The sequence below is a fragment of the Chitinophaga silvisoli genome, from assembly GCF_003412465.1.
Classification (GTDB): domain Bacteria; phylum Bacteroidota; class Bacteroidia; order Chitinophagales; family Chitinophagaceae; genus Chitinophaga; species Chitinophaga silvisoli.
This window is the reverse complement of sequence record NZ_QTJV01000014.1, coordinates 115,343-169,316: the sequence shown is the minus strand read 5'-3', so window position 1 is coordinate 169,316 and position 53,974 is coordinate 115,343. Positions and strand designations below refer to the sequence as shown.

Annotated in this window: 47 protein-coding genes, 1 tRNA gene and 2 pseudogenes (1 of these 50 only partly in view); 29 read left to right on the top strand and 21 right to left on the bottom strand. The window is 44.2% G+C overall.

The window, feature by feature from the left end:
* Positions 1–84: 84 nt before the first annotated feature.
* Positions 85–258, top strand: a pseudogene (locus DXN04_RS29270) (helix-turn-helix domain-containing protein); the annotation flags it as partial.
* 196 nt (positions 259–454) lie between these two features.
* On the opposite strand, the gene DXN04_RS29265 reads toward DXN04_RS29270, so the two are convergent.
* Positions 455–1,414 carry a helix-turn-helix transcriptional regulator gene (locus tag DXN04_RS29265; RefSeq protein ID WP_116856968.1) on the bottom strand — a complete coding sequence of 320 codons (960 nt, stop codon included), beginning with the start codon at positions 1,412–1,414 and terminating at the stop codon, positions 455–457.
* Positions 1,415–1,487: 73 nt separating this feature from the next.
* Here DXN04_RS29265 and DXN04_RS35920 point away from each other — a divergent pair.
* From DXN04_RS35920 to DXN04_RS29250, 3 genes and pseudogenes are all read left to right on the top strand, one after another.
* Positions 1,488–1,670, top strand: a pseudogene (locus tag DXN04_RS35920) (FAD-dependent monooxygenase); the annotation flags it as partial.
* Between the two features lie 45 nt (positions 1,671–1,715).
* On the top strand, positions 1,716–2,390 hold the full coding sequence (locus DXN04_RS29255; protein ID WP_116856967.1) for a GDSL-type esterase/lipase family protein: 675 nt from the start codon (positions 1,716–1,718) through the stop codon (positions 2,388–2,390).
* 12 nt (positions 2,391–2,402) lie between these two features.
* Positions 2,403–3,197, top strand: a complete 795-nt coding sequence (locus DXN04_RS29250; RefSeq protein ID WP_116856966.1) for an SDR family NAD(P)-dependent oxidoreductase — start codon at positions 2,403–2,405, stop codon at positions 3,195–3,197.
* 379 nt (positions 3,198–3,576) lie between these two features.
* Here DXN04_RS29250 and DXN04_RS29240 read toward each other — a convergent pair whose 3' ends face one another.
* The 7 genes from DXN04_RS29240 to DXN04_RS29210 all read right to left on the bottom strand — a co-directional run bounded on the left by DXN04_RS29240 (position 3,577) and on the right by DXN04_RS29210 (position 9,100).
* Entirely contained in the window at positions 3,577–4,830 is a 1,254-nt protein-coding gene (locus tag DXN04_RS29240) for an alpha/beta fold hydrolase (protein ID WP_199415164.1), read from the bottom strand.
* A gap of 173 nt (positions 4,831–5,003) precedes the next feature.
* On the bottom strand, positions 5,004–5,936 hold the full coding sequence (locus DXN04_RS29235) for a helix-turn-helix domain-containing protein (RefSeq protein WP_116856964.1): 933 nt from the start codon (positions 5,934–5,936) through the stop codon (positions 5,004–5,006).
* A 184-nt stretch (positions 5,937–6,120) separates the two neighbouring features.
* Complete coding sequence (locus tag DXN04_RS29230; RefSeq protein WP_116856977.1) at positions 6,121–6,600, bottom strand: RidA family protein; 480 nt, start codon at positions 6,598–6,600, stop codon at positions 6,121–6,123.
* 112 nt (positions 6,601–6,712) lie between these two features.
* The gene (locus tag DXN04_RS29225) at positions 6,713–7,804 is read right to left on the bottom strand and encodes a serine hydrolase domain-containing protein (RefSeq protein ID WP_116856963.1); all 1,092 of its coding nucleotides are present in this window, start codon (positions 7,802–7,804) and stop codon (positions 6,713–6,715) included.
* A gap of 50 nt (positions 7,805–7,854) precedes the next feature.
* The gene (locus DXN04_RS29220; RefSeq protein ID WP_116856962.1) at positions 7,855–8,250 is read right to left on the bottom strand and encodes a hypothetical protein; all 396 of its coding nucleotides are present in this window, start codon (positions 8,248–8,250) and stop codon (positions 7,855–7,857) included.
* 98 nt (positions 8,251–8,348) lie between these two features.
* Positions 8,349–8,540 (bottom strand): hypothetical protein, encoded by a 192-nt coding sequence (locus tag DXN04_RS29215; RefSeq protein WP_116856961.1) that lies wholly within the window; start codon positions 8,538–8,540, stop codon positions 8,349–8,351.
* A gap of 23 nt (positions 8,541–8,563) precedes the next feature.
* Complete coding sequence (locus DXN04_RS29210) at positions 8,564–9,100, bottom strand: hypothetical protein (protein WP_147320095.1); 537 nt, start codon at positions 9,098–9,100, stop codon at positions 8,564–8,566.
* A gap of 622 nt (positions 9,101–9,722) precedes the next feature.
* On the opposite strand from DXN04_RS29210, the gene DXN04_RS29205 reads away from it, so the two are divergent.
* The 3 genes from DXN04_RS29205 to DXN04_RS29195 all read left to right on the top strand — a co-directional run bounded on the left by DXN04_RS29205 (position 9,723) and on the right by DXN04_RS29195 (position 14,865).
* Positions 9,723–11,321, top strand: coding sequence for an ATP-binding protein (locus DXN04_RS29205; RefSeq protein ID WP_158569226.1), 1,599 nt, complete (start codon positions 9,723–9,725; stop codon positions 11,319–11,321).
* Positions 11,314–11,949: a response regulator gene (locus tag DXN04_RS29200; protein WP_233525714.1), complete on the top strand. Its 636-nt coding sequence runs from the start codon at positions 11,314–11,316 to the stop codon at positions 11,947–11,949. The genes DXN04_RS29205 and DXN04_RS29200 overlap by 8 nt, the downstream gene beginning before the upstream one ends.
* A 525-nt stretch (positions 11,950–12,474) precedes the next feature.
* Complete coding sequence (locus DXN04_RS29195) at positions 12,475–14,865, top strand: ABC transporter permease (protein ID WP_116856957.1); 2,391 nt, start codon at positions 12,475–12,477, stop codon at positions 14,863–14,865.
* A 435-nt stretch (positions 14,866–15,300) separates the two neighbouring features.
* Here the strand turns inward: DXN04_RS29195 and DXN04_RS29190 are convergent.
* Positions 15,301–15,371: transfer RNA gene (locus DXN04_RS29190), tRNA-Cys, on the bottom strand.
* Between the two features lie 93 nt (positions 15,372–15,464).
* Here DXN04_RS29190 and DXN04_RS29185 point away from each other — a divergent pair.
* Together DXN04_RS29185 and DXN04_RS35490 are read left to right on the top strand one after the other, a co-directional pair.
* Complete coding sequence (locus tag DXN04_RS29185) at positions 15,465–16,346, top strand: nucleoside phosphorylase (RefSeq protein WP_116856956.1); 882 nt, start codon at positions 15,465–15,467, stop codon at positions 16,344–16,346.
* A gap of 249 nt (positions 16,347–16,595) precedes the next feature.
* Positions 16,596–17,570, top strand: coding sequence for a GNAT family N-acetyltransferase (locus DXN04_RS35490; RefSeq protein ID WP_233525713.1), 975 nt, complete (start codon positions 16,596–16,598; stop codon positions 17,568–17,570).
* A 165-nt stretch (positions 17,571–17,735) separates the two neighbouring features.
* On the opposite strand, the gene DXN04_RS29175 is transcribed toward DXN04_RS35490, so the two are convergent.
* Entirely contained in the window at positions 17,736–18,641 is a 906-nt protein-coding gene (locus tag DXN04_RS29175; protein WP_116856955.1) for an EamA family transporter, read from the bottom strand.
* 369 nt (positions 18,642–19,010) lie between these two features.
* On the opposite strand from DXN04_RS29175, the gene DXN04_RS34960 reads away from it, so the two are divergent.
* The 5 genes from DXN04_RS34960 to DXN04_RS29155 all read left to right on the top strand — a co-directional run bounded on the left by DXN04_RS34960 (position 19,011) and on the right by DXN04_RS29155 (position 22,916).
* Positions 19,011–19,157, top strand: coding sequence for a hypothetical protein (locus tag DXN04_RS34960; RefSeq protein ID WP_158569225.1), 147 nt, complete (start codon positions 19,011–19,013; stop codon positions 19,155–19,157).
* A 184-nt stretch (positions 19,158–19,341) separates the two neighbouring features.
* Positions 19,342–20,103 (top strand): 3'(2'),5'-bisphosphate nucleotidase CysQ, encoded by a 762-nt coding sequence (cysQ, locus tag DXN04_RS29170; RefSeq protein WP_116856954.1) that lies wholly within the window; start codon positions 19,342–19,344, stop codon positions 20,101–20,103.
* 116 nt (positions 20,104–20,219) lie between these two features.
* Complete coding sequence (locus tag DXN04_RS29165) at positions 20,220–21,218, top strand: response regulator (RefSeq protein WP_116856953.1); 999 nt, start codon at positions 20,220–20,222, stop codon at positions 21,216–21,218.
* A gap of 84 nt (positions 21,219–21,302) precedes the next feature.
* The gene (locus DXN04_RS29160; protein ID WP_116856952.1) at positions 21,303–22,112 is read left to right on the top strand and encodes an adenine nucleotide alpha hydrolase family protein; all 810 of its coding nucleotides are present in this window, start codon (positions 21,303–21,305) and stop codon (positions 22,110–22,112) included.
* Between the two features lie 24 nt (positions 22,113–22,136).
* A complete protein-coding gene (locus tag DXN04_RS29155; RefSeq protein WP_116856951.1) occupies positions 22,137–22,916 on the top strand; it encodes a universal stress protein in 780 nt (259 codons plus the stop codon).
* A gap of 93 nt (positions 22,917–23,009) precedes the next feature.
* Here DXN04_RS29155 and DXN04_RS29150 read toward each other — a convergent pair whose 3' ends face one another.
* Positions 23,010–24,536, bottom strand: a complete 1,527-nt coding sequence (locus tag DXN04_RS29150) for a SusD/RagB family nutrient-binding outer membrane lipoprotein (protein WP_116856950.1) — start codon at positions 24,534–24,536, stop codon at positions 23,010–23,012.
* 12 nt (positions 24,537–24,548) lie between these two features.
* Entirely contained in the window at positions 24,549–27,917 is a 3,369-nt protein-coding gene (locus DXN04_RS29145; RefSeq protein WP_116856949.1) for a SusC/RagA family TonB-linked outer membrane protein, read from the bottom strand.
* A gap of 313 nt (positions 27,918–28,230) precedes the next feature.
* Between DXN04_RS29145 and DXN04_RS29140 the strand changes: the two genes are divergently transcribed.
* From DXN04_RS29140 to DXN04_RS29120, 5 genes are all read left to right on the top strand, one after another.
* Positions 28,231–28,779 carry an RNA polymerase sigma factor gene (locus tag DXN04_RS29140; protein ID WP_116856948.1) on the top strand — a complete coding sequence of 183 codons (549 nt, stop codon included), beginning with the start codon at positions 28,231–28,233 and terminating at the stop codon, positions 28,777–28,779.
* A 56-nt stretch (positions 28,780–28,835) separates the two neighbouring features.
* Positions 28,836–29,843: a FecR family protein gene (locus DXN04_RS29135; protein WP_116856947.1), complete on the top strand. Its 1,008-nt coding sequence runs from the start codon at positions 28,836–28,838 to the stop codon at positions 29,841–29,843.
* 64 nt (positions 29,844–29,907) lie between these two features.
* On the top strand, positions 29,908–31,341 hold the full coding sequence (locus tag DXN04_RS29130) for an endonuclease/exonuclease/phosphatase family protein (RefSeq protein WP_116856946.1): 1,434 nt from the start codon (positions 29,908–29,910) through the stop codon (positions 31,339–31,341).
* Between the two features lie 303 nt (positions 31,342–31,644).
* Positions 31,645–32,619 carry a ribonucleotide-diphosphate reductase subunit beta gene (locus DXN04_RS29125; RefSeq protein WP_116856945.1) on the top strand — a complete coding sequence of 325 codons (975 nt, stop codon included), beginning with the start codon at positions 31,645–31,647 and terminating at the stop codon, positions 32,617–32,619.
* Positions 32,620–32,741: 122 nt separating this feature from the next.
* Complete coding sequence (locus DXN04_RS29120; RefSeq protein ID WP_233525712.1) at positions 32,742–34,445, top strand: ribonucleoside-diphosphate reductase subunit alpha; 1,704 nt, start codon at positions 32,742–32,744, stop codon at positions 34,443–34,445.
* A 60-nt stretch (positions 34,446–34,505) separates the two neighbouring features.
* On the opposite strand, the gene DXN04_RS29115 is transcribed toward DXN04_RS29120, so the two are convergent.
* Complete coding sequence (locus DXN04_RS29115) at positions 34,506–35,135, bottom strand: helix-turn-helix transcriptional regulator (protein WP_116856944.1); 630 nt, start codon at positions 35,133–35,135, stop codon at positions 34,506–34,508.
* 215 nt (positions 35,136–35,350) lie between these two features.
* Between DXN04_RS29115 and DXN04_RS29110 the strand changes: the two genes are divergently transcribed.
* The gene (locus tag DXN04_RS29110; RefSeq protein ID WP_116856943.1) at positions 35,351–35,968 is read left to right on the top strand and encodes a superoxide dismutase; all 618 of its coding nucleotides are present in this window, start codon (positions 35,351–35,353) and stop codon (positions 35,966–35,968) included.
* Positions 35,969–36,199: 231 nt separating this feature from the next.
* Here the strand turns inward: DXN04_RS29110 and DXN04_RS29105 are convergent, their stop codons facing one another.
* Complete coding sequence (locus tag DXN04_RS29105; protein ID WP_116856942.1) at positions 36,200–37,102, bottom strand: UbiA prenyltransferase family protein; 903 nt, start codon at positions 37,100–37,102, stop codon at positions 36,200–36,202.
* Positions 37,103–37,132: 30 nt separating this feature from the next.
* Entirely contained in the window at positions 37,133–37,315 is a 183-nt protein-coding gene (locus DXN04_RS29100) for a hypothetical protein (protein ID WP_199415162.1), read from the bottom strand.
* Between the two features lie 149 nt (positions 37,316–37,464).
* On the opposite strand from DXN04_RS29100, the gene DXN04_RS29095 reads away from it, so the two are divergent.
* The gene (locus tag DXN04_RS29095) at positions 37,465–38,346 is read left to right on the top strand and encodes a LysR family transcriptional regulator (protein ID WP_116856941.1); all 882 of its coding nucleotides are present in this window, start codon (positions 37,465–37,467) and stop codon (positions 38,344–38,346) included.
* Here DXN04_RS29095 and DXN04_RS29090 read toward each other — a convergent pair.
* Positions 38,327–38,845 (bottom strand): GNAT family N-acetyltransferase, encoded by a 519-nt coding sequence (locus tag DXN04_RS29090; protein WP_116856940.1) that lies wholly within the window; start codon positions 38,843–38,845, stop codon positions 38,327–38,329. The genes DXN04_RS29095 and DXN04_RS29090 overlap by 20 nt on opposite strands.
* Complete coding sequence (locus tag DXN04_RS29085; protein WP_116856939.1) at positions 38,820–39,995, bottom strand: MFS transporter; 1,176 nt, start codon at positions 39,993–39,995, stop codon at positions 38,820–38,822. The genes DXN04_RS29090 and DXN04_RS29085 overlap by 26 nt, the downstream gene beginning before the upstream one ends.
* A 108-nt stretch (positions 39,996–40,103) precedes the next feature.
* On the opposite strand from DXN04_RS29085, the gene DXN04_RS35915 reads away from it, so the two are divergent.
* Positions 40,104–40,349 (top strand): integrase core domain-containing protein, encoded by a 246-nt coding sequence (locus DXN04_RS35915; RefSeq protein WP_116856938.1) that lies wholly within the window; start codon positions 40,104–40,106, stop codon positions 40,347–40,349.
* A gap of 333 nt (positions 40,350–40,682) precedes the next feature.
* Positions 40,683–42,179, top strand: a complete 1,497-nt coding sequence (locus tag DXN04_RS29075; RefSeq protein ID WP_116856937.1) for a TlpA family protein disulfide reductase — start codon at positions 40,683–40,685, stop codon at positions 42,177–42,179.
* Positions 42,180–42,321: 142 nt separating this feature from the next.
* Here DXN04_RS29075 and DXN04_RS29070 read toward each other — a convergent pair whose 3' ends face one another.
* From DXN04_RS29070 to ilvC, 4 genes are all read right to left on the bottom strand, one after another.
* A complete protein-coding gene (locus DXN04_RS29070; protein ID WP_116856936.1) occupies positions 42,322–43,641 on the bottom strand; it encodes a serine hydrolase in 1,320 nt (439 codons plus the stop codon).
* Between the two features lie 31 nt (positions 43,642–43,672).
* A complete protein-coding gene (locus DXN04_RS29065; RefSeq protein WP_116856935.1) occupies positions 43,673–44,326 on the bottom strand; it encodes a FadR/GntR family transcriptional regulator in 654 nt (217 codons plus the stop codon).
* Positions 44,327–44,331: 5 nt separating this feature from the next.
* The gene (locus DXN04_RS29060) at positions 44,332–45,783 is read right to left on the bottom strand and encodes an ATP-binding cassette domain-containing protein (RefSeq protein ID WP_199415161.1); all 1,452 of its coding nucleotides are present in this window, start codon (positions 45,781–45,783) and stop codon (positions 44,332–44,334) included.
* Positions 45,784–45,889: 106 nt separating this feature from the next.
* Positions 45,890–47,371 carry a ketol-acid reductoisomerase gene (ilvC, locus tag DXN04_RS29055; protein ID WP_116856934.1) on the bottom strand — a complete coding sequence of 494 codons (1,482 nt, stop codon included), beginning with the start codon at positions 47,369–47,371 and terminating at the stop codon, positions 45,890–45,892.
* A gap of 393 nt (positions 47,372–47,764) precedes the next feature.
* On the opposite strand from ilvC, the gene DXN04_RS29050 reads away from it, so the two are divergent.
* The 6 genes from DXN04_RS29050 to DXN04_RS29025 form a co-directional block, all read left to right on the top strand.
* Complete coding sequence (locus DXN04_RS29050; protein ID WP_158569223.1) at positions 47,765–48,724, top strand: sensor histidine kinase; 960 nt, start codon at positions 47,765–47,767, stop codon at positions 48,722–48,724.
* Positions 48,721–49,407, top strand: a complete 687-nt coding sequence (locus DXN04_RS29045) for a LytR/AlgR family response regulator transcription factor (RefSeq protein WP_116856932.1) — start codon at positions 48,721–48,723, stop codon at positions 49,405–49,407. Before DXN04_RS29050 ends, DXN04_RS29045 begins: the two co-directional genes overlap by 4 nt.
* 73 nt (positions 49,408–49,480) lie before the next feature.
* Entirely contained in the window at positions 49,481–51,034 is a 1,554-nt protein-coding gene (locus DXN04_RS29040) for a hypothetical protein (protein WP_158569222.1), read from the top strand.
* Positions 51,035–51,088: 54 nt separating this feature from the next.
* Positions 51,089–51,463 carry a hypothetical protein gene (locus DXN04_RS29035; RefSeq protein WP_116856930.1) on the top strand — a complete coding sequence of 125 codons (375 nt, stop codon included), beginning with the start codon at positions 51,089–51,091 and terminating at the stop codon, positions 51,461–51,463.
* A gap of 335 nt (positions 51,464–51,798) precedes the next feature.
* Positions 51,799–53,709 (top strand): ATP-binding protein, encoded by a 1,911-nt coding sequence (locus tag DXN04_RS29030; RefSeq protein WP_116856929.1) that lies wholly within the window; start codon positions 51,799–51,801, stop codon positions 53,707–53,709.
* 112 nt (positions 53,710–53,821) lie between these two features.
* Positions 53,822–53,974, top strand: the start of a protein-coding gene (locus DXN04_RS29025) for a response regulator (RefSeq protein WP_116856928.1). The gene runs 222 nt beyond the window's last position; only the first 153 of its 375 coding nucleotides appear in the window; the start codon lies at positions 53,822–53,824; its stop codon lies off the right edge, out of view.

The window sequence follows — 53,974 nt, the reverse complement described above, 5'->3', positions numbered from 1 at the left end:
TCTTTTGCATAAAATTGTTTTTGCAAAAGTCTGTAGTTTTTAATTCAATTTGGGAATGGTCAGCTCCGAATCATTACATACCTGATTCATGACAAACTGATTGAAAAGGCAAAGGAATATCTTTCCCTTAGCAACATGTCGATATCAGAGATCGCATTTCAACTGGGATTTGAATATCCGCAGTCATTTAGTAAACTATTCAAAAAGAAAACGAATGTAACACCGCTGGAGTTTAAGCAGGGGTTTCATCATAATTAATGAGGTGAGAGGTTATAGCCAGGGGAGATCACTGTCCTGGGTTCAGGGTGCTCTTACTTGTCGTGGCGGAGCTTTAAGGCGGCAGAAGGTTTTCCTTCTAATGTAATTAGGTTGCCATTTCCTTTTTTGAACGGCTTAGCAAATGGATCGCTTATGCACTCATCATTTTTATAGAAATAATTCATTTATTTCCATTTTAACTAATGGAATACTTTTTGGGTTTCATACTAGTATGTTTTTGAAAGACCCGCGAAAAATGACTAAGATTTGTGAAGCCTAACTGGTAACCTACTTCAGATACGGTCAGCTTTTTGTCCTTCAATAACCTGGCAGCTGTTTCCATCCGTAAAAACTGGTAATACTCAAACACACCTCTTCCAAAAGTTCGTTTAAATAACTTGCGCAATTTCGGCTCACTCATTTTTGCTTGTTTGGCTAGCGCCGCAATATGCGGTGGTTCATTAAGGTGTGCTTGCAAATACGCTTTGATGGCATAGATAGCTTTAATATCATCTATGTGTACGCCGGTTGCGGGCATCTCTTCCCGTTTTAAAAGCAGTGCGAAGATGTAGCAAAGCAGTTCCTCGCACTTCAGTCTGTAATAATGGCTCTCTAAACTTTCGGGCAGGCGTTGCCCAAGCATTTCGCTGCCAGTTGCAATAATCTCTGGCGATACGTCCATTTCAATCACAAAATTTTCCTTCGCTTCTAAAACAATTGTCACAACCGGATGATCTATATGACCAAATAACTGATGCAGATACTTGCGCGAAATTATAGTTGTAACGCTTCCAAAACTGATATTCGATGGCATTTCCATAATTGCAGACACTGCATGCTTACATATTATTATACTGGCTCTTTCAGTTATCACCTGCTCCTGGTCATTCAGCAGTGGTGGAAATACGCCTCTTAATTGAATAACTATATCATCCCGTCCCTCAGCCAGCTCGTTTGTCCGCTCTAAAACAACTACCTCATCCAAATAATAATTCCGGATCATCATTCGCAGATCACTTCCCCAGGAAAAGCCAGTGACATAACCTCTGCCTTTACTTGTGGGAATATTTACAAATCTCCCGCTTCTCTTTGCCCCAATTGCTTCGGCAAATTGATCGATTATACCCCCTCCTTTATCAATGACCGATATTTTCATTTAAGACTATTTTAATATCATTTGTGACTATTTTGTTCTCAAATGTACCTTTAATTTTGTCAGAAAGAATAATATGATTGTACATAAAAATGTCGCCATCATTGGTGGCGGTCCTGGGGCTGAAATTAGCGCGATTACTTCTGCAAAAAGGAATCGACTTAAAAGTCTATGAAAGAGATTTGAATAGAAAAGTCAGGGCGCAACACTTGATCTGCACGAAAATTCAGGACTAAAAGCCATTAAAGCTGCAGGTTTACCCAATTTATTCAAAAAGGCCTACAGGGTCTAAACATCAGAACATATGTCAGACAAAAAAAATGAGCTTACGAATCTGCATCCGGATATCATAAAATTTCAAAATGCTATCCGGAAAAAATATGCGGCGGAAAATCAAACAGCTAAAAAAGGGCAAATCCTTTTTGTTGGTTCCTCATCGATGGAGATTTTCCCGGTTGATCAACTGCAGCTGAATCTTAACCTGGATAAAATCATTTATAACCGCGGTGTGCGGGCCACGACAACGGCCGACCTGCTTAACCATATGGACACGTTAATCTTTGACCTGTTACCGGGCAAAATTTTCATGAATATCGGTTCGAACGACATCGGCTTTAATGTTCCCGAAAGTGTCTTCCTGGCCAATTACGATGAAATCCTACGACAGATCAAAGAAAAGCTGCCCGACACAGTGGTCTATGTAATGAAGTATTATCCGATCAATACCACAGAGAATTTCGGGGAGGAAAAGGAAGAACATAACCAGTTTTATGCACACCGCTCGAACGAGTTATTGGAAGCAGCAAATTTCAAAGTTGAACAACTGGCAAAAAGATATGGTTACGAATTCATCGATGTCAATGCTGGCTTAACCAACGCAGAGGGGAATTTGCGGAGAGAGCTCACCTTTGATGGCGCTCATATGCTTCCTGCAGGGTATGAAATTGTGTTGGGTAATATGAAAAAATATTTAGTATAAAAATCCGGAATAATGAAAAAAGTTGCACTCGTCACAGGTGGTTCATCGGGTCTGGGCCTTGAACTGGCTCGCCGACTCGGTAACTTAGGTTATATAATTTATTTGCTTGCAAGAAACCAGGAACGACTCTCGCTGGCAGTTAATGAACTCAGGACAGAGGGCATCGAAGCAGACGGTTTTCCAATCGACGTGCTCGACGAAAGGGGGCTTTTATCAGTTCGCGAAGAGCTGTGCACACTTTACTCAAAAATAGATTATTTGGTTCTCAACGCCGGAATTGTAAAAAGCAAACTCTTTTCTTCCTACGAGGAATCTGCCGATTTGCGTCAACAACTTGATGTTAATCTGTGGGGTACTATTCTTCCGACATATGTTATGCTTCCGCTGTTGAAACCAGGAGCAAAGGTTCTTATGGTATCTTCAGGAGGTGGGTTAACGGGCATAGCAGGCTACGCGGCCTATTGTGCGTCAAAAGCAGGGATTGTGAATTTTGGAGAAGCGCTGCGACGTGAATTACTTTGCAAAAAAATTTCCGTTTACGTGGCTTGTCCCGGTGATTTCGACTCTCCAATGGCTCAAGAGGCGGAAAAAGAGGCACCGCGATGGATGAAAAAGCAAAGTTCAGCCAAACTTATGAAGGCCGTTGACGTTGCCGGGAAAATCCTGACTAAGGCTGTGGGGTCCAGGTTTCTGATCCTGCCGGCGGGAGAAGTGAAAATGTTAATGCTTTTAAAACGACTGCCAGGTACGTTGTCGGACAAGATTCTCGATGCCATACTTCCCAGGCCTGCTGCCAGCGATACATAGAATGGGTAAACTGGTTTTCCAGGACATTACAAGGCGAATAAAAAAGCCGCTACTCTAAGGGGCCAAAGCTTTACAACCAGCGTAATCATTTCTGCCTTTAGGGATGGCCTCCATTCCTTGCGTTCAAGATCTCTGATCATTTGTTTATCCTTTTTACTGAGCCAACTATGAAGATAACTAAAGCATAAAAACAAATAAATAGCCATTAGGTAACACGGATAATGTGATAGTTTGTTCGCATCAGGAGGCTTTATTTCAAAGATAAGCGACTTGCAAAGGAAATTATCCATCATGTTTGTCGATGATCTGAGACGACTGTCGAACATGTAGATTTAAAGACAAACATGATGGTCAATATTTATTTTAAGTCGCTAAGCTCTTATTTTACGTTTTGTAAAAAATCGACTATAACTTTAGTGAGGTATTCAGGCCGCTCTTGCTGCACCCAGTGACCCGCACCTTCGATGATATGAAAGCTACGCATTTGTGTACAGGCCCCTTGCTGCATATTTTCTAATGCGCCTGGTGGGCGAAATCTTGCCCAATCTGCAATCCCTGAAATAAAACAAGAAGGCACATCTATAGTATGACCTGAAAAAAGTTCGAGGTCAGACCTGTTTAATCCGTTGGTATTGCAACGGTACCAATTTAAAGCGCCCTGGAAGCCAGTACGATTAAGCTCCTGTGTATAGACATCGAGTTCCTTGTCCGGTAGCCATTTACAAGCGGATATTTCCTTCGGCGAGGGCATATTGGGAGCTACTACTTCCGGCATTGTTTTATCAAGGTCCAAAACATAATAAGCCGGTTGCTTAGCAAGTTCTTCTGCCAGGCCCGAGCTAAGTGGAAACGGCTTATTTTGGCTCCAGTCGGCACTCTTTACGTGAAAGTAAGCCCGCAGGAAATCGTGCAGGCCCTGCTTACAGTTCATCATCTCGCTATTGGCACCAGGTGACGAGAAATAGGTAGTACTATCCTTACGGGGCCTTGGTAAGGATGCCAGGGGATCTTGTACAGGTTGCTTCTGTTGTTGATTTGGTGCAGTTTGTTCTCCAATGCCAAAAGGTAAAGGTGGCACTCCCCCAAAAGGACAACTTAGCAGAACAACTGAGCGAAAAAAGTCCGGTCTGACGAGAGCACAATACGCTGCTACAATCGCACCAACATCGTGTCCGACGATCGTGTAAACAGAATCATGTCCCATCGCCATCACCAAACCGAGAGCATCGCGGGAAAGCTCATGTGTTCTGAAAGTGGCAAAATTTCCATCATACCTATTGTCCCATCCCGTTGTGCGGCCGTAGCCCCGAAGATCAGGAGCGATCACATGGTAACCCGCTGCGGCCAATGGCAGCATTACCTTTCGCCAACTGTAGGCAAGTTCCGGAAATCCATGTAGCAGAAGTATAACAGGACGTTTGGGTGTTTCAAAACCGGCTTCCAATACATGCACGGTCAACCCGTTGACTCCGGATATGTACCGCTCCCGTATGCCTACCGGAAGTTCCATGTCCTTTAATTGATCATTTGTTTTCATGTTTGTACTTTTTCCTGCTAATACCTCCAAAGGGCCGATCAAAGCGGACCCCAGGGCAGTTAGCGCAGTATTTATTACAAAGTTCCTGCGTTTCATAAAAGGATGATTAATGTGTTAACAAGGCTGGTTCCACTGTTTCCGTTTTTAAAGAAACGCACCTTGCACAGTCGGCAGCGATATTAAATGCCAGAATATTGCTGCCGGATTCGATAGCAAAATTGGTCATTAATCAAAGATGGAGCATTAGCGTAATTATGCCTTTTATTGGCTTAATTATGCCTGGATCGATAGGCGAGGGGAGTTTCGTTTGTAATAGTTTTAAAAAAACGATTGAAAGAGGCTGGATCGGGGAAATCCAAACGATAAGCAATTTCAGAAACGGAATTATTTGTATACAGTAAGAGTGATTTAGCCTCTTGTAATATCATTTCTTTTATAATTTCCGAGGCGGTCTTTCCAGTACTTTTTTTTACTGTTTTGTTTAGGTGATTGGAGCTGACCCCTAATATTTTCGCATAATCATCCACAAGTCTTTTATGAAGATAATGTTGAGTAACTAATTCCCTGAAACGGCTAATTAATTTGTAAGAGTCTTGACGAGAAGATTCAGCATTACCAATGCTTTGGCGCAGATAGCTTCTTTTGGCCTCAAGCAGCAATAAATACACATACATTTTAATTGCTTTATCACGGCCGATCTTTTGAACCTGCAATTCATCATTTATTCTCATGACCAGCGGAAGAAAGTTTTCCAGCTCTTCAATCGAAATTTGAAATACAGGTGTACCGGAATTATTGTAGAACGGAAACTCATCCGGGATTTTTATGGATGGAATCAAATCACTTAAAAATTCCGGGTTAAAAAACAAATAGTAGCCCGATGCATCATCAGAAAAATCACTCGTAGAAAATGTCTGGTTAGGGTAAGTAAATGCGAGGGTGCCCGGCCGATGAACAAATTGATCAAGCCCTATACGCATATTTAGCGACCCGGTAATAGTAATGGTAAGCCTGTAAAATTCAGATTTTAAGGGACCCTTCGATCGGACCATCCCATCACTGGAATAAATTTCAAATCCTTCAATTATTTTAGAAGCATCCGGCACGTTATGCCCAAATGATGATCCGGCACTAATTTGCCTATGAATATGCCTGAAGCTTTTTAAATTATATTTTGGAATATCCGTTAAACCATTCTTCATTGCTTATCAATAACAGATGATGCAAAACTTTTGTGCCTAAGACATAGGTAGGCTTACAGTAGAGGATGATGCAAATCTTATTTTAAGAAATCAGGCAGTTTAACCAGCCCGGCAACAACAAAGCTATTCGAATAGATCTCTATTTATTGGTCAATTATAGTATAGGCATAAGTAAGACAATATTTTACTTACCATCTGTGAGCTGCGCAATCAGTTCCACTTCCAACTTGCAATCGGGTTCATATAGCCTGCTGATTTGTACCCATGTAGCAGCGGGAAAGTCCCCTTTGTAAAACTTCTTCCTAACGTCATTGTATTTTTTCATTGTCTCGATATCAGTAGTATATAATGTTTCTTTCACCACATCTGCGAAGGATGCACCATTTGCCATCAGGCATTTTCCCAGTGCCCGGTAGACCTGATCTATACCTTTGGGACTAAGATCTTCTGTGGGTATACCCGAAATATACAGCATATTGCCAACTTTAACAACCTGGGCATACCCCGCATCTTCATTCTGCCTGTGCTCATTGTCCCAGTGCCACTTGTGTTTAGCCCCGGTACTTTTTTGATCTGAGTATTCTTTCCGGTCATTATTGTTATTACAGGCAGAAGTGGTAAACAGAAATAATACAAAACAAACCCACACTCCAATCCTGGTCATGTTATACTGAGATAAGTACATCAAATAAATCTTTTCAAATTATTACAAAAATAACATGATTATTTATGATAGTTGATCTATTCACTCCCAAACCCCATTCTGCCATTGCAAATTAATGATTATCCTTCTTTACCCCACTCAGGAATGAAAGGGCCAATGCCGCAATGTCCCCGGTTACCTTTGTGGGCGAATTGCAGTCGCAATTGCTGAGTCCTATTACATAAATGTCTTCACCAGGTATATATACTGCCATTGTCTTAAATCCAAATATGCTTCCACCATGCTCCCGGGTTGGCACCTTGTTGATATCCCTGATATGCCATCCATAACCATAAGAAAACTCTTCGCCATTATTGAGTTTATACCTGCTAAATGCTTTCTTCGTTTCTGCGCTATCAAGTAATAGATTTTTATTCAGCGCATTTTGCCATTTTAGCATATCCGATACAGTTGACATTAAAGAACCGGAAGAAAATGGGACACTGAAATTAATTACTGTTTTATTTACATAGCCTGACTCTTTTTTATGGTATCCGTAGGCCCTACCCTTAATAACTTTCCGATCACTCGCATAGCATGACCGGGTCATGCCAACCTTGTCGAAAATGTGTTTCCCAATATAATCTTCGTATTTTTCGCCGGAAACAAGTTCAATCAGGTAACCCAGCAAAACGTAACCTGAATTATTATAGTCAAATTTTTCTCCCGGTGCAAAATCAACTGGCTCGTCCTTAAAGAAATTGACCATCATTTTAGGTGTCATCTCTTTTTGTGCGATATCCCCTAAGGATTTCATTTTTGTGAAATCCTTTATTCCGGAAGTGTGCGTCAATAGATGGTGAATGGTTATTTTGCTCCCATTCGGATAATCCGGAATATATTTGGAAAGAGGATCCCCAACGCTAAGCTTACCTTGCTGCTCTAACATCAGTATTGCTACAGCAGTAAACTGCTTTGTCATGGAACCGAGCTGGAATACATTATCCACCGCCAGCTTATCGCCAAGTTCCAGGTTCGCTTTTCCAAAAGCCTTTTGATACACTGGTAATCCATGATGTGCAACCATAAATACACCACCTGGACCATTTTCATCATTAAAACTCTTTAGGATTAGTTCATCAACAGCAGTTTCCAGGTTTTGACCCTGAATGATATTTGGACTAATAAAAATCCATAAGATAAATAGGACTAAAATTTTCTTCATTGAATCAATTTATAAGATTGTGCCGCTATAAAACCCTACGAATATGGATGTCATCCGGCAGCAGGTGCATCCCAATAAAAGGGTGGCACACAAGGATCACACTTGAATTTAAGCAATTTTCCCAGAGCGTGTCCTTTCGACTTCCTTTTCACGAATACATAGGCCAGATCCAGGTATTCTTCAATCTCTTTTCCGTTCTCATCACGCCCTTTTAACACTACGGAATAGTACTTTCCATCCATTGAGGCCTTCATAAATACTTCCTTAACTGTAACCCTGCGCAACGAATCATCGTTACAACAGCTGCACCATAACACAACAACAGCCTCTTTCTTCAGGTAAGTTACCGCTTTCTCCGCCTGCTCCAGCGTTAGGGCGGCCAACTGATCGGCTTTCGCCATAAAAGTAGTAAGTAGAAGCAGTATTACAACAATAACTCTTTTCATAAAATAATTTTTTGAACCTAATGACTAATGCAATTTTACCTTAACTATTTTTCCATCCTCTTTTATTTCCACAAATTCTTCTATTCTATCGATATGGTCTACAGGATATCTTTTCTCCTGGTAATAGTTCGTTCGACCTCCGTAACTGTCATAACCTGTACCCGTATATTCATTGTAATAGGCAGTATGAGTCCAGTCAGGGAATCCTTTTTCTCCGGCTCTTTGTATTGAGCCTGTAATACAGACGGCACCGCTGTCGCAAAGATCATTACTGCCGCAAAAAAAGACATTTTACAATTTTTTTCTTCATTGTCTATGGATTTATCAAAGTCTGGTAGGGAAGATTAAAAGAACCGTCTGTTATGCTGATAGCTTGCCCCGCCATATTGCGCACCGTCCCCGAAAATGAACCTTTAATACCTTCCTTGCTGATGGCTTCGATTTTCACAGTGAAAACGTCGTCTGAGAAAGAGGTGTTATAAAGCAAAGTTCCATCCGGCTGCTGCACGGCATAGCGTGCTATCATATTGGGCTCCGCTGGTGTAGTATAGGTACCTGGTACAATATTGCCACCAGTTCTCCATATTTCAAAATCCAGAGATGGCGGCACAGGTCCACCGGAGCTTGGGTAAGAATCTTCATACCCACCAACGACAATGTGTTCCCAGCGGTTATCATTCCCCCCTCCCTGAAAATTAACAGTATGGAAATCTACTTTTCTGCCACCGACGGTGGCCCTGAAGAAATAATCGCCCGAGGAGGAAGAATTGCCTCCGCCGTCATCTTTTGAACAAGCGCTCATACAAAACACAATAATCAGGAAACAAAGTGGCACCAGAAATATTTTCATAGCGAGATCAGTTTTAGAAATGGATCGGACAACGAAGTTATCAGAAGTTCACACCTGCCGGAATACCAACATTTATCGTTTTTTTTCTACTGGTTTTCTGGTATTTTTTGAATAACGGCAAGGAATATAGTAGCAATGCTAAATTTAGCCGATCTTTATTGGTGATTAGCGCTTCCTGACATGGTGTCCCTGGCAGCTGTATAATACTGATATATTAATGAAATTCGTAATCCTGTTCCTTCTTCTCCAGTTTAGCCTATTGGGGGTATTTTCCCAGCAGCAGGTTCCCCTTAATGAAAAAAAATTCGTGGATAGCCTACAAGACATCATCAAGAATAGTGGTGTTGACAGTGCAAAAGCCACCGCTTGTTTTTCACTGGTTGAATACTGGAAGGTGAAAGACACCTCAAAAAGCTGGTCATACCTCCAGAAGGGGAAAGAATTTGCGGCAAAGCACCCTTATTATAAGGCCCTGGTCCTTTTTTATGAGGGCCAGTATTATTTTAACGGTGACAAAAACAAGGCATCAGCGGCATTCCGAAAAGCGGCAGAGGCACTGGCAGCATTTCCTGAAAAAAGGGCATATAGTAACCGTGCAGCCGCATGGTTTAATTATGCCCTTATGAATAAGGACACGAAAGGCTATGATTTTGTAACAAAAATCACCCTTGAAAATGCCATTCCGAACGCCGAAAAAGCAGACAACCCGGTAATGGTAGCCTACTATTATACTCAGCTATCTACCATTCTAATGAACAATTACCAGTTTACAAAGGCGGGCTTGTACTGCCGGATGGCTATCGATATATTGGAAAAAGAAAACTCCCGTTCGCCCAACCTGCTATTTGCATATTTAAGCGGTGTCAGCATTCATTGTTATGATCACCAAACAGATACCGCTAAAAAGTTGTTGCAAAAGGCTCATGCCCTCCTTGCACCTTTTCCTGAGTCTATAAATTATCCATTATACTATGCTAACGAAGCGCTTTATTACATTACAACTGAAGCTTTTGACAAAGCCTTAAGCAGTATAGACAAAGGCATGTCGCTGGCGGGTAAGTATCACCAAACACAATTATACCAGCAGTTCCTGTTTCGTAAATATGAAGTTTATGATCACCAAAAAGCCTATGGGAAAGCAAAGCAAATTTTACTGGATATTGTTAAAGAAGGTACGCTAACTGCCAATAGCAATGACAAGGCAGCCATATTCGCCGAATTGGCCAAAATAAGCGAAAAGCTACACGATTATAAAGAGGCTTATACCTGGCTTGCGCGCTACAGAGATGTATCTGACAGTATCCATAACAGTCAAACCGAGGTAAAAGTCAGTGAGCTGGAAACCAAATACAGGAGTGCACAGAACCAGCAAAAAATTGCGGCATTGGAAGCAAAAAATAAACAGGCTTCCTTAGCTGCCAGGAATGATCGTTTATATCGTTGGATGCTCGGATTAGGCTGCTTATTACTGCTGACGATATTGGGTTTTGTTGCTGTAACTTCCCGAAACAACCGGAATTTATCAAGGCAAAAAGAGATCAACTTCCAACAACAGCTCATTGAAATGGGGCAAAAGCAGCAGATTAAAGTTACCAAGGCAATGCTTGAAGGAGAAGAGCATGAACGTGAGCGGGTAGCACGTGATTTACACGACGGGCTCGGCGGCATGCTTGCCGGTGTTAAAATAGGCCTATCCAGCTGGAGCAATACCCGGCCTGCCATATCGCAGGACAGCGACCTGCACCGAATCATCAAACAACTGGACAGCTCCATAAGTGAATTGCGTCGTATTGCGAGGAATATGGTACCCGACACGCTTTTAAAGTTTGGACTGGAGGTTGCCCTAAAAGATCTCTGCGAGTTTTATATGCGGGATGGGCTGCATATTTCATTTGAACCGTTTAATCTTGAGCAGCATATGGCATTGAATGTACAGTTAAGTATCTATCGCATTATCCAGGAGTTGATTTCAAACGCCATTAAACATGCGCAAGCCAATAACATTATATTACAGTGTAGCCAAAATGCAAATACATTTTTTATAACGCTTGAAGATGACGGCATCGGATTTGATACTGCTCTGCTGGCGAAGAAGAAAGGCATGGGACTCGACAACCTGAAAAACCGGATTACTTTTCTACAAGGTCATTTAGAGATTATATCTGCAGCTAATGTAGGAACAACAGTTAATATTGAACTGAACACCAATGGCAATGAATAAACTACTTACCGCTATCGTGGATGATCATCCAATTGTAATAGAAGGTTTAAAGACCTCACTCCAACATGAAGCTAACTTACAGATAGTAGGAGGTTTTGGCACCGGCAATGACCTGCTGTCTTTTATCAGGCTCAATAGGCTTGATCTGATACTGCTTGACATTACCCTGCCTGATATTAATGGAATGGACCTTTGTAAGATGATAAAAAAGGAATCGGTACAAACCATTATACTCGTTGTAAGTAACCATACCGAAAGGAGCATTATTATGGAAACTATTCAAAATGGTGCCAGTGGTTACCTGTTAAAGAACAGCTCTATTGAAGAGTTAAGAAATTGTATTTCAGAGGCTATAAGGGGAAATATATGTTATAGCAAAGAAGTAATAGAGATCATCAGTCGCCCATCCCAAAATCAGCTACGTGGCCGGCCTCAATTAACCCGTCGCGAGAAACAAATTTTAGCATTGATCGCGGAGGGAAAGACAAGCCAGGTTATAGCCCAGGAGCTTTTTTTAAGCCCGCTTACGATTGAAACTCACCGGAGAAATCTCATGCAAAAATTTGATGTAAAAAACGTAGCTGAGCTTATCATGGCAGCCAACCAACAACAGTTCATGATACCGTAGGTGGTAAGTTTTGGTGCCATGCTTGAATGCAAAAGCAGGGCTAAACTTAAAAGGAAATGATTTTTTTTATTACTATCCTCTGATCTCTTCATTTTTACTCATTGTAAGAGGCATAATGGAAGTGGGAGAATATAAATAATGGTATCACCACGCAGCTGACACTTGATACTTGCCCTCATGTAAAATAGGGTGTATTTTAAGGTACAAGGGTATAAGTAATAAAATAAATGGACTATCGAACCTACGAACCGTATGAAGATTTAGCAACACTTTTCAAATGCTAATGAACTTTTGAAAGTCCTAAAGAAGATACACCCCAAAAGCAAACCATTGTTCCCAGGGGTTGTATGGAAATGATTTTTCATTATGGCGATTTAACCTGCTTGCCAGCGCGCAAAAGAACGCACACTGTCCGTTTCCGGACAATTAATTATTTTATACTATTTGTTAGCTGCCTGAAAATAAACCTCATTAACTATGGCATAAAAGCTGTTGCTAACAGTTGGCTTTAAATGCTGTACCTCTATGAACAATATTCGCTTTGCCTGGCGCAACTTGCAGAAGGATAGATTTTATTCCCTCCTGAATGTAGGCGGTTTGGCACTTGCCATCGCCGCTTCTCTTTTGATTATTCATTATGCAAGATTCGAATACAGCTATGAAAACGTTCATGAAAAAGCGGAGCATATTTATCGCGTAACGCTCGATCTGTACAGGGGAGGGGAATATGTCACCACCGATGCTGAAACCTATCCGGCCGCAGCTCCTGAGTTAAAACTCAGAATACCTGAAATTGTGGATTATGCAAGGATGGAGAATCTTAAAATGAATGAAGTGAGCGACGGGGAAAATAAAGCTTTTCTGATAGATAAAATATTCGCGGCCGATCCCGCTGTTTTCTCCATTTTTAACTTTCAATTCATCCAGGGAAATAAGCAAACGGTGCTGAGGGGGGCCACGGATGCTGTTATTACGGAAACGATAGCAGAGAAATTTTTCGGAAACAGGAATGTGCTCGGCCAAACATTAAAAATTAGAGGGCATATTGTAACCATAAGAGGCGTGATCAGAGATGTACCGGAAAACACGCACTTAAAAATAAATGTGCTGCTTCCTTTTTCGTTTATTGAAAAATTTGGCCATAAAGTAGATAGCTGGACAGGCAATAATAACTACCTGTATTTGCAACTGTCTCCGGGCGTTGATCTTACTGCCTTTAATCAAAAGCTTAGGAAATTTTCTGAAGAAAAATTGAAAAATGAAGTATTCACAGCGGAACCTATCAAAAAAATACATTTGTATTCTCATAAAGAATTCGAACCGGAAATTAATGGTGACGCAAGAACGGTAAATTTTCTGCTGGTAATTGCCAGCCTGATCTTGCTAACAGGTTCTATTAATTATGTGAATTTAACCACAGCCCGGTCTGTTGAAAGATCTAAGGAGGGTGCCATCCGGAAAGTATTGGGTTCCTCCAGGTTATCGCTCATCCAACAGTTTCTGGCAGAATCGCTATTGATCAATATACTGTCATTTGTTCTGGCGCTTATCATCATTAAAATAGCAGCGCCCATTTATCTAAACCTGGTTGACAAACCCTCCAACACCAGCATTTTTAGCGATGCTGGTTTCTGGATCATGAGCATCGGGTTATTTGTTTTCAATTGTTTGTTATCAGGATTGTATCCTGCCTTTGTATTATCGGCGGTAAAGCCTGTGAGCGTGACCAACAGAAGCTTTACTAACACGCCAAAGGGAAGCTGGTTGAGAAAAGCGCTGGTGGTCAGTCAATTTTCAGTAGCCATTATAGTGCTGGCAGCAGCCTTGATCATATATCAACAACTTGTTTACCTCCGTAGCCAGCAAATAGGTATGGATATTAAACAAACACTGGTAGTAAGATGCGCCGGAGGAGAATGGGATTCTTTGAGTTTGCGGCATAGAATGGCATTTAAAGACGAGTTACTGGGAATACCTGGCATTAAAAAGGTAGCCTGGGCGGGCTCGGTTCCCGGCCTGGATAAAGGATTTATGAATACAAATAATGCGATCACAAGGATGGGAGACGAGATGCATGCGGGATTTAATTATTATCACTATGTTATTGACGCTGACTTTATTCCGGTTTTGGGAATTACTATGGTAGCTGGTCGCAATTTCTTTCCAGGTTCAGAAAACAAGCATGATGTCATCATCAATGAAGAAGCTGCCCATTTGTTGGGATTCCCCTCAGCTGCAGCCGCTATAGGAGAAAAAATTACACTGCAGTCTGACAATAGCAAGTATCACACGATAGTAGGCGTGATGAAAAATTACCGCCAGCGGTCCTGGAAAGAAGCCCAGATGCCTATGATCCACTCTTATGATGAGAACCCTCCTTATGGCTATTATTTGCTAAAGATGGATGGGGGTAATATCCGCGCCGATCTTACTGCCGTTGAAAAAACCTGGCAGTCGTATTTCAGCGGTCACCCGTTCGACTATTATTTTATGGATGAAATGTACGACCGCCAATATAAAGCAGATATCCGGTTTGGTAAAATTGTCAGCATATTCTCAGCATTCACTGTCTTCATTACCTGCCTGGGCTTGCTGGGATTGACCGCCTACAATGTCAGCAGACGGACTAAGGAAATAGGTATCCGCAAAGTACTGGGTGCCAGCGTAGCAGGTATAGTGCAATTGTTGACAAAGGATTTCGTAAAACTGATACTCATAGCTATTATCATTGCCACGCCCTTATGCTGGTGGAGCATGAACCGATGGCTGGACGGATTTGCTAACAGAATTACCATACAGTGGTGGATATTTGCAGGAATAGGTATACTGGCAATTTTGATTGCCGTGTTAACAGTAAGTTTTCAATCCATGAAAGCGGCGCTAACTGATCCGGTAAAAAGTCTAAGAACCGAATAACATTTATGCTGACAGGAATTTTTCTATGAGTAATTGTATGCGTTTCACTATATCATTACTGCTTTTCCTTAGTTTCCTGTTCCAGCAGTCAAATGGAATATAGATTTTTGTGTGACAAACTGTCCTTTCCTTCAGGCTAACACAATACTGAATACATATTGGGTGTCCTTTCTGTTTATACGATAACGCGTATTACAAATCAATTTCACCGGATACATACATAAATATTGGGACAATTCAATGAGGCTAACGGGGCCGGCTATTCTATTAATTAATTAACCAACAACCATTTTTTGTCGATTTATGTATATGAGGTCTAGGTAAAGCTAAGTCTTTACTTCACCGGAAGGGTATTATAACTTTCTGCAAATCACCCCCTAACTGTAAATTGATACAAAAAAAAAGAGATCACATTTCTGTGATCTCAAGTTCCAGAGGTATCGAGCGGATTCGAACCGCTGTAGGAGCTTTTGCAGAGCTCAGCCTAGCCGCTCGGCCACGATACCATTTTTTTGTTTGCCCCATCAATTATTGGGATGGCAAAAGTAGTAAATTTCTGATATTTGCCAAATATTTTTCAAACTAAATATATTTTTTTCATGGAAAATAATAGAATTGCAGAATCCGAACTGATCCTCAATAGCCGCGGAGCCGTGTACCATCTGGATGTGAGACCCGAGGAACTTGCCGACACCATCATCACCGTAGGCGACCCGGATAGGGTAGAAGTGGTGAGCAAACATTTTGATAAAGTGGAGGTGACCCGTCAACACCGGGAGTTTGTCACCCATACCGGTTATATCGGTAAAAAAAGAATCTCCGTGGTTTCGACCGGTATCGGTACAGATAATATCGATATCGTGCTGAACGAACTGGATGCCCTCGTAAATATAGATTTTAATTCCAGAACGATAAAGCCGCAGCTTACTGCCCTGAAAGTAATCCGCCTGGGTACCTCCGGATCCCTGCAGGCAAGCGTACCTGTGGATAGCTTCGTTGTATCTTCTCATGGCCTGGGCCTGGATAACCTGTTGCCCTGGTACCAGTTTGAGAACACCGCAGCAGAAAAGGACCTTTTGGCCGCTTTTAGCAAGCAGGTAATTATCAGGGAAGGAAGCGCAAGTCCAACTCTTTTTAGCGCCTCTGAGGCCCTTGCAAATCAATTTAAGGATGGATATCATGCCGGTATCACTATTACCTGCCCGGGATTTTATGCGCCACAGGGTCGCGCACTGAGAGGCAAACTTTCTCACCCCGACCTGCTCGATCAGCTTACTGCCTTCAAAGACGGGGAGCATTTTATTTCCAACTTCGAAATGGAGACCTCCGGGATCTATGGCATGGGTAGGATCCTTGGCCACGATTGCCTGTCCATCAGTGCGATTGTAGCAAACAGGGTGAAGAAGGAATTTTCTAAAGACGGCGGTGCCGCCGTGGAGACTTTGATCCAAAAATCTTTGGGTATCATCGAGAAATTATAAACATTAATCCTTGGGTACCATTGAGAAATTATAAATATTAACCTTTAGGTACCACTGAGGAATTAAAGACATTAACCTTTGGTACCACTGAGGAATTAAAAACATTACTCTTTGGATTCCATCGGGAAATTATAACCATTTACAGCTAGGGGGACAATCGTTCCCCCGGTGTTAACGGCTGATTTTCATAAATTTATTTCCATTTATGTATTTAACTACGTAGTTTTGCGTAGTTAAATACATAAATGCATGCCCATAGAAATCCAATGCTTAAATAACACCCATTCCCGGCAAATCATCGATCTGGTTTTGAATATCCAGCAAAAAGAGTTCAACATTCCTATAACAATCAGCGACCAACCGGATCTTTTGAATATCGAAGACTTCTATATCAAAAGCGGCGGTAATTTCTGGGGCGCATTCATTAATGGTGAATTGGCTGGCACCATTGCCATGGTGAAATTTGATTCAGGTTCCGCGGCTATCAGGAAAATGTTCGTAAAACAGGCATACAGGGGCAAGGAACTGAATATTGCGCAGAAATTGCTGGAGGGCCTGATTGCTTTTTGCAAAGAGCAGCTAATTCATCATTTATATCTGGGCACAGTCTCCATATTAAAAGCAGCACAGCGTTTTTATGAGCGCAACCAGTTTCAGCGGATTGAAAAATACATGTTGCCGCCCAGGTTCCCCTTAATGAGCGCCGATAACGTTTTCTATTCACTGGATCTAAATCCGGCAAAAACCAACGTGATCAACGAAGTGGGAGTGCTGGCACTCTCTACCAGGCTACAAAGGCTCAGTGAACAATTGCGCAAAGATGGTGCAGCCATCTACCAGCTCTTCGATATTGATTTTGAACCTAAATGGTTCCCGGTCATCTATACCCTGCACCGGAAAAAAATGATCAGCGTCGTTGAACTGGCAAATGAAATAGGCTATACACATCCATCTACCATTTCTTTATTGAAAGAGTTGGAAAAACAAGGCCTTATTAAATCGAAAAAGGACAGGCAAGATGAACGCAAACGATTCATCCTGCTAACGCCAAAAGGGAATGAGCTGGTTGAAAAAATGAGCCCGGTATGGAACGTAATAGGCGGCGCACTAGCCGAAATCGCCAATAATGAGCATAATTTGCTGCAGGCAATAGAGCAGGCAGAAGAGAAAATTGCAGGACAGTCGTTCCTGCAGAGAGCGATGCAACTTAAGAATGGAAGGTGATATATGAATTAACTCCCTTAGGTGAGGCGATTATTCACTGCTATCCATACGACCGCGCAATGGGAGAAAAACACAGAGAGGAATTGGAGCAGTTGATGATGAACTAAACCCCGGAGACGAGTCCGGGGCTTGCAATTCATTATAAACATCCAAATGTAAACATATCTAATTCCCCTCCGGCACCACCCTAAACTGCATCAGATTATTCAACGCCACCCCCACAACTATCACCGTTATCCCAATCGCCTGTCCGCCCGTCAACGCCTCCCCGGCTATCAAGGTCCCCGCCAGCACCGCTACTATCGGGTTAATAAATGTATGCGTACTCACCATCGCCGGTGGTTTTATTGACAAAAGCCATATAAATGACAAATGCGCCAGGATCGACCCAAAAAAGATCAGGTATACCAGCGCACTCCATGAAGCCAAAGGAATAGCCCCCCAATTGATAATCTGCCATTCCCCTTTCATCGATGCTATCGCCAGACTAATCACACCCCCAATAAACAACTGCTGTGACACATTCATCAGCAAAGACGCCTTCGTCGGCTTCTTGGAATGAAACGCCCCCAGCACCCATACTATCGTTCCAAACACCATCACCATAAAACCTACCGTCCTGCCATGATCCATGCCCGCCTGCACTGCCAGGCTATCCTTAAAGAAAATCAGCAAACCCGCAAAACCGATAATAATGCCCAGTACAGAGATCTTATTAGCAAAATAGTACTTCCAGCTTTTCTTATCAATCAGCATAAACCAGAATGGCTCCAGCGCCGCCACAATAGCCGCCTCTGTAGAGCTGATATATTGTTCCGCATAGGTCAGACTCCCGATCCCCATCGTCAGGATCAATACCCCCGAAATGCTGTTCTGCTTCCAGGTGTCCAGGTGTACAGGTCTTTCTCCCTTATACATCAGCCATGACAACAACAATACCCCTGCAGTAGTAAACCGGAGTCCTAATAAAATAAATGGCGGAAAACCCTTAAGCGCATACGAAATGCCTAAAAATGTGGTACCCCAGATAATGTAAATGCATAAGAATGCTGAGATTTCTTTCAGTTTCATGAAAAAGTTGAAATAGGTATCCCTTGCGGGATGCAGATAAAATAAATAAAAGAGAGTGTAAATATGAATAGATCAGAACATCAGTAACCGGGTAGTTACATCTGGTGTCTTAAGACGGCTGTTCTGAATGCAAATTTCATGTTGGAGAATTTGCGCAAAGGTAGGAGCTGAAATTGAATATTGCAAATGCTTACCAACAAAGAAGCGTACTATTTTTATAAAAATGAGCCCTGACTTAGCGTTAATGCTATTTAAAAAAATGAAAATCAATACTATAGATCCCCTGACCCTAATCAATCCCCCCATTGAGGACCATCATTCCCCACCATCCATCCCCATCCTAACTTCATATCGTAAACCTGTACAATCATGAAAAAGTACATCAAAGCAATCTCCTTTATTGCATGCCTTACAATAATTGGAACCACTGTCAACTTCTTATTAACTAAAACCACCAAGGGCAGAAAAGTCGCTGCTGGCTACAAAACCATGCAGTGCCTCGACGTTCTTGAATAACATGATTTCAATGACAATAATGATTGATTGATTCCTCCTGAAGATGTGATGGTCATTATTGTTTCCGGAGCTAAATCTGTGGTACTTTGAATCGCTAAATGCTTCGATTGAAGTTCATACAGCATTTTGTTCCAAAGGTTACAAGTGGGTGGATTTCTCTACCCACTCTTTTTTATCTTTGCGCATGATCAAACAATTATTAGCAACCGCAACGGAAGCTGCCTATGCCGCCGGCAAGGCCATTTTAGCCGTGTACGAATCAGATAATTTTGATACGCAACAGAAAGCAGACGAATCACCCGTCACCGCTGCCGACAAGGCTGCCCATTCTATCATCAGCGAATATCTTACCCCCACTCATCTCCCCATCTTATCAGAAGAAGGTCTGCACCAGGATTATCAAACCCGGTCCCAATGGGAGTATTTCTGGCTGGTAGACCCCCTCGATGGTACAAAAGAATTCATCAGTAAAAATGGAGAGTTCACCGTCAATATTGCCCTGATCCATAAAAATAAGCCCATAGCCGGTGTAGTCTATGCCCCTGTATTGGGCGACTTATATTATGGTAGCAAAGAAACAGGCGTATATAAGAATAATATCCTCATCAACCCGAAGAAGGAACCTGCCACTTTACAGGACTTATTAAATAAACCTTCCATCACCATCATTGCCTCCCGCCGGAATCTGACAGACGAAACCAAAGACTTCATCGCCCAATTCTCCCATGTCAGCCTTACCTCTATGGGCAGCTCCCTCAAGTTCATGCTCCTGCTCGAAGGCAAGGCCGATCTGTACCCACGACTCTTCCCAACCATGGAATGGGACACCGCTGCTGCTCATGCCATCTTAAATGCATCCAATCGGGGCATATATCATACAAACGGCAACGAAGAACTTACTTATAACAAGGTTAACCTTAAAAATTCCTATTTTCTGTCATATTAATTCCATTAGCTGATATTTATCATAGATTGTTATTTCCTTAGTAGTTGACAGCAGTCAATTAATAGGTCTGCGATTGTGCGTAGTTTTGAGTGAACTCAAAAAAAATCCACAGCTGTATGTCTACTATTCTTGTTATCGAAGATAACACTGCTGTACGGGAGGAAATTGTTGAAATACTTGGGCTGGCAAATTATACGGTATTAGAGGCAGTTGACGGTAAAGAGGGGATCTTGCTTGCAGAAGAAAAACATCCTGACCTTATTATTTGTGACCTGACACTTCCTATATTAGATGGGTTTGTCGTCCTCCAGGTGCTAAACAATAATAAGGAAACCAGTAGTATTCCATTTATTTTTCTAACTTCCAGGTCCGACCGGGCGGAGGTTCGGAGAGGAATGGACCTTGGTGCAGACGACTATATTACCAAACCCTTTGAATCTTCGGAACTGTTAAACTCGATTGAATGCAGACTGAAAAAATCTGCGGTTAAAAAAGGCAATGTCCTGCTGGACGATCCATTGCAAGACCTGATCAAAAACAGGAATGTCCGCTATTACAAAAACAAACAACTCATTTACCAGGAGGGTAATCATCCTTCCTGCCTGTTCTATATCCTTAAAGGAAAAGTCAAAACATTTAAAGTATGCGAAGATGGTCGTGAACTGATCACTGCTTTATACAATGAAGGCTTCCTCGGGCACGTGGCGCTCATCAACAAAACCTGCTACCATGAAAGCGCGGAAGCGGTAGATGATGTGGAGCTCGCCGTGATACCCAATGCAGACTTTGACCGTATGGTCGCAGAAAACAATTATGCCCAGGGGCAACTCATTAAAATTCTCGCTCAGAACGTAGACGATAAGGAAGGGCAATTATTGAAAGTGGCTTATGATTCACTAAGGAAAAAGACGGCAGACACCCTATTGGCAGTTAATAAGAAATACAACAACGAAGGCATCCGCATCAGCAGAAGCAATCTCGCCGCACTGGCAGGCGTGGCCAAAGAATCCTTTGCCCGCACCTTGTCAGACTTCAGAGATGAGCAACTGATTGATATCAAGAAAGGAGTCATTTTTATTCTGGACGTAGATAAACTAAGCAGGGTCATTTATTAGATTGATGACCGTCATATTTTTTACCGGTCGTTTTAATGAAATTGAAGGCGTTCCCCAATTGTTCATTTCTTAATTCAAAAAGCCATGAGAAAAGTAATAGTTGCCTTTGATGGCACACATTATTCTAATGGAGCATTTGGATTGGCTAAAAGATTGAATGAAAGTGAAAAGATCCTATTGGTTGGCGCCTTCTTACCTGAACTTGATTTTTCAGGCTTAGGGTATGTATTCGGCGGCGGCGGACTCTATGTTCCATTACAGATTGAAATTGATGAAGACAAGGTAGATGAAAATATTCAACGGTTCGAAGATGAGTGTGTCAGGAATAATATTGAATTCCGTGTACACAAAGATCATTCGCCGTATGCCATTTCGAAATTACAGAAAGAAAGCAGGTTCGCAGATCTGATGATCCTGGGGAGCCAGAAGTTCTATGAGAATCTCCGGCTCGAAGTACCCAGCGAATACCTGCGCGACATCCTGCATGATACAGAATGTCCCGTCATCGTGGCACCGGAAAAATTCGACTATCCGGAAAATGTCATACTTGCGTATGATGGCACCCGCTCATCGGTCTTCGCCATCAAAATGTTTTCTTACCTCTTCAGCGATCTTTGTGATTGCAATACTACACTGGTGTATGCTACGCTGAAACACCAGCCGGAAATGCCGGACGAAGATTATATGAAAGAGCTGGCCTGCCGGCATTTCAAAGATCTTACCTTTCTGCAGTTAGAACAGCAGGAGATGCCCGCATTCCTGGAAGCTATCTCCAAACCCATGCTGGTCACAGGCGCTTTCGGGCGCTCGGGTTTGTCCAATTTATTTAAGAGAAGTTTTTGCACCAGTTATATTTCAGAGTACAGGTATCCTGTATTTATTGCGCATAAATAAAGCGTTATTTTAAATTCCAAGGTTATGAAAAAGATAGTGGCTGTTTTCGACGGGTCCAAATTTAGCGACAGTACCCTGCAATATGCAATCAGAATGGGCTTGCAGCATAATGCAACCATTACAGGTGTGTTTTCTGAAAAGATGGAGTTTGCATATGCCGGTGGGGGAGGACGTAGAAATATGGATGGCTCTATGCAATTTGAACGTGCCTGCCAGCATGCAGGTATTCATTACAACGTGCGCCGCGGCAGCGATGCCGTTACGCAAAGTATCCTTAAAGAAAGCAGGTATGCAGATATGCTGCTGATAGATGCCAGCGAAACGATGAACCCCTTCACGGAAGAATCGCCTACGCCATTTGTAAAAGATATCCTGACGAATGCAAAATGCCCGGTTTTATTGTTACCCAGGCATTTTACCGATGTACGGAAGATCTGTTGGCTGTATGACGGCTCCCCTGTTTCAATCTTCGCTTTTAAAATGTTCTCCTATATCCTGCCAGTGTTCAATGCATTGCCATTGAATGTAGTCACTGTGCAGACGGCGAATCATACCCGGGAATTGCCTTACGAAGGAATGGTGAAAGAGCTGATAGAGATGCATGCCCCACAGGCACATTTCGTATCGCTGAAAGGACAACCGGAAGTGGAAATAGCACATTACCTGAGAGAACAGGCACTGGAATCCCTCGTGATTTTAGGAGCCTACCAGCGAAATGCTTTATCTATGTTGTTCAGGCCTAGTATGGCCGATGTATTGGTGAGAGAGCACCAATGGCCCTTGTTTATAGCACATAACAAGTAAACAAAGAGGTTGTATCAAAAGTAAAATTTCCGGGGTATAATTCCCTTAAATTTTACTTTTGATACAACCTCTGTTTTTTATGCAAAGCCCCGTTTATTTCAACAACCACATTGCTGCACTCGGATCATCATTCCCCCCATATTGATCTGTCAAAGCCTTCGTTACATTCTTCGCATTATAATCCAGCTCCTTCTGTGGGTACATCCATCTTAAAGGAAAGGAAGAAGCAGGTGTATTCAGGTTAGTAGCCGTGTTCAATGTAAACACCGGGTACCCTGTACGCCTGTTTTCATACCAGGCATTATAATCTGAATTCTGGAAGAACCCTGCTATATATTTCTGCGTAATGATCTGTTTGATCTGGTTCTCCACACTACCTGTCAGTGCTACTGTAGCGGGAAATGCATTGATGTATGCCTCATCCAGCGCCATACCATGTGCATAGCTTGCCGGAGCATAATTAGCCAGGAAGTTCATATGCCCCTTGATACCATTAGCATAGTAAGTCTGCGCATCTGTTCCTGAAATCCAGCCACGCACAGTCGCCTCCGCCAGGATAAACTGGATATCCCAGTAGTTCAGCAGGCCTACAGGTTCCGCATTGTACATCTGTTCATAACGTTTATTTACACGACAGGCTTTGCCCGTGTTATTATTCGTTACAATAGTACCCAGTTCATCAGCCGGATCTATACCCAGGTAAGCATTATAATCAGCCGCCGTTAAACCTGCGGAAATTTGTGCAGGAGAAGGCTCTGCCATATAAAACACACGCCTGTCTGCCGTAGCTTTCATTGGGTCCAGGAGATAAGAGGACAGCACCGGGTAATCCAGGAAGGAGTTCAGCTGTGCGGCTGTATTACTCCATGGATAGGCATAACCTGCAGAAGCAGTATAGGTCACTGCGAAGTTGTCTTTGAAATCCCTCATCAGCGGACGTGCTGCCACTGTCTTAAATTTATTGATCACATTCAGGTCCGCATCAGTTGTCTTCTTAGAGAGATTAATCAATACATACAGCTGGAAACTGTTGGCCAGTCTTCTCCATTTATCTACATTGCCACTGTAGATGAAATCGCCGGAGAAATTCACCCCATTGGTCAGCAGCGAATCTGCCTGATCCAGTTCCCTCAGAATACCCTGGAACACTTCTTTCTGGGTATCATATTTGGCCTGTATCACTCCTGTAGATCCCTGAATCGCCTCTGAGTAAGGAATATCACCTACCTGCATGGTCGTCTGGAAAAACTGCCAGGCACGGATGAAGTGGCCAAAACCATCATAGGTATTTTTCAACTCAGTCGTAGTGGCATTCTTAATCATCGGTGCCACATCACGCAGTACCAGCAATCTGCCGAAGTCTACTCTTACCATTTTATTGTACTGGTAATCACTCACCTTTTCTGTCCAGCCAATGTATTTACCCAGGGTATATGGCTGACGGAAGTTGTTATTGAATGATATATCGCTGGATGTCACCGAAGTGAGGATGTTCGTTGCCAGCCATTCTGATGAAGCGGATGTCGCTTTATCCGGATTGGTGTTGATGTCGTCGAACTTTTTAGTACAGCTGCTTAAACCAATGGCAATCGCCGCTATTAAAGATATATGCTTAGTCATGTTTGTATATTTTTAGAAGCCAACCTTAACGTTTACACCCACCATGCGTTGCGCAGGCGCATTCATGTTTTCTGTGTCTACATCCGGATCTGAGTATTTGAATTTGGTGAACAGGAAGAGGTTCTGCCCTGTCAGTGCCAGGGAAGCATTCTTAATGCCTGATTTACCAAACCATGTCTGTGGCACCATGTAGGCCAGTGAAATCTCACGCACCTTTACAAAACTCTTGCTCATTACCCCGTTCTGGTAGGAGTTACCCCATTTACGGGCATAAGCCTGGTAACTTACGGCTACGTCATTGGGTGCATAGGTACGGGTATCGCTGGTAATCTGTCCGTTGTTATCATAGGTGGCGGTACCGCTTACGACCTTCACACCATTCCCTACATAATTTTTCAGCCCATTCACGACTTCATCATAACGGTGGTTGTTGTCTGTTTCCGGATTGGAACCCGTATCAAACATCTTTGAATAGATATAGTCATACATCTTACCGCCTATACGACCGTCGACACTGATGCCCAGTGTCCAGTGACCGTAAGTGAAGTTGTTGATAAACCCGAATACGAAGTTAGGATCGGTATAACCATATTGTTGTGTATAGCTGCTCAGCATTGGCAAGCCACCCTGGTGAATCACATTGCCCTGCGGATCTCTGAGCGCCTTTTCTGTATAAGCTAATACATCTTTACGGCCTCCTTTTTTAGTCCACAGGTTCTTGGCAGAATATACCGGGTCGATGTCTACAAAGTACCTGTTCTGCGTAGAGAAGTTCAGCATAGAATTCCACATGAATTTACCTTTCTTCATCACGGTACCATCCAGGGTAATTTCCACACCACGGCGGGCATAGGTCTCTTTCGTATTGATCAGCGTAGTGGCATAACCTGAAGATGGTGCCAGTGTCTGGGAGATCTGGTTGTTGTAGTACAGCTTAGTGAAGTAGGCCACATCCACATGCAGGCGCTTGCTGAACAGGTAAGCTGCGGTACCGAATTCCCAGGTCCTGGTAGTAGTCGGAAGCAGGTTGCTGCCGGAGAGGTTATCAGGAGTTGTTGCACTCAGTGTACCCCAGCTGTTATTGATGGTATAAGCCAGGTTATTGGCATATACATCCAGTGGTGTCTTGGTCATGGTCCATGAACCCCTGATTTTCCACAGGTCGATCCATTTAGGCATTTGAATGAACTCGGACATCAGCACGCTCGTAGCTACAGAAGGGTAGAAGTAAGAACGTGCATCTTCTGCCTGTGTAGAGCTCCAGTCGTTTCTGCCCGTGATATCCAGGAAGACAGCGCTGTTCCAGGAGAGGGTGGCTTTCGCATAGAGAGAGTTCGTTTGTTTTGCCCAGGTACCGTAGTTGTTCACGATACCATCTACGCCGGCAGTGGTAGAGGGCACTGCATTGGCCAGGGAATACCAGCCGGGTACTGCCAAACCGTTCCTGGTCTTAGCACCCTGTTCCCTTTGTTTGTAATAGAATATGCTCGCACCGCCGAGGGCATCGAAATTCCATTTTCTCACCTGCTTGTTATAGGTCAGCAGCAGGTCGCTGTTGATACTGTTTCCCCAGCTCTGGTTCTGGCCGTATAAACCTTTGCCGCTCCAGTCGAAGCCAAATGTATTGCCGATGGTAATACCCCTGGTAGAGTTGATGCCGGCAGGGTTGCGCACGATATCTTCATTCTTGTAATAGTCATAACCGTTCCTGAACATGAGCTTCAGATCTTTTGTGAAGTTGTAGGTCATGGACAGACTTGCATTCATTTTATTCTGCTCAGTACTTCTCAGTTTTTCATACGCTATCAGGTAAGGGTTATCGTACCAGGATGTGTACAGCCAGTTTTGCTTCTGGTTAGGAGTTACCCAGTAGTCTTTATACTGACGGATATCGTAATCCGGGCCGGTCCACATGAGGAGCTGGTAGATATAACCCTGCTGGTTATATGCACTCCCCCAGAGCTGGGGAGCGGTGGTACGGGTATATCCCATGTGGCTTTCGAGGGTGAATTTGTCACCTGCTTTCAGTTCGCCGCTCATGGTATAGTTAATGATGTTGAGCTTCTGGTTGGGGAACTGACCTTTATTATAGATGTGGTTCAGCCCTGCCCTGAAGAAGCCATTTTTGCTACCCCTGGTTACGCTGATGCTGTTGTTGGTAATAGCACCTGTTTGCATGAAGTGCTTTAGGTTATCTTTCCCGCTTGATACCAGTGGCATGGTTTCATTCTGTTTGGTAACAGGATTCCATTGCGTGGCTGTCTGACCGATGTCCAGCTTTGGACCCCATACATAGTCGGTAGCGATTTTGCCATCCAGGCCATGACCATAAGAAGACTGTACTTTCGGGATGGCGAGGTAACCCAGGTTAAACATGGTGGTGCTGTTAACATCTATGCTCAGGCTCTCTTCCTTGCTGCGTTTGGTGGTAATCATCACCGCACCTGCTGCTCCACGGGAACCGTACAATGCCGCAGCGGTAGGACCTTTCAGCATGTTGATGCTTTCGATGTCGTCAGTGGGGATATCACGCATAGTCATATTTCCATATGGTACGCCATCGATCACCAGCAGGGGTGTTTCACCACGCATTTCCAGGGTAGGGGTGCCGTTGAACTCAGTGGAGTTCTTGACATTCAAACCGGATACGTGACCAGTTAGGGATGTACCGAGGTCTACGCCTTTTACAGTCTGCAGGGTATTCCCTTTTACAGATTGCACGGCATAACCCAATGCTTTTTCATCACGCTTTACACCGAGGGCGGTTACGACTATCTCGCCCAGTTGCTTGTTGGAACCCTCCAGTTTTACATCAATGTTGCTACGCTCGCCCACCACTTCTTCACGGGTGGCGAAGCCGATCATCGAAAAAACCAGGGTGGCCTGCTGGTTGGCTACGGTGATAGAATAACTGCCATCAGGTTTCGTCATGGTACCATTGTTGGAACCTTTTTCCATGACGGTCACATTCGGTACCGGCAGCGTGCCATCGGTCACGATACCGCTTACTTTAATCTTTTGCACAACGGGAACAGGTGTTTTTTCCTCATTACTTACATTTTTGGAGGGAGCCTGGTATTCTCCTACTCTGTCTTTTTCTACAATGGTGTAGTAATTAGGTTTTACGTACAGAAATACAAGATCGTTAGGATATAAGATTCCTTTTAAAACGTCTTCCAGCTTCTTTCCCCCAAAGTTGCTGATGTTGTAGGTGGTGGTTTTTTTCTTTACTACCTGCGGATCGTAGACAAAATCAGTTTTGTACTCGCGGGTAATTGCTTTCAAGGCATCAATTACAGGGACAGCTTTTTGTGCGTACGTCTGACCAGCTACAGCCAGCAACAGTACCACAAGTAACCGCTTAAAATAGCGCAGCGTCATAGTTGTCGTTTTTTTTCGTTTAAATAAAGTGGAACTACTCCTTTTGCAGATGAAGTGTGTGAGACTGAAAAAATTACCCCACGCTTTGGTAATTATTTCGCTGCATTAACGAGTGTACAAAATACACGTATTCTTTTTTCTGCTCATTTAAAGCAGCACAAGATAATGACAATCAGAATGTTGTGGTAATAAAATTTATTTCTCCTGCAAAGCTCGGTAACAATTAGTTAACATAAGAGCCTATCTTTAAAATGGGTGGTATTTATTTTTTGATAATTTTGTGTCCTTATTCCACAAATCATTTATTTCAAAGATGGACAATCCGGTTTTTAAGCATATTATGAATGGCGATATCGAGGCCTACTCCGGATTGTACAAAGAATACTACAAGCGGTTTTATAATTACGGCAGGAAGTTTACCACCAATACCTACCTGATAGAAGACAGTATCCAGGAGGTTTTCCTGGACCTGTGGAAAAGGCGGGAAAAGCTCTCCCATGTGGATTCGCCCAATTTTTACCTGTATTCCTCCTTCCGTTACGTGCTTATCAGGAAGATCCGGCAGCACGAAAAAATGGTCTTTAATCAGTCTGCCGATGAGGACTATGAATTCTCCGGTGAGCACGTGATCGTCAATAATGATTTGAGCGAAGAGCTGCAGATCAAATTACAAAAGGCCATCAAAACACTCACGGGCAGACAGCTGGAGGCGATTTTTCTCATGTATTACGAAGACCTGTCCTACAAGGAGGTGGCATCCATCCTGAATATATCAGTAAAAGCGACCTATAAGATCATGGCCAGGAGTCTCTTAGCATTAAAAGAGAAGTTTACCATCTTCTTTGTATTATTTTTTGTTTAAATTTTTTTTAACCGTGTGGGGTAAAATCGGCGCTCCCTTGTACTATACATATTAGAATGAATAAAGAAGCCATATCAAACAGATATCTTCACTTTAAGGAAAGCGATTTCCTGACGGATAGCTATTTCCTGGAGTGGGTATACCGGCCGTCGGCGGAGCTGGATGCGTTTTGGCAGCAGGTGATCAACACCGTTCCTCAGCAAAAGGAAACCATTGCGAATGCCCGCCTGTACCTGGAGAATCTGTCGTTTGTAACCCACACGCCTGCAGATGAAGCAATAACCGCCAGTTGGGAGAAACATTTAGAACAGATCCAGGCTTTGCCGGAAAGAAAACCGGCCATCCGCCGCATCCTGCTCAGGGCAGCAGCAGTAGTAGCCGGTGCCATCGTGATCGGGGGTACCTGGTTTGTGCTGCGCTCTGGTAATAATAGCCAGCTTGTAGCCCGCACCGGTTTTGGGGAGCTGAAGCAGGTTATGCTGCCCGATGGGTCGCAGGTAGACCTGAATGCCAATTCCAAAATCACCTACAAGGATAGAGAGGTTTGGCTGGAAGGGGAAGCGCTGTTTAATGTAAAACATATCAACAGCAAATTCCTGGTGCATACCAAAGGCCTGACGGTCACCGTACTCGGAACAGTCTTTGATATCAGGCAGCGGCGCAGCAAGACGGAAATCGTATTGCAAAGCGGTAAGATCAGGCTTAGCTTCGCCAATGGCAGGGAGCAGGATATTATTATGAAACCGGGCCAGATTGTCTCCTATAACGATAAGGAGGAGCAATCAGTGACCGGCAATACATCTCCTGAAAAGTTCAGTGCCTGGAAAAATCAGCGCCTGCTTTTACAGGATCCAAAGGTGAGCGATATCCTTATTTACCTGGAAGACAATTTTGGAAAGAAAATAATCATGGAAGATCCTGCACTGAACGACAGGATGGTCAACGGTCCTATTCTTATTTCTTCACTGGATGATGCACTCTTTGTGCTCTCTACCGTGCTGAATACAGAGGTAATAAAACGTGACAGTACGACTATCGTCATGCGTTCACGTAGTGAGCAATAGATTTTTTTTTCTTTTCATGGGGTAAGTTTGCGGCATCTTAACACTATATACCAAAGTATATTCCATGAGAAGAATTTTTGCTGCAATTATTTGCATCTGTGTATTCAGCACTGCTTTTGCCCAACAGCAATATCCGTATTACAACGATATTCAGGCATTCAAAAAACAGGACTCAATTGACATTCCTACAGGCAATGAAATTCTCTTCATTGGTAGTTCGTCCTTTACCTACTGGCAGGATGTCAACTATTATTTTCCGGGGCACCGTATTATTAACAGGGGTTTCGGGGGATCGAACCTGCTCGATGTAATGCACTATGCGGATGATGTGATCTTTGCTTATCATCCAAAACAGATTGTTATTTATTGTGGAGAGAATGACCTGGCTTCCGATACAGTGAAAGCGCCCCTGGTGCTAAAACGCTTCCAGACCTTGTTTTCAATGATCAGGGCAAAGATGCCCACCATCCCGGTGACCTATATTTCTATCAAACCAAGCCCGAGCCGCGCAAGATTGCTGGCGGAAACAGTGAAGAGCAATAAGGCGATTCAGAAATTCCTGGCTACCCAACCCAATACCTCATTCGTAGATGTATACAGCAAAATGATGCCGCTCAATCCTGCCATCTTCAAGGAAGATCAGCTGCACATGAAACCTGTAGGCTACCGCATCTGGCAAAAAGAAATAGCACCACACCTGGTCCACCAGGAGATCACGACCATGAAAGTAGCGACTTTCAACCTGCGCCTCAATATCGCTTATGATAGCGCAAATGCCTGGCCGCACAGGAAAGATATGGTACGTGACCTGATCAGGTATCACAAATTCGATGTATTTGGCGTGCAGGAAGCCCTGATCGACCAGATGCATGACCTGGAAGCCATGGGTACTTATGCGCATGTAGGGGTAGGCAGAAATGACGGGAAAGAAGGAGGGGAGTTCTCTGCTATTTTTTATAACAAAGATAAATATGAATTGCTGCAATCAGGTAATTTCTGGCTCTCACCTACACCTGATGTGCCTTCCAAAGGCTGGGATGCAGCTTATATCCGCATCTGTACCTGGGCACACCTGAGTGAAAAGGCAAGCGGCAGGGATTTTTATTTCTTCAATACCCACTTCGATAATGAAGGGGTGCAGGCAAGAGAAAATTCAGCAAAGATGATCCTGGAGAAGATCCATGCATTGTCCGACAGCCGTACACCTGTTATCATCACCGGCGATTTTAATTCAGATCCGGCTACCAGCGCATATGGTACTATTGTAAACCAGTTCAGAGATGCAAAACTGGTAACCAAGACCCCACCTTATGGCCCTGACAGCACCTTCCAGGATTTTAAATACCATAACTGGACCAGAGTGGTGACAGAGGGAAGAATAGATTTTGTGTTCGTAAACGATAATATAGAAGTGCTGGACTACGGGGTATTAACCGATTCAAAGGATTTACGTTTTCCTTCAGATCATTTTCCTGTAGTTTGCACAATCCGGTTTTAAAAGCAAAAAGGCAGTCATTCGTTTGACTGCCTTTTTTATATCATATGGAATCGTAAACGGAAACTACTTGTTAAAGGCATATTAATTAAATATAATATCACCCCCGCCGGCCCCAAGCCCTCAAACTAACCCAAAATCAGTACTGGCAGGGAAAACGATCATTCCAAAAACTGATTATCCCCATATGTTGATTTCTTTTTTTACCACTCTTTATTTTAATCGGGACATTTGCTTCCGGACATGATAAATGTATTTTTATTATCATCTGTTCTGACATTGTTTAAAGTTTAAAGAAAATCAGACATGGGATTATTTGACAAGAGGGTTCAGTACAAACCATTTGAGTATCCGGAGGTTCTCCAGTATACTGATGCGATTAACAAATCTTTTTGGGTGCATTCAGAAGTGGATTTTACAGCTGATATTCAGGATTTTCATGCCCACCTATCTATACCAGAACAAAGCGCTATAAAGAACAGCCTGCTGTCTATCGCACAGGTAGAAGTAGCTGTGAAATCATTCTGGGGTAACCTGTACCAGCATTTCCCAAAACCGGAGATGAATGGCCTGGGTTCTACCTTTGCAGAATGTGAATTCCGTCACTCAGAAGCGTATTCCCGCCTGCTGGAGGTACTGGGGTACAATGATGAGTTCACCGAACTGATGAAAGTACCAATTATCCAGGAGCGTATCAGCTACCTGTCTTCCGCCCTGGAAAATGCGAAATCTAATGACAAGAAGGAGTATACTATCTCCCTGATCCTCTTCAGTTTACTGATCGAAAATGTGAGCCTGTTCTCCCAGTTCGCCATCGTACTGTCATTTACCCGCTTCAGAGGCCTGATGAAGAATGTGAGCAACATCATCGCCTGGACTTCCGTAGACGAGCAGATTCACGCAAATGCAGGTATTTACCTGATTAGCAAGGTGAAAGAAGAGTATCCTGATATTTTTACACCAGAAGCTGTAAAGCAGGTAGTGGATATCGTAAAACTCTCTATTGACACTGAAAGCCGGATGCTCGACTGGATCTTCAACGAAGGTGAAATTGAGGTCATTAAGAAAGCAGATCTGATCAACTTCATGAAGAAGAGAGCAGATGATAGCTTACAGCAGATTGGTATCAACCCGATCTTCAATGTACCGGCTGAGGAAAGTGGTAAGATGCTGTGGTTTGAAGAAGAAATTTATTCTAATAGCCTGGATGATTTCTTTGCAAAACGTCCTGTAGAATATACAAAATTCGATAAGAGTATTTCTGCGCACGATTTGTTCTAAGGTAGAAGAATGACAATGGCGAATGTTTGCCTGGGAATTGTTCCATAAGGTTCCTGGAGACAGCGCCAGGCATTGATAAAAGCCTTGTTTTTGTTTTTAACTTTTTTGATGATTAATTGATAATGATGACTTTATTTGAAACAGCCTCCCCCGAAACTGCTGTAACTAATGAACAGGATAGCAACCGCCTGTGGTGGAAAAATGAAGAGAGTGAGCAGATCCTGAACAGAGGCTACTTACTGAAAGGTGAAACCGTAGAAGGTGCCATCGAAAGAATTTGTTCAGCTGCAGCACAGCGCCTGTACAAACCAGAGCTGAAAGACGTATTTAAAGAAATGATCGAAAGAGGTTGGATGAGCTTAAGCTCCCCGATCTGGGCTAATATGGGAACAGAAAGAGGTCTGCCTATTTCCTGTTTCAACGTACACATACCTGACAATATCGAAGGTATCACCCACAAACTGGGTGAAGTGATCATGCAGACCAAACTGGGTGGTGGTACTTCCGCTTACTTCGGTTCCCTGCGTGAACGTGGTAGTGCGGTAACTGACAATGGTAAATCCAGTGGGGCAGTTAGCTTCATGCGCCTGTTCGACACAGCAATGGATACCATCAGCCAGGGTGGGGTACGTCGTGGTGCATTCGCCGCTTACATGGATATCGATCATGGTGACATCGAAGAGTTTCTCTCTATCAAAGATATCGGGCACCCGATCCAGAACCTGTTCAATGGCGTATGTGTGCCTGACTACTGGATGAAGGATATGATTGACGGCGATATGGAGAAAAGGCAGATCTGGGCGAAAGTACTGGAAAGCCGCCAGCAGAAAGGTTTGCCCTACATTTTCTTTACGGACAATGTAAACAGGAACAAACCCCAGGTCTATAAAGACAAAAACCTGACCATCCACGCGAGCAACCTGTGTTCCGAAATCATGCTGCCTTCTACAGAAGAAGAATCTTTCATTTGTTGCCTGTCTTCCATGAACCTGGAACTGTACGATGAGTGGAAAGATACCAATGCTGTGAAACTGGCCGTATTCTTCCTGGATGCCGTACTGCAGGAATTCATCGTAAAGACAGAAGGGAACCACTTCCTGGAGCCTGCTAACCGTTTTGCAAAGAGACACCGCGCACTGGGCCTCGGCGTACTGGGATGGCATTCTTACCTCCAGAAGAACATGATTCCTTTCGAAGGTTTACGTGCTAAACAACTGACATCTTCTATCTTCAAAGATATCCAGACCAAAGCCGAGAAAGCAAGTAAAGAACTGGCCTGGATCTATGGCGAACCAGAATTGCTGAAAGGTTATGGTAAGAGAAATACCACCCTGCTGGCAATTGCGCCAACCACATCTTCCAGCGCGATCCTGGGTCAGACATCTCCAGGTATCGAGCCATTCAGCAGCAACTACTTCAAAGCTGGTCTGTCCAAAGGTAACTTCATGCGTAAAAACAAATACCTGAAAGCCCTGTTGGCTGAAAGAGGTATTGACAATGAAGAAACCTGGCGCAGCATCATGATGAACCACGGTAGCGTACAGCACCTGGAGCAGCTGACTGCGGAAGAGAAAGAGGTGTTCAAGACATTTAAGGAAATCAGCCAGCTGGAGATTATTCAGCAGGCATCTATCCGTCAGCAATATGTGGATCAGTCCCAGAGCCTGAACCTGAATATACCTTCTAACCTGCCTGTAAAAGAGGTGAATAGATTACTGATACAAGCGTGGGAACTGGGTGTGAAGACACTCTATTACCAACGCAGCCAGAGCGTTTCTAAGGAATTGGTAACGAACCTGGTGACTTGTAAGAGTTGTGAAGGGTAATGAAACTGAAAAGGGCTGCAGCAATGCAGCCCTTTTTTATTGTGGGTCATATTTTTAAACTCATTGTTGTTTTATCCTGTACGCGCATCGCCTTCCTCCCTTTACTATATGCTCCACCCGCTCTACAGACACCCCATCCCCCAAAACCGTCTGAAAGGTCTCCAGTTCCGATCGGCAAAACCCCAGGCATGCCGTTGCCGCAGCGCAAATAGGGCAGTGGTTCTCTACCAGTAAATATCCCTCCTCATCTTTGGAATAATCCGCCATATAGCCTTCTTCGTCCCTTATTTTCGCCAATCCACTCACCCTGCCTTCCAGGTCCCGGACCCCGTTCAATTTATGCAGGTATTTCTGCTGACCATCCTTCCCATTCGCCTCAATCACTTCCAATAATGCCGCTTCACCCAGGGTATCCTGCATTTTCCTGATCAGGCGTACCGTTAGCTCCGCATGGGTATCCGGGAACCTCGCGTGCCCCAGCTGGGTCAATGACCATACCTGCTGCGGCCTGCCCTTGCCTTTCGACTCAGTATGGGTTTCCACCAGGCCGTCATTTGAAAGTTTAATCAGTTGAAAACGGGCACCTTCTGTACTCACATTCAGGTCTTTAGCTAAAGATACCAGGGGCTGCGGACCTTTCGTCTTCAGCAGCATCAGCGCTCTCTCATTATCAGGCAATGTCATTTTCATAATATACAAAGTAAAGGATGGCGGTCATTAATCAATTGAATTCCATTTGGCGACCGCAGGTCCAAACTGGATATATTTAGAAAGAAAATTCAAATCAAAACATCCGATTATCTAACAAAGATAAACCAAAATCCTTTATCAAACCATTTAACCAAATAAACATTTGGTTTATTAAGTTTATTCCCTACCTTCGTATCGTTAAAAACGATCAGCATATGAGTACATACAAATTGGAACCGTTACCATACGGATATGATGCATTAGAGCCAGTGATTGACACCCAAACCATGACTATCCATTATTCCAAACACCACCAGGCCTATGTCGATAACCTGAACAAAGGACTGGAAGGTAAACCTTATGCGGACCTTTCCCTGGAAGAGCTCTTCGCTAAGATCAGTGAATTGCCTCCGGTGATTCGCAATAATGGGGGTGGTCACTATAATCATAGTTTCTTCTGGCCACAGTTTTCCGCGCCATCTGAGAAAGAAGTAAGCGGTGAACTGGCTGCCGAAATCAAAAAAGAATTCGGATCCTTCGAAGATTTCAAAACCAAATTTGCTGAAGCCGCGATGACCCGTTTTGGATCAGGTTGGGCATGGCTGATCTGGTCAAAAGAAGAACAGAAATTAAAGATCACTTCTACTGCCAACCAGGATAATCCATTGATGGCATTGAATGAGATTGTGAAAGGACAGCCCCTGTTGGGATTGGATGTATGGGAGCATGCTTATTATTTACACTATCAGAATAAGCGTGTAGAGTATGTGGCGAATTTCTGGAAGATCGTCAATTGGGATGTGATCAATGAACGCTTTGCAAAAGCAAAATAGCCCCTTGTAAATCGCGCAAATAACAAGTCATTCTAAAACCGGGATAAAGTGCCTGCAAACGCAGCACAATTAACACAGGACCTTTTGTAAAAGTTCATGCAATACACAGGTATATTCTTATACCTGTGTTGTTTTTTTAATAGCCGGATTGTAAAAAATAGAATTATACCAATGAGAGGATTTTTATCCAGGCATCCCCAACCTTATTCAATTATTGTTAATTTATGTTTTTCAGCCTTTCACAAAATACATTGCTAAAATACCACAACAGGCTTTGAGTAAAATTAAACCATCAATGACTACCAGGTAATAATCAAGACTATGCCGCTTGCGCATTGAGTAGGCTACCAGGAGCGTAAGTACGAAAGGAATACAATTGATCATACCCGGAAGCAAACCAAATCCTTTGAATGTTGCAAAGCATAATAAGGCAATCATGCCAACAGATAAGATGGGCATGAGGATAGAAAAAATCGTCTTGCGCAAACCATATCTTACTACGAAGGTTTTTAATTGTTTATTGGCATCCGATGGATAATCTTTGATATCAAAAATGATGGCATTCACCGTACAGAAAGTCCAGTTTTTCAGAAATAAAAACACCCATAAAATATGCTGGTGAAAGTCGATATTGAACTCCACCTTCAAAATGATAATAGGCAGTAAATTTGCACAGCAAGCCCAGACAAAGCCGATTACAAAAGCTTTGAGCCAGCCCACCTGTCTCAGTGTAAAGCCGGGGAGCAAACCGTAATACAATAATCCTGCAAGGATGACCAGGAGCATTAAGACCCAGTAGAAGGTGGGAAGATGAATGATATTGTCAAAATGCCGGTAGCATATATTCCCCGCACATAGGGCGGCCAATACCAGTAACACGATCTGCATTTTAAAAACCAATCCACTGTTGTCATAGTACCACCTGCTTCTTGGATTGTTACTGGCAGGAGCGATAGTCTGATGCTGGTAGGCGTAAGTATAATATACGACTGGTAGTATAAATAAGAGGCAATAATAGCTGATAGAGAAAAATGGCAGCCGGAGCTGAAAATTTGTTTCAACATTCAGTGCCAGCGCCAGTATACCGATAAAATAATTTCCAAAGAAGAGATAGCGAAAAGGGGGAAGGCCCATTCAATATTTTTTAACAAGGTACCGCAATCCTTACAATTTTGCATCATCCGTCTTCCTGCCCATAATCACCGTGTCGATCGTTTGAATCAATTCATCATAGCCATAATCTTCTCCTTCTTTTTCTACAATGGACAGAACACTCAGGTCGTCCTCAGGCTGGGCATTGTACCCATCTACACCGGTGGCGATGTACAATATTACCTTTCTTTCCATGGGTTAAATTTGATCCATCAATGCATATTACTAAAATTACCTGTAACTATGATAGTAATCATTATAAGCAGTAGCCCGAACGGCTATCTTAGCTTTAGCAGGGCTATGATCTGACTAATACGTAGCTTCGCATAATTTCTACAGCGAATATGGAGCATAGACAGCTTAAATACTTTCTGAAAGCACAGGAGCTCCTGAGCTTTACTGAAGCAGCCCAACAGCTGCACATTAGCCAGAGTACGCTCTCCCAGCAAATCAAACAACTGGAAACGGAAGTGAATACGCCGCTCTTTAACCGTATTGGCCGACAAATTACGCTGACCGAAGCTGGTACCTTATTTACTGATTATGCCAAGCAGGCAGTGAAGAAGGCAGAAGATGGTCTGCAGATGATCAGGGACCTGAATAACCTGCACATCGGTACCGTCACGGTGGGAGTGGCCTATAGCCTGAAGAACTTTTTTACAAAAGCGCTGATCCAGTTTGCCGCCAAATTTCCCCAGATCAATATGAAGGTGGTCTACGATTCTTCACTTGGCCTGTTCGACCGCCTGGATCAGTTCGAACTGGATTTCAGCCTGGCATTTCATGAAGGGGTAGATGTACCGCATTTTAATTACCAGGAACTGTTCAGCAGCCCCATGGTAGTTGTAGCCAACAAAGAATCAAAGATTGCGAAGAAGAAAATCCTTTCACTGCAGGAGATCTGCCAGCTGCCCCTCGTCATTGCGACAAGGGGATACAGCAGCAGTCATATTATCAGTAAGACTTTTACGAGGTATGGATTGGATCCGAAATTCTCCATTGAGGTCAATGATATACCGACTGTATTGGACCTGGTGAAAACCGGCAAGTGGTATAGCATAGTTGTACAAACGAGTGTGATTGACAAGGACCTGGTGACCATCCCCATTGATGAAAAAACACTGGTGCGCAATACAAACATTATCTCACTGAAAGAGGCTTATGAAACAAAGGCGATAAAAGAATTCAAAAAGATCCTGCTGGAACTTAAGCATGAGGATGAGTAAGTACTTTCTCATATGCTCTCCTGGCGGAACCCCGGAAATAGACTTCGCCGCAGTATACATACCCGCTTCTCTCGAAAGCGCCCATCATTTTCGGATTGTCAAAGTTCGTATCTGCCCTTACACTATTTATGCCATGTTCTAATGCCCATGCATCGATGAAGTTGAGCATGATCTTCGAGAGCCCTTTGCCCAGGTGATTTTCAGAGATCGCTACCCTGTGGTATACTACAAAGTCTCCCTCGGTGAGCCACTTTCCTTCTATGGCTGCATACGCAGGCTCGTCATTGATGAGGAGGGCCACATAGCCCAGGATTTCATTGCCTTCAGTGAGCACATACCCATGTCCCTTTTCGATGTCTTCTTTTACCACAGCCGGGTTGGGGTAGCCGTCCTGCCATTGTTTACTGCCATCTTCTTTCCTTCTTTGAATGGCCTGTGCCAGGATGTCCCAGATGGCCCCTTGTTCTTCCAGGCTAGCTTTTCTGAAGTTGTAGTTCATATGATTTAATATTCCAGATTAATAGGAGATTGACTAATAAGAGTGCGCATAGTGAGCCCAGGTAAATGGTAGTGCCGAATTGCTGGATCATGAATCCTCCGATAAAAGGTGCCGCTGCCTGCGCGATGAGTGGCATGCGTGCCAGCCGGCCTATGACCAGCGGGTAATGTTCAGGCCCGTAAATGGCTAATGGTAAAGTACCCCTTAGCACAGACCGCATACCGTTTCCTACCCCAAAGATAATTATTCCTATAGTTGCCAGGCTGGGATGGAAGAAGAGGAGGCCGATACCCAGCAGCATGGCGAAGGTGGAAATAAACGCCATTTCCACGGCGCTCCTGTTGGCGATCAGGAGTTCCAGCGTACGGGCGGCAGATTGACTGGGGCCCAGGAAGGCCACGACCATCAAGATGGTAGACATCTCTATTTGCTTTGCACTCAATATGTCTATCAGGTGTACTACAACGCCGGTAGTAATGATAGCACCAATCGTGAAGTTCGCCAGGAGTAAATAGAAGATCTTTGTACGGAACGAGATGCCTCCACCCTGGCTGAGCTGCACCTTCGGCGCTACCGGCTGAAAGATATATTTATGAATCGGATAGATGCCGAGCATCAGGATTCCGGCCATCGTAAAACAGGTATGCCGCCAGCCCAGTTGATGAAGTAAAAAGGACGTGAAGGGCCAGGAAACAGAGGGGGCCAGGCTGGCGATCAGTGTTACCCAAACGATCACCTTCTTTGCTTTGCTGCCATACAACTTACCCAGTGAGGCAAAGAGCGCATCGTAAAGTCCCATGCCCATACCAATACCGATCACCACCCAACCCAGTACAAATAAAGCGTAGGTACTGGCAAATCCAATGATAATAAGGCCGATGCCCATCACAATACCCGTATAATGCAGGATATGATTGTGGGTAGATTGCTGAATCAGTTTTCCGATGGCGGGAAGCAACAGTCCCGATATAAGCAGGGCCAGTGAAAGACAAGCATAGACCTGCTGGTAAGACCAGCCGGTTTCCTGGATAATGGGTGCTGATAATACCGATAACAGGAAATAAGAGCCTCCCCATAAGAGAATCTGTGAAAGCCCTGTCAGGAACAGGACGATATAGGGAGGTTTTGAATTTTCGATAAGCTGTTCCATAAATCACTGCAAAGGTCTGAAGTTCTGTGGATCGGCAAAACGATATTTTTCTATCCAATCCATCGAAACGACCGATAGGTAGGGGAGCCTGTTCCCGGGTATAAATGGATGCCGGAAAGTACCTTAATCCCATGCTCCACATGTATTCTAAAACATGAATTTCGGCTGAAAAGGATCTTTAAGACCTACGGAGCGGCGCTTAATGCGGTTAGCAAGGCCATTGATTATTATAACCGTGTCAGACCGCACATGAGTTGTAACTACCTGACACCCAATGAGGCACATACCAAAAAGGGCGCTTTGTCCTCAAAATGGAAGAAAAGAAACAAGGTAATGAGTAATTTATACCTGTAAAGCGCTCGCTGAACCAGGCTCCAACCTGTAAAGCTAATTCTGCATACAATACGTCAACTGTAAGGTTTTTCTGTACTAAGACAGTGTGCTTTCTAAGGGAGATATTCCGCAGATAACCCGCAGATAACCCGCATATAACCCGCCAATGACCCGCATTCTAAAAGAGGCGGGTTATCCGCGGCTTAGCACCGGGTCAGTACCGGGATACGCCTATTTTCCACCATTGGAAGCAGGCCGGGGCCCTACAATCCCGGAAGAAATCAAACTATTAAAAGCAATCTTTTTCCTTGTATCTTGCCTGACAGAATAACTTTAATATTTAACCCATTCCACATGCTCAGATCTATTTACTTATTGGCAGCCAGCCTGTTATTCCATGCTACTGGCATTGCCCGAACGCCCGGCAAGCCTGCTGTTGTGTTAAAGGATGCAAACCAGACCCACCCACCCACAAATGTTGTTATCACCGGCATAACCCACGATAGCACGCTAAAATGGGTGGAAGTCATTAACTTCCCCATCCTTTCCAAAGGCTTTGACAAAACGGTCCTCGTCCGGGCCAACCAAAACCCGGACCACAGTTTCGAATTGCGGTTCTGCGTAGACTCCCTGACCCTGCTCTCCCTGCAGGGCATTATGGTAGATGCGGACATCCTGGTACAACCCGGCGATAGCATCCGGTTTGAAATAAACAGGGTCAATAACCGCCTCACCATCGCCTTTTCCGGGAATAATGCCGCCTATTACAACTATGAACACCAGTCCAAAATGAACCTCCTGCACCAGCTAGGGTTCTTTTACCCCAGCGGTGGCCGGAACTTTAGTCTTGACACCCTGAAGCGAAACATGGATGCCTGGTACGAAAATAAGACGGCCTTTCTGCGGGACTATTCCCGGCAGCACCCTATGGACCCCGCTATCTTTAATTACTTCCGGAATGAAATCAATTACAGCTATACCGCCGACCTGTACTTCCCGGTTTATAAGAGGAAGATCCCAAAGGAAAACATTCCCGCCGGCTATTTTAGCAGGGCCGATACCCTGACTTATGGCAACACTTCTATGTTCAGGTGGGAATTGCCAAGGGAGGTCATGAATAAGCACTTTTTATGCGGAGACTCTACTACCGGCGCCAGGTATACGGAGGCAGAAAAATATATTAACAGCCATTACAAAGGGAATAAACAGCAATACCTGCTGGCCAGCCTGGTCAATGCCGCAGTAGACAATGCCGGGGAATTCAAAAAGGAGGATTTAAATAAAAAGATTGCTGCCACCATCGCCCGCATCAAAGATACTACCTGCCTGAAGTTTGTACGGCGGGTCATGAATGATTATACCATGCTGGATAAGCCATTGCCGGATAGCGTACTGCAGCAGACTTACCTGCTCAGCTATGCCACCAATGAAAAGATCACCTTGCAAAAATTGTTGGAGAGCTATGCGCAGGAGCCTGTTTACGTTGATTTCTGGGCCAGCTGGTGCACTGCCTGCCGCGAGGATATTCATGATTCCAAACAGGCAAAGGAATTCCTGCGTGGTAAGCAGGTCCGCTACCTGTATGTGTCTATTGACAAAGAGGCGGACCTGCAAAAATGGAAAGACGCTGCGGTGGCAGATAGTACCACAGAAAACCAGTACCTGATGCTGAAAGGGAACCATTCTCCACTGGCCAATTTCCTGCAAATAAATTATATCCCCAGGTACCTGATCCTGAACAAGGCACATGAACTCAAGAGTTATGATGCGCCAAGGGCTTCCTCTTACCAATATGCTATGCTGGTAAATGCGATTAACTTATCGCTGGCACAGGTCATAAGGTTTAACTAAAACAATGAGATTGTGGCAAAAGGAAAATTCCGGGATTTAACCCAGGTCACTGGTAGCGCGCATTTTCATTTATTGAAAATTAAATGCCATCAGGTTACTTTTGCTACAATCTCATGCTGAACCCCTATGAAGGTTGTACCTATTATTTAGCACTCAGGATGTCCTTCACACGGCCATTCTTCGGATCTAATTCCATTACCTTTTTGTAATTAATCTCCGCATTGGTCTTATCACCCATTTGCATATACGCATTGCCTAATGATTCATAGGCAGCGGCCGAGGAGGGGAAGAGCTTTATATTCAGTTTAAACAATGCAATTCCAAAGCCTGTCTGCTTTGCCTGCATGAAGATGTCGCCATTTGCATTCAGGAATCCTGCATCGAATTTCCTGCCTTCTGCCTCACACAACTCACGTACATGCTGCTCTACATATGGCATACCATTGGCGGTGATCCATTTGTACAGCGTCATCTGCGTAGGTGGTGTAAAAGGTTTATAGGTGCCGTCTTTCATCACAGAAAGTACCCTTGGTGCCAGGCGTTCTGCAGATTCACCCATATTACAGAGAATTACATAGCTATAGCCATCTTCTGTATATCCCATGGCGGATGTCCAGGAAGGCAATCCTGCCGTCATGTCCATATTGAGGGGATAATTATAGTGGGAGGGGAGCTGCTGTTTCCGTTTTGCTTCTACGAATTTCAGCATATCATCCAGGGTGGTATAAATACCCTCGTCAGGATGACCGTTTTCAATATCATCAACATTGGTCCGGGTGCCATCAGGATTCACGATCTGGCCATAAGCACGGTTGGTGGCAGCCAGCTTTTCTGCCTTCGTGTAGGCGATGGAGGTCATGCCCAGGGGTACGCCGATACGGGTACGTACTGCATCTCCGAAAGACTGTCCGGTGATCTTTTCAATCACGGCACCTAACACTACATAGGCGGAATTGGAATAGGCCTCCCCGGTACCGGGATCAAATAAAAGGGGTTGCCAGGAAATGATTTGCAGGAGGTCGTGCAGCTTAAAATCCGTTTTCCTGATCTTCGCGTAGTCCGGGCTATGCTCATAATCCCCCAGGCCAGAGCGTTTGGTCAGCAATTGTGCCACGGTGATCGCTTTGCCCGTTTTAGGCGGAAAAATATCCACGAACTGGTCTACAGAAGACAATTCATCCAGGTCGCCCTCATTGATCAGCTGGCGGATAATTTCTTCAGTAAATTGCTTGGTAAGATAACTTGTGTTGTAAAGGGTATTGGCAGTGAGTGGTCTTTTGGTGCTGTTCTCAGAAAAGCCGTTTTGCTTGCTGTAGAATACAGCGCCATCTTTCAGAATCGCGGCCTGTCCTGAGAACATACCCGACTCTATCGCCTGCCGGAATAATTGAGTGAAGGGTTGTGCATAGGTCGGAATAGTCAGAATCATAGCCAGCCCCAATAAATACATGGCCTTTTTCATAGGTATTTTTGGCCGTAAATGTACGTTATATTCAATATTCCAGTATTTCCTTTATACAGGCAATGGCCTGTTCACAGTCCTGGCGGGTAATAGCGTCTAATAATTCTACGTGTAGCTGCTGGGTAACGGTCATAATAGAGGTGTCTCTCATCGTATCCAGCAGGTATCTTTTTACATGTTTGGCGGTTGCCTTGTACAGGTCTTCCAGCACGGGGTTGCAGGTGGCATGGGCCATACAGCTATGGAAGGCCAGGTCTTCATCAATACTCTGCTCTATCTGGCCGGTTTTGCCAAAATGATCCCGCCGTTGCAGTACCTCCGCCATGCTCCGGATATCTGCCTCTGTGCGGTTCATCGCCGCTTTTTCTGCCATCTTGATCTCCAGCCAGGCGCGGACCTCGTCTATGTGCTTGGTGTCTGCCTTGCTCAGGCGTACATCGATGGGTTCGCGGGAGCTCACCAGCTCATTCACAAATGAGCCTACACCATGGCGCACGTCGAGAATGCCGATATTGGCCAGCAGTTTAATGGCTTCCCGGATGGTGGACCGGCCCACTCCAAAAGAAGTCATCATATCCGTTTCATTCGGCAGCTTTTCGCCTACCTGGTAGGTCCCGTTGACGATCAGGTCATTGATGCGGTCCGCAACTTCTTCTGCAAGTGTTTTCCTGTGTATTTTAGTCATGTCAGCTATTGAATCGTTTCTATTTTTACCACATGTCCCTTATCCAGCAAAATTCTTTTTTCCAGGCAGGAAGGAAGAGCCGATTCGTAATGGCCTACATATATTAATGTTGTCCCGTTTGCGCAAAGTTTGTCTACAAACTTATTGAAATATTGTGTCTGGTCATTATCCAGTCCCTGGCAAGGTTCATCCAGGATCAGTAATTCCGGGTTCTTGATGATGGCTCTCGCCAGCAATGCCAGGCGTTGTTTGCCCAATGGCAGGGTGTTGAGCAGTTCGTGCTGTACATCTTTCAGGTTCAGGAAGGCGATGATTTCTCTCACCTTCACCGTCTGGGAATAAGGCAGCTGTTTGAACAGACCGATAGAGTCATAGAAACCGGAAGCGATACTGGTAAATACCGTTGCAGCGGGGTCGAAGTACCAGTGCAGTTCAGGGCTGATTAACCCGATCTTTTCCTTGATGTCCCAGATGCTTTCACCACTCCCGCGTTGTTTGCCAAAGAGGAAGAGGCCATCTACATAAGACTGTGGATGGTCTGCACAGACCAGGCTCAGTAAGGTCGACTTACCGGAACCATTGTGGCCCTGCAGCAACCATTTTTCACCGGCTTTTACTTCCCAGTTGATGTGGTTCAATACCTGTTTTTCACCATAGTGAATATTCATGTCGATCATCTTCACGACCTGGTCTGCATGATACACGGGTTTCTCCGTAAGGAATTCAGGCAGTGGTTCCAGTTCGTGCAGGATCTCATGATGGTGGTTGTTGGTATCAGCTGCTACCAGTTTACCATCAATGATCTGGGCATACATGTGCACATTATTGGGCACGCTGGAGTCGTTGGTGATCAGGATGTATTGAGATCCGATGGAAGACAGTTCTTCCAGCAGGGTATTTAAGTTCTTCCTGGAGGCTACATCCAGACCTGCATAAGGCTGGTCCAGGATCAGCAGTTGTGGTTTGAGCCAGAGGGCCTTGATTAATTGCAGTTTCTTGTGTTCCCCGCTGGAGAGTTCTATCAGCTGGGAATCCAGCAATTCCCTGTACCCAAGTGCGTCGATGATCCTATCTGCATCGGCTATATCCAGGTTCTTTTCTTTTCCAAAGACCTGGAAGTCGCCTGATACGGTAAGGGTGTCTCTTGCCTGTTTACGGTTATAGCGCTGCTGGTAGTAAAAGTTAGCGTCGCCTTCTAAATTCCGGAAGTGGTACCAGTTGGATACATAGAGTACCTGCCGGGGAAGTGGGCTGTTTTTATCAAAGTTGTACGTTATGGTGCCGTCGATTCCTTTCGGTGTTTCTATCAGTTGGGCGAGGGTTGTCTTTCCACTTCCACTAATTCCGTTCAGCACCCAGTTTTGTCCACGAACTATATTCCAGCTTAAATGATCTAATACAATCTTGTCTTTAAACCTGACGTTCAGGTTTAAAATATTAACAACGGACTCTGACATTATTTTCCAATTTCTGATGAAGAGGTTGTAGAGAGTGCAGTAACCTCTATTGAAAACAAAGGAGTAAGAGGATGTATCTTTCGGTTGATACATCCTCTTCATTATATTATGCAGTCTTGATGGACTTCATAGCAGTCATTGCTTTACGCAGTTTTCTACCTACTACTTCTACCGGGTGGTCGCGCAGGATAGCGTTGATGTGTACCAGTTCAGCATTGTCAACGGAACCGGATTTACCTTCGTTGAAGTTTTTACCAACGAGGTCAGTATCAACAGTCTTCATGAAACCAGCCAGCAATGGTTTACAAGCCTGATCAAACAGGTAGCAGCCATATTCAGCGGTGTCAGAGATTACGCGGTTCATTTCGAACAGCTTCTTACGCGCGATAGTATTTGCGATCAGTGGAGTTTCGTGCAGGGACTCGTAGTATGCAGATTCTGCTTTGATACCAGCTTCTACCATTGTTTCGAAAGCCAGTTCCACACCAGCTCTGATGAATGCTACCATCAGGGTGTAGTTGTCAAAGTACTCCTGTTCGCCGATCTTCACGTCGCCGGCAGGGGTCTTTTCGAAAGCAGTTTCGCCGGTTTCAGCTCTCCATTTCAGCAGGTTCGCATCACCGTTCGCCCAGTCTTTCATCATGGTGCTGCTAAATTCGCCGCTCATGATGTCATCCTGGTGTTTCTGGAACAGTGGACGCATGATGGTCTTCAGTTCTTCAGAGATCTTGAATGCAGCAATCTTCGCAGGGTTGCTCAGACGATCCATCATACCGCTTACACCACCGTGTTTCAGGGCTTCAGTGATTACTTCCACACCGTATTGTACTAATTTGGAAGCATAACCGGGATCGATACCTTTTTCCAGCATCTTGTCGAAAGACAGGATAGAACCGGTTTGCAGCAGACCACACAGGATGGTTTGTTCACCCATCAGGTCAGACTTTACTTCAGCTACGAAAGAGGAACGCAGTACACCGGCTCTGTGGCCACCGGTACCAACGCAATAAGCTTTCGCCTGCTCCAGGCCTTTACCTTCAGGATCGTTTTCCGGGTGAACCGCGATCAGGGTAGGTACACCAAAGCCACGCAGGTACTCAGCTCTTACCTCAGAACCAGGGCATTTAGGTGCCACCATTATAACAGTGATGTCTTTACGGATTTGCATACCTTCTTCTACAATGTTGAACCCGTGAGAGTACAGCAGGGTAGAATTCTTTTTCATCAAAGGCATTATCTTAGTTACCACAGCAGTGTGTTGCTTATCGGGAGTGAGGTTCACTACCACATCAGCACCGGGAATCAGCTCTTCGAATGTACCAACCTTAAAGTTGTTGTCAGTTGCATTTTTCCAGGAATCTCTCTTGTTGTCGATCGCTTCCTGACGCAGTGCGTAGGAGATGTCCAGACCACTGTCTCTGAGGTTCAGACCCTGATTTAAACCCTGAGCACCTGCTCCAACGATAACAATCTTCTTACCTTTGAGGGCAGCTACGCCGTCAGCAAATTCTGCGATGTCCATGAACTCGCAAACACCTAATTGGTTCAGTTGCTCCCTGAGGGGTAAAGAATTAAAATAATTTGCCATTGCTTCTTAAAGTATTAATTAAAGTCTAAATTTTAATGTTCGATGTCGTGTCATCTGATGACAAAGTTATCAGGATTTTTATTATTGTCAATACCCATTTTATATTTCGGGAATTATTTCAAAGACACCGGGAATATTTTAGATATTATTTAATTTACTTAACTTTTCGACCCGTTTTTCGAATGCTTGCTGTAGTTTCCCCGGCCCTCACTCACAACCGGCAGCCAAAGATCAGGGTTCCCAATATGCATACCTGCCAGTAATATGCAGTAGGGGAATGATCCCCAAACTTTAACAATTTTTTGTCTCCGAAAATACCTGTTTCATCTCTGGATTTTATGATTTCCGGCAAGGCCCCTAGGCCGGATGTTTCCTTCGTTTTATTTTTCCCTCATGAAATATATTTACCATTTCATACTGCTTATCGTCATCATCGGCCTTACCATCTGTATGCCCTATGCGCCGAAATTTGCCACCAATTTTACTGCGGACGAACTCTATTATTCCGTGATGCTGGACAATGTGCTGGCTGCAGGCGGCTATTTTCTGAATTTCTATCTCTTCATTCCATATGTCTACAAGCGTAGGCGAATCCTTTATTTTGTAATACTATTCGCTTATTTCATGATAGTATTATATGTGCCGGCCGGATTAAATCTATTGCTGCAGGGATTTAGTTTGCTGGTGCCTGTTGGTTTTCCTAGTCCCCAGTTCCTGCTGCTCTCACTGGTATACATGCTTTCTTACATCGCCCGTAAGCGCTATGAATGGCAGAAGCTCTCGGAAGAAAGAACTGCTTTTGAACTTGCTGCCCTGAAACAACAAATGCAACCACATTTCTTCTTCAATACCCTGAATGGAATCTATGGATTATCTATTAAGGAATCTGCGCAAACATCCGCATATATTTTGAAACTGGCCAGTATGATGCGTTATGTATTGTATGAAAGTAATAGTGATAAGGTAGCATTGTCAAAAGAGATGGAGCACATCAGCAATTACTGTGAAATGCAACAGTTGCGGCTGGGCAGGAACAATGTAGTCCACCTGAAAATTACAGGTGAAACCGGCATACTGCAAATCGCACCATTTATCCTCATTCCTTTTATTGAAAACAATTTTAAGCATGGTATCTCGGCCAGTAAAGATACCGTCATGAACATCTGTATTCACATCACAGCAGATACAATTCATTTTACTTCTTCGAATACCATGATTAGCCAGTCATCCCACGAAGGGGTTGGTATTAAGAATGTAAAACGCAGACTGGAATTACTCTATCCCCGCCAGCACAAGCTGACGATTTCAAGGGATGCGCAGCAATTTATTGTTCAACTCAGTGTAAATTTATGAAACCCTTAGATGTCATCACGATCGACGATGAACCGATTGCTCATGAAATCCTCCTGCATTACAGTCTTCATTTGCCTGGGATGCGGCTCAGGAAACAGTTTACCTGCCCTGAACAGGCATGGGCTTACCTGGCCTGCCATCCTGTAGACTTAATCCTGTTGGACATTGAAATGGCAGATGTAAACGGCTTGTCATTTTACCGCTCCTTAGCACAAAGACCCATGGTGATCTTTACCACGGCACACCCTGAATATGCCCTGGAAGGATTCAATGTATCTGCCATCGACTACCTGCTGAAACCTTTTTCTGCAGAGCGTTTTGAGCAGGCGATCCTGAAAGCGGGCATGTTGCGCAGGGTGCAGGATCTGTCTTTGTCATTGACAGTGCGGGCAGATTATGAAACGAAGAATATCCTGCTGTCAGACATTCTCTATATCGAAGGATTGAATAACTATGTAAAGATCTATACCACCAGCTCCGCACATCCCCTGCTGTCCATGATGACATTGAAGGAAATGATGTCGCGCCTGCCGGCAGAACAATTCCTGCGCATCCATCGTTCTTACATCGTGCCCCGGCACCGGGTGAGCGCGGTAAATAGCAGGTATATCACGCTGGCAGAGAAGAAACTGCCCGTAGGGGATACCTATCGTACCTGTGTCAGCGCACTGATGAGCCGGTGACGGTTCTCCAATATTATTGCGGGGTTTTCCCTTATTATTTTTTGCGGGTTACTGTGGCGGATAGATTTGCCGGATGAAGTATTTAATACCTGTTATACTATTTAATTTGATCCCTGTATCCGCCTGGTCGCAGGCTCCTATGCCAATGCCTGCAGGCCGTACACAGAAAGTGCTGACCATTCAGAACGAAAAAACAGGGCATGTGGATACCATCAAAATGGGGGATTTCATCAAACTCTGGTTCTGGTCGGATAAGCGGATCAAAATGGAGCAACCCCTGACCCGCACCGACTTTAATAAAAATACTTATTACATAGAATCCAACCTCCTTGGGGTGACGGATACCACGCTTATTTTCTTAAAACGATCTCCTTTTTTACCTATACCTGCCATTCCATTACCCATCCCGCTCCCTGTACCTATACCTAACAAGATCCCCATGCATGAATTCGATACCATCAGGCTGCGCGATATCCGGGGCATCCGGCTCGTACACCGGGCCCTGGAAGGTGCAGCCATTGGTGTAACGATGGTGCCCGCTACGTTTGTAGTGCCGGAATACTTTACAACCTGGCCCGGCATGATGTTCATGCAGCCATCCATGCAGGTGGTCTCTACTTATATCGGGGATGTCATTTTTCCCCTGCACAAAGTAAACAGGGAGCATAAGCAGCGGTTCAGCCTTGGTACAGGTGAGATTCCCGTGGATACCATGTACTACATTCAGCAACGTAAGATGAACGGAGAGCATGATTATGAATGGGAAGTAGAGCGGCTGGAACGATATGACAAAATGTATAAGCACATTAAAAAGGAAATGAATGACAAGTTGCTGGATACTTACCAGGGTAATACGATTTTTAATATAACCCTGGGCGTTACCATGATTCCGGAGATATTTAAAAGCGGGGAAGACCTCAAAAGTCATATCAGTATCACAGAACGGAAGTTTTACTTCGGCATTGCTTCAGAGAACTGGATTAGCGAAAGGCACCGCATTGGTACAGAACTGACATTGAACAGGACCGAAAAGTTTACGTCTTTGACAGGCACTTCCACCTCCATGGGAATCAATGCCAGCTTAGGCATGATCCTTTCTAATTTCACCTACCTGAAATGGGGCCTGAAAGGCTGGTACAGTGAAGCCTACAAGCAAAGACAATGGGCCGCCATTCACCGGCTGGATGAGGACATTGCACGGGCCGAGGCGCTGGACGACATTGACGCAGGGCTGCTGACTGCCAAACGCAATTACTTCAGGAAAATGCTGGCCGCGGAACCCAAACCCTACCTGCTGTTTGGCATAGGTGCCATCAATACTACCCTGGTCAGGATCAAAGGGAGTAATGCCAGTGGCATTGGAGCTACTGATTATTCCCAGAAGAAATTTGCCATAGAGGGAGGCTTTGGAATGTTCACCCGTATGGGTAAACGTTTAACCTACGATTTTTCCGCAAAATACATCTGGAGCCCCATGTATAGTCCGGCCATCGGTGGATTGGAGCGCTATAGCGGTGTCAGGCTACAGCTGAACATTGGATATATGTCAGGCATGTCATTTATGCGTACCCGGAAGATGCTGAAACAGGTGAATACGAACAGGGAACCAAAAGAAAAGAAGCCTTAAGGTGGGATATTTGATAAATTTTTATAATTTACGGTCCCATATTTTTACTATCCTATGAGTATTGAAAAGATCGTATTTGACAAGGAATATGAAGGGCCTGTTGATGCATTTGTAGACTGGATCGCCGGTGGAAACTTTGACGGCTACCTCTATAAAACCAGTTTACGTTTTACCCAGGCAGAAAGCAAAGTAGTCCTTACGACTAAAATTATTGACCAGTCAAAGTTTGATGACCGGAATGCCCATGACCAGGATGCGGTAGGTACCTTTTCGGTTACCGACAAGAGCGCGATCGTCTGCCAGTTCGGCGACTTTGAAATGCGGGGGTCGGTAGTAGGGAAGGAGCATGAGTTTATTGCCTTCTCCTGCTGGCGCAACAAGGACAGGGCAAATGCTTATTCTACGGTATATAAGTTGACTGAGGGTTAATACCTTCACTCCCTAACAATACTCCCTGAAGACAATGGAAAAGTGCCATTTTTATTATGGCACAGATTTACTTTGATTAAGCTGTACCAGTTTAATCACGGGGGATTATTGTGTTTACCCATAAAGGAGTTACATCGTTTACGATTGTTCTTCATGCCCAGGGAAAACCAGGTCATGCAACAGGGCAGTGGTGGCGGATTTATTTGGAGGCAAACGGCACCTTCAACCTGGTTATGGAAAAGAAGCCCGGGATGGGACTTTGTGTACTGCTCTTAATCCTTCATTTTATCCTATCTTACGGTGGAGATTGTCATGTTCCTAAAATCTGATAACTAATGGATGCCACCGATAAGTATTATTCCCTGTTCAACGCTGAAAATGAGGGTTATTGTGTATTTGAAGTACTGTTGGATGAAGAGGGAAATCCAGGGGACCTGCTTTATCTGAAGGCGAGTCCTGCTTATGAACGTATTACCGGTTTTGGCGCTGTAGTTGGCAAACGAATTACAGCAGTGTGCCCGGATATAAAACCGGAACTGATTGCCATGTATGCAAAGGTTGCCCTCAGCGGATCGCCTGCAAGGGTTGAAAATTATATCCCGGCAGCCAATGGCTGGTTTCTTTCCTATGTTATGCCTATGCAGGGATTACAGATCGCCAGCATCCTGAATAATATTACAGAACACAAAATCAAAGCCGAAAAGCAGCAATACCTGTTAAAACTGAGCGATGCCCTGCGCACGATCGCAGATCCCGTTACTATACTGGAGACTGCCTGCCGCCTCCTGGGTGAACATACCGGGGCAGACAGGGTGCTGTATGGAGATGTAACGGATGAACGCTCCATTGCCATCTGCCAGCATTTTGAGAATAACGTGCAACCCGTCTCCGGAGTATTCGATGTGAAAGACTTCGGAGAAGAGATGATCGGGATTTTTAAAAAGAACGGGAAAGTCATTGTCGAAGATATTCATAACGGTCCCGCCTGTATTGCGAAACACCATGCGCAATATACCGCCATGGGCATTGCCGCCGTAGCCTATATGGGACTAATCAAAGACGGTCGCTGGGTGGCTTTATTCGGTATGAACCACAGTTCCCCCCGCAAATGGTCGCAGCTTGAAATCTCCCTGATGGAGGAAACTGCAGAACGAACCTGGGCAGCGGTAGAAAGAGCAAGGGCACAGGAAGACCTCCGGAAAAGCGAGGCTTTGCTGGGCAGTGTATTCAAGATTCTTCCGGTTGGGCTGGGGTGCATAGATACAAAAGGAAGGTTTTTGCTGGTCAATGAAGTTATGCAACGATTCATTCCGACAGGTTTGATGCCCTCAATAGACGATGAAAGAGAAGACCGCTGGATTGCGTATAGGCCTGATGGTAGTATCGTGCCCCGCGAAGAATATCCCGGTATCAGGGCATTGAGAGGCGAGCCGGTAATGCCCCATATGGAAATGATCTTTGTACAGGACGATGGTAGCCGGATCTGGACCCGGGTAGCTTCCCTGCCTTTGAAGAATGAAAAAGGGGAGATCATGGGAGCGGTGGTTGTGATCACCGATATCAATGAACTGAAAGCCCTGCTTCAACAGCGGGATGAGTTCATCGGTATCGCAGGCCATGAACTGAAAACACCCGTGACCAGTATGAAAGCCTATGCAGAAATTGTGCAGGAGCAGCTGGAAGAAATCGGTAATACAACAGAGAGTGCACTTGTAGGCCGTATCAATACACAGATTGACAAACTCACTACCCTTATCAATCACCTGCTGGATACTACCCGGATCTCTGAGGGAAAACTGCAATTGAACATCAGCACATTCGACATCAATGAACTGCTCGCAGAGAGAATAGAGGAAATGAGGTACACCACTGATCACCGTTTTGAATTTATTCCTGCTACCATTCCCTTTGTAAGGGCAGACAGGGAGCGTATTTCCCAGGTGATTACCAACCTGCTTTCCAATGCAGTGAAGTATTCTCCAAAGAAATCAGTCATCAGTCTCAGCAGTGAATCAATGCAAGACGAAGTGCAGGTGACAGTGAAAGACCGGGGCACCGGCATTCCCTCAGCAGCACAGCATAATGTATTCGAACGTTTTTATAGGGTGACGGATGCGCATCCTGGAATGGGACTGGGTTTATATATCTCCGCACAGATCATTAAGCGGCATGGCGGAAGAATAGCTGTACAAAGTGATGTGGCTGCAGGTGCTGTGTTTTCATTTACCCTACCTTCTGAAAAATAATAGGTTATGTTATGTATATTTTTTACTTTCGAAAAATTATTTTGAAACCCTTGTAATAATCCTGCTGCCGCGTTCGGCGTAGAAATTAGTAACCATATTAGACCCTTCGCTTATGCAGAAAATAATTGTACTCGACGATAATGAGGACATATTGGAAGCTGTTTCTCTGGTACTAAAAAGAAAACCATTAGAAGTTGTTGCACTAAGAGATCCCGGAGAGCTCATGAATAATATTCCTTCTCATGAACCAGCATTGCTGTTGATG

What these genes read in the sequence shown, in the direction of transcription:
- DXN04_RS29265 (WP_116856968.1), bottom strand. Translation starts at nt 1,414, where the DNA reads ATGAAAATATCGGTCATTGATAAAGGAGGGGGTATAATCGATCAATTT.
- DXN04_RS29240 (WP_199415164.1), bottom strand. Translation starts at nt 4,830, where the DNA reads ATGAAACGCAGGAACTTTGTAATAAATACTGCGCTAACTGCCCTGGGG.
- DXN04_RS29050 (WP_158569223.1), top strand. Translation starts at nt 47,765, where the DNA reads ATGAAATATATTTACCATTTCATACTGCTTATCGTCATCATCGGCCTT.
- DXN04_RS29070 (WP_116856936.1), bottom strand. Translation starts at nt 43,641, where the DNA reads ATGAAAAAGGCCATGTATTTATTGGGGCTGGCTATGATTCTGACTATT.
- DXN04_RS29040 (WP_158569222.1), top strand. Translation starts at nt 49,481, where the DNA reads ATGAAGTATTTAATACCTGTTATACTATTTAATTTGATCCCTGTATCC.
- DXN04_RS29090 (WP_116856940.1), bottom strand. Translation starts at nt 38,845, where the DNA reads ATGAACTACAACTTCAGAAAAGCTAGCCTGGAAGAACAAGGGGCCATC.
- DXN04_RS29165 (WP_116856953.1), top strand. Translation starts at nt 20,220, where the DNA reads ATGTCTACTATTCTTGTTATCGAAGATAACACTGCTGTACGGGAGGAA.
- DXN04_RS29185 (WP_116856956.1), top strand. Translation starts at nt 15,465, where the DNA reads ATGGAAAATAATAGAATTGCAGAATCCGAACTGATCCTCAATAGCCGC.
- DXN04_RS29150 (WP_116856950.1), bottom strand. Translation starts at nt 24,536, where the DNA reads ATGACTAAGCATATATCTTTAATAGCGGCGATTGCCATTGGTTTAAGC.
- DXN04_RS29100 (WP_199415162.1), bottom strand. Translation starts at nt 37,315, where the DNA reads ATGGAAAGAAAGGTAATATTGTACATCGCCACCGGTGTAGATGGGTAC.
- DXN04_RS29210 (WP_147320095.1), bottom strand. Translation starts at nt 9,100, where the DNA reads ATGAAAATATTTCTGGTGCCACTTTGTTTCCTGATTATTGTGTTTTGT.
- DXN04_RS29085 (WP_116856939.1), bottom strand. Translation starts at nt 39,995, where the DNA reads ATGGAACAGCTTATCGAAAATTCAAAACCTCCCTATATCGTCCTGTTC.
- DXN04_RS29250 (WP_116856966.1), top strand. Translation starts at nt 2,403, where the DNA reads ATGAAAAAAGTTGCACTCGTCACAGGTGGTTCATCGGGTCTGGGCCTT.
- DXN04_RS29215 (WP_116856961.1), bottom strand. Translation starts at nt 8,540, where the DNA reads ATGTCTTTTTTTGCGGCAGTAATGATCTTTGCGACAGCGGTGCCGTCT.
- DXN04_RS29230 (WP_116856977.1), bottom strand. Translation starts at nt 6,600, where the DNA reads ATGACCAGGATTGGAGTGTGGGTTTGTTTTGTATTATTTCTGTTTACC.
- DXN04_RS29220 (WP_116856962.1), bottom strand. Translation starts at nt 8,250, where the DNA reads ATGAAAAGAGTTATTGTTGTAATACTGCTTCTACTTACTACTTTTATG.
- DXN04_RS29135 (WP_116856947.1), top strand. Translation starts at nt 28,836, where the DNA reads ATGAATAAAGAAGCCATATCAAACAGATATCTTCACTTTAAGGAAAGC.
- DXN04_RS35490 (WP_233525713.1), top strand. Translation starts at nt 16,596, where the DNA reads ATGCCCATAGAAATCCAATGCTTAAATAACACCCATTCCCGGCAAATC.
- DXN04_RS29035 (WP_116856930.1), top strand. Translation starts at nt 51,089, where the DNA reads ATGAGTATTGAAAAGATCGTATTTGACAAGGAATATGAAGGGCCTGTT.
- DXN04_RS29045 (WP_116856932.1), top strand. Translation starts at nt 48,721, where the DNA reads ATGAAACCCTTAGATGTCATCACGATCGACGATGAACCGATTGCTCAT.
- DXN04_RS29105 (WP_116856942.1), bottom strand. Translation starts at nt 37,102, where the DNA reads ATGGGCCTTCCCCCTTTTCGCTATCTCTTCTTTGGAAATTATTTTATC.
- DXN04_RS35915 (WP_116856938.1), top strand. Translation starts at nt 40,104, where the DNA reads ATGCCGGAAAGTACCTTAATCCCATGCTCCACATGTATTCTAAAACAT.
- DXN04_RS29030 (WP_116856929.1), top strand. Translation starts at nt 51,799, where the DNA reads ATGGATGCCACCGATAAGTATTATTCCCTGTTCAACGCTGAAAATGAG.
- DXN04_RS29155 (WP_116856951.1), top strand. Translation starts at nt 22,137, where the DNA reads ATGAAAAAGATAGTGGCTGTTTTCGACGGGTCCAAATTTAGCGACAGT.
- DXN04_RS29255 (WP_116856967.1), top strand. Translation starts at nt 1,716, where the DNA reads ATGTCAGACAAAAAAAATGAGCTTACGAATCTGCATCCGGATATCATA.
- DXN04_RS29125 (WP_116856945.1), top strand. Translation starts at nt 31,645, where the DNA reads ATGGGATTATTTGACAAGAGGGTTCAGTACAAACCATTTGAGTATCCG.
- DXN04_RS29160 (WP_116856952.1), top strand. Translation starts at nt 21,303, where the DNA reads ATGAGAAAAGTAATAGTTGCCTTTGATGGCACACATTATTCTAATGGA.
- DXN04_RS29235 (WP_116856964.1), bottom strand. Translation starts at nt 5,936, where the DNA reads ATGAAGAATGGTTTAACGGATATTCCAAAATATAATTTAAAAAGCTTC.
- DXN04_RS29075 (WP_116856937.1), top strand. Translation starts at nt 40,683, where the DNA reads ATGCTCAGATCTATTTACTTATTGGCAGCCAGCCTGTTATTCCATGCT.
- DXN04_RS29200 (WP_233525714.1), top strand. Translation starts at nt 11,314, where the DNA reads ATGAATAAACTACTTACCGCTATCGTGGATGATCATCCAATTGTAATA.
- DXN04_RS29060 (WP_199415161.1), bottom strand. Translation starts at nt 45,783, where the DNA reads ATGTCAGAGTCCGTTGTTAATATTTTAAACCTGAACGTCAGGTTTAAA.
- DXN04_RS29140 (WP_116856948.1), top strand. Translation starts at nt 28,231, where the DNA reads ATGGACAATCCGGTTTTTAAGCATATTATGAATGGCGATATCGAGGCC.
- DXN04_RS29095 (WP_116856941.1), top strand. Translation starts at nt 37,465, where the DNA reads ATGGAGCATAGACAGCTTAAATACTTTCTGAAAGCACAGGAGCTCCTG.
- DXN04_RS29115 (WP_116856944.1), bottom strand. Translation starts at nt 35,135, where the DNA reads ATGAAAATGACATTGCCTGATAATGAGAGAGCGCTGATGCTGCTGAAG.
- ilvC (WP_116856934.1), bottom strand. Translation starts at nt 47,371, where the DNA reads ATGGCAAATTATTTTAATTCTTTACCCCTCAGGGAGCAACTGAACCAA.
- DXN04_RS29065 (WP_116856935.1), bottom strand. Translation starts at nt 44,326, where the DNA reads ATGACTAAAATACACAGGAAAACACTTGCAGAAGAAGTTGCGGACCGC.
- DXN04_RS29130 (WP_116856946.1), top strand. Translation starts at nt 29,908, where the DNA reads ATGAGAAGAATTTTTGCTGCAATTATTTGCATCTGTGTATTCAGCACT.
- DXN04_RS29225 (WP_116856963.1), bottom strand. Translation starts at nt 7,804, where the DNA reads ATGAAGAAAATTTTAGTCCTATTTATCTTATGGATTTTTATTAGTCCA.
- DXN04_RS29110 (WP_116856943.1), top strand. Translation starts at nt 35,351, where the DNA reads ATGAGTACATACAAATTGGAACCGTTACCATACGGATATGATGCATTA.
- DXN04_RS29175 (WP_116856955.1), bottom strand. Translation starts at nt 18,641, where the DNA reads ATGAAACTGAAAGAAATCTCAGCATTCTTATGCATTTACATTATCTGG.
- DXN04_RS29195 (WP_116856957.1), top strand. Translation starts at nt 12,475, where the DNA reads ATGAACAATATTCGCTTTGCCTGGCGCAACTTGCAGAAGGATAGATTT.
- DXN04_RS29205 (WP_158569226.1), top strand. Translation starts at nt 9,723, where the DNA reads ATGAATAAGGACACGAAAGGCTATGATTTTGTAACAAAAATCACCCTT.
- DXN04_RS29120 (WP_233525712.1), top strand. Translation starts at nt 32,742, where the DNA reads ATGATGACTTTATTTGAAACAGCCTCCCCCGAAACTGCTGTAACTAAT.
- DXN04_RS34960 (WP_158569225.1), top strand. Translation starts at nt 19,011, where the DNA reads ATGAAAAAGTACATCAAAGCAATCTCCTTTATTGCATGCCTTACAATA.
- DXN04_RS29145 (WP_116856949.1), bottom strand. Translation starts at nt 27,917, where the DNA reads ATGACGCTGCGCTATTTTAAGCGGTTACTTGTGGTACTGTTGCTGGCT.
- cysQ (WP_116856954.1), top strand. Translation starts at nt 19,342, where the DNA reads ATGATCAAACAATTATTAGCAACCGCAACGGAAGCTGCCTATGCCGCC.